Origin of the sequence: Pseudomonas hunanensis (assembly GCF_013393325.1) — a bacterium.
In the GTDB taxonomy this organism is placed as follows: domain Bacteria; phylum Pseudomonadota; class Gammaproteobacteria; order Pseudomonadales; family Pseudomonadaceae; genus Aquipseudomonas; species Aquipseudomonas putida_P.
Genome location: NZ_QJRC01000097.1, coordinates 57,033 through 111,904 on the forward strand (window position 1 = coordinate 57,033; position 54,872 = coordinate 111,904).

General features: G+C 62.2%; 58 protein-coding genes and 1 pseudogene (1 of these 59 only partly in view). 29 read left to right on the forward strand and 30 right to left on the reverse strand.

Annotation, left to right across the window (positions count from 1 at the left end; translation table 11 throughout):
- Positions 1-169: 169 nt before the first annotated feature.
- The 4 genes from DM807_RS21385 to DM807_RS21400 all read right to left on the reverse strand — a co-directional run bounded on the left by DM807_RS21385 (position 170) and on the right by DM807_RS21400 (position 3,343).
- Positions 170-1,084 carry an SDR family oxidoreductase gene (locus DM807_RS21385; RefSeq protein ID WP_012274145.1) on the reverse strand — a complete coding sequence of 305 codons (915 nt, stop codon included), beginning with the start codon at positions 1,082-1,084 and terminating at the stop codon, positions 170-172.
- Positions 1,085-1,198: 114 nt separating this feature from the next.
- Positions 1,199-2,104 (reverse strand): alpha/beta fold hydrolase, encoded by a 906-nt coding sequence (locus DM807_RS21390; protein WP_012274146.1) that lies wholly within the window; start codon positions 2,102-2,104, stop codon positions 1,199-1,201.
- A 176-nt stretch (positions 2,105-2,280) separates the two neighbouring features.
- Positions 2,281-2,967, reverse strand: coding sequence for an LrgB family protein (locus DM807_RS21395; protein WP_012274147.1), 687 nt, complete (start codon positions 2,965-2,967; stop codon positions 2,281-2,283).
- On the reverse strand, positions 2,957-3,343 hold the full coding sequence (locus DM807_RS21400) for a CidA/LrgA family protein (protein WP_012274148.1): 387 nt from the start codon (positions 3,341-3,343) through the stop codon (positions 2,957-2,959). Before DM807_RS21400 ends, DM807_RS21395 begins: the two co-directional genes overlap by 11 nt.
- 96 nt (positions 3,344-3,439) lie before the next feature.
- On the opposite strand from DM807_RS21400, the gene DM807_RS21405 reads away from it, so the two are divergent.
- On the forward strand, positions 3,440-4,321 hold the full coding sequence (locus DM807_RS21405) for a LysR family transcriptional regulator (RefSeq protein ID WP_060494099.1): 882 nt from the start codon (positions 3,440-3,442) through the stop codon (positions 4,319-4,321).
- A gap of 34 nt (positions 4,322-4,355) precedes the next feature.
- Here DM807_RS21405 and DM807_RS21410 read toward each other — a convergent pair whose 3' ends face one another.
- Positions 4,356-4,811: a flavodoxin gene (locus DM807_RS21410; protein ID WP_012274150.1), complete on the reverse strand. Its 456-nt coding sequence runs from the start codon at positions 4,809-4,811 to the stop codon at positions 4,356-4,358.
- A 126-nt stretch (positions 4,812-4,937) separates the two neighbouring features.
- On the opposite strand from DM807_RS21410, the gene DM807_RS21415 reads away from it, so the two are divergent.
- Together DM807_RS21415 and DM807_RS21420 are read left to right on the forward strand one after the other, a co-directional pair.
- The gene (locus tag DM807_RS21415; protein ID WP_179027889.1) at positions 4,938-5,366 is read left to right on the forward strand and encodes a PAS domain S-box protein; all 429 of its coding nucleotides are present in this window, start codon (positions 4,938-4,940) and stop codon (positions 5,364-5,366) included.
- 59 nt (positions 5,367-5,425) lie between these two features.
- Positions 5,426-6,043, forward strand: a complete 618-nt coding sequence (locus DM807_RS21420; protein ID WP_012274152.1) for a hypothetical protein — start codon at positions 5,426-5,428, stop codon at positions 6,041-6,043.
- On the opposite strand, the gene DM807_RS21425 is transcribed toward DM807_RS21420, so the two are convergent.
- Complete coding sequence (locus DM807_RS21425) at positions 6,028-6,963, reverse strand: MerR family transcriptional regulator (protein ID WP_179027890.1); 936 nt, start codon at positions 6,961-6,963, stop codon at positions 6,028-6,030. The two genes, DM807_RS21420 and DM807_RS21425, sit on opposite strands and share 16 nt — an antisense overlap.
- A gap of 218 nt (positions 6,964-7,181) precedes the next feature.
- Between DM807_RS21425 and DM807_RS21430 the strand changes: the two genes are divergently transcribed.
- The 4 genes from DM807_RS21430 to DM807_RS21445 are packed head-to-tail and all read left to right on the forward strand — an operon-like array spanning position 7,182 to position 9,153.
- A complete protein-coding gene (locus tag DM807_RS21430; RefSeq protein ID WP_012274154.1) occupies positions 7,182-7,742 on the forward strand; it encodes a putative antibiotic biosynthesis monooxygenase in 561 nt (186 codons plus the stop codon).
- A 33-nt stretch (positions 7,743-7,775) separates the two neighbouring features.
- Entirely contained in the window at positions 7,776-8,513 is a 738-nt protein-coding gene (gene folM / locus DM807_RS21435) for a dihydromonapterin reductase (protein WP_012274155.1), read from the forward strand.
- Positions 8,514-8,522: 9 nt separating this feature from the next.
- Positions 8,523-8,819, forward strand: a complete 297-nt coding sequence (locus tag DM807_RS21440) for a DUF1244 domain-containing protein (protein ID WP_012274156.1) — start codon at positions 8,523-8,525, stop codon at positions 8,817-8,819.
- Positions 8,812-9,153 (forward strand): HopJ type III effector protein, encoded by a 342-nt coding sequence (locus tag DM807_RS21445; RefSeq protein ID WP_179027891.1) that lies wholly within the window; start codon positions 8,812-8,814, stop codon positions 9,151-9,153. Before DM807_RS21440 ends, DM807_RS21445 begins: the two co-directional genes overlap by 8 nt.
- A gap of 99 nt (positions 9,154-9,252) precedes the next feature.
- Here DM807_RS21445 and DM807_RS21450 read toward each other — a convergent pair whose 3' ends face one another.
- From DM807_RS21450 to DM807_RS21460, 3 genes are all read right to left on the reverse strand, one after another.
- On the reverse strand, positions 9,253-10,155 hold the full coding sequence (locus DM807_RS21450) for an alpha/beta hydrolase family protein (protein ID WP_060494101.1): 903 nt from the start codon (positions 10,153-10,155) through the stop codon (positions 9,253-9,255).
- A 105-nt stretch (positions 10,156-10,260) separates the two neighbouring features.
- On the reverse strand, positions 10,261-11,472 hold the full coding sequence (gene fabV / locus DM807_RS21455; RefSeq protein WP_012274159.1) for an enoyl-ACP reductase FabV: 1,212 nt from the start codon (positions 11,470-11,472) through the stop codon (positions 10,261-10,263).
- Between the two features lie 147 nt (positions 11,473-11,619).
- On the reverse strand, positions 11,620-12,474 hold the full coding sequence (locus DM807_RS21460) for a LysR substrate-binding domain-containing protein (protein WP_012274160.1): 855 nt from the start codon (positions 12,472-12,474) through the stop codon (positions 11,620-11,622).
- Positions 12,475-12,609: 135 nt separating this feature from the next.
- Here DM807_RS21460 and DM807_RS21465 point away from each other — a divergent pair, with 135 nt between their 5' ends.
- The 4 genes from DM807_RS21465 to DM807_RS21480 are packed head-to-tail and all read left to right on the forward strand — an operon-like array spanning position 12,610 to position 16,744.
- Positions 12,610-13,650, forward strand: coding sequence for an agmatine deiminase family protein (locus DM807_RS21465; protein WP_060515738.1), 1,041 nt, complete (start codon positions 12,610-12,612; stop codon positions 13,648-13,650).
- Positions 13,647-14,543 (forward strand): N-carbamoylputrescine amidase, encoded by an 897-nt coding sequence (aguB, locus tag DM807_RS21470; protein WP_060494103.1) that lies wholly within the window; start codon positions 13,647-13,649, stop codon positions 14,541-14,543. The genes DM807_RS21465 and aguB overlap by 4 nt, the downstream gene beginning before the upstream one ends.
- A 2-nt stretch (positions 14,544-14,545) precedes the next feature.
- On the forward strand, positions 14,546-15,631 hold the full coding sequence (locus DM807_RS21475; protein ID WP_012274163.1) for an extracellular solute-binding protein: 1,086 nt from the start codon (positions 14,546-14,548) through the stop codon (positions 15,629-15,631).
- 3 nt (positions 15,632-15,634) lie between these two features.
- Positions 15,635-16,744, forward strand: coding sequence for an agmatine deiminase family protein (locus tag DM807_RS21480; protein ID WP_179027892.1), 1,110 nt, complete (start codon positions 15,635-15,637; stop codon positions 16,742-16,744).
- 21 nt (positions 16,745-16,765) lie between these two features.
- On the opposite strand, the gene DM807_RS21485 is transcribed toward DM807_RS21480, so the two are convergent.
- Positions 16,766-17,299, reverse strand: a complete 534-nt coding sequence (locus DM807_RS21485) for a cytochrome b/b6 domain-containing protein (protein ID WP_081336958.1) — start codon at positions 17,297-17,299, stop codon at positions 16,766-16,768.
- Positions 17,296-17,562: a PepSY domain-containing protein gene (locus DM807_RS21490; protein WP_179027893.1), complete on the reverse strand. Its 267-nt coding sequence runs from the start codon at positions 17,560-17,562 to the stop codon at positions 17,296-17,298. Before DM807_RS21490 ends, DM807_RS21485 begins: the two co-directional genes overlap by 4 nt.
- 175 nt (positions 17,563-17,737) lie before the next feature.
- Between DM807_RS21490 and DM807_RS21495 the strand changes: the two genes are divergently transcribed.
- Positions 17,738-18,916, forward strand: a complete 1,179-nt coding sequence (locus DM807_RS21495) for an acetyl-CoA C-acetyltransferase (RefSeq protein WP_179027894.1) — start codon at positions 17,738-17,740, stop codon at positions 18,914-18,916.
- A gap of 84 nt (positions 18,917-19,000) precedes the next feature.
- Here DM807_RS21495 and DM807_RS21500 read toward each other — a convergent pair whose 3' ends face one another.
- Positions 19,001-19,720: an SDR family NAD(P)-dependent oxidoreductase gene (locus DM807_RS21500; RefSeq protein WP_060494107.1), complete on the reverse strand. Its 720-nt coding sequence runs from the start codon at positions 19,718-19,720 to the stop codon at positions 19,001-19,003.
- Between the two features lie 67 nt (positions 19,721-19,787).
- The gene (locus DM807_RS21505; RefSeq protein WP_012274169.1) at positions 19,788-20,588 is read right to left on the reverse strand and encodes a 5-methyltetrahydropteroyltriglutamate--homocysteine methyltransferase; all 801 of its coding nucleotides are present in this window, start codon (positions 20,586-20,588) and stop codon (positions 19,788-19,790) included.
- Between the two features lie 208 nt (positions 20,589-20,796).
- Here DM807_RS21505 and DM807_RS21510 point away from each other — a divergent pair, with 208 nt between their 5' ends.
- Positions 20,797-22,284, forward strand: a complete 1,488-nt coding sequence (locus DM807_RS21510; RefSeq protein ID WP_179027895.1) for a methylenetetrahydrofolate reductase C-terminal domain-containing protein — start codon at positions 20,797-20,799, stop codon at positions 22,282-22,284.
- Here DM807_RS21510 and yjiA read toward each other — a convergent pair.
- The 3 genes from yjiA to DM807_RS21525 all read right to left on the reverse strand — a co-directional run bounded on the left by yjiA (position 22,244) and on the right by DM807_RS21525 (position 25,581).
- A complete protein-coding gene (gene yjiA / locus DM807_RS21515) occupies positions 22,244-23,221 on the reverse strand; it encodes a GTPase (protein ID WP_012274171.1) in 978 nt (325 codons plus the stop codon). The genes DM807_RS21510 and yjiA overlap by 41 nt on opposite strands.
- Positions 23,222-23,299: 78 nt before the next feature.
- Positions 23,300-23,497 carry a YbdD/YjiX family protein gene (locus DM807_RS21520; protein WP_003251633.1) on the reverse strand — a complete coding sequence of 66 codons (198 nt, stop codon included), beginning with the start codon at positions 23,495-23,497 and terminating at the stop codon, positions 23,300-23,302.
- 17 nt (positions 23,498-23,514) lie between these two features.
- The gene (locus DM807_RS21525; RefSeq protein ID WP_012274172.1) at positions 23,515-25,581 is read right to left on the reverse strand and encodes a carbon starvation CstA family protein; all 2,067 of its coding nucleotides are present in this window, start codon (positions 25,579-25,581) and stop codon (positions 23,515-23,517) included.
- Between the two features lie 177 nt (positions 25,582-25,758).
- Here DM807_RS21525 and DM807_RS21530 point away from each other — a divergent pair, with 177 nt between their 5' ends.
- A complete protein-coding gene (locus DM807_RS21530; protein ID WP_012274173.1) occupies positions 25,759-26,124 on the forward strand; it encodes a PilZ domain-containing protein in 366 nt (121 codons plus the stop codon).
- A 263-nt stretch (positions 26,125-26,387) separates the two neighbouring features.
- Positions 26,388-27,905, forward strand: a complete 1,518-nt coding sequence (locus DM807_RS21535; protein WP_012274174.1) for a nucleobase:cation symporter-2 family protein — start codon at positions 26,388-26,390, stop codon at positions 27,903-27,905.
- 107 nt (positions 27,906-28,012) lie between these two features.
- On the opposite strand, the gene radA is transcribed toward DM807_RS21535, so the two are convergent.
- On the reverse strand, positions 28,013-29,383 hold the full coding sequence (gene radA, locus DM807_RS21540) for a DNA repair protein RadA (RefSeq protein ID WP_012274175.1): 1,371 nt from the start codon (positions 29,381-29,383) through the stop codon (positions 28,013-28,015).
- A 176-nt stretch (positions 29,384-29,559) separates the two neighbouring features.
- Here radA and mscL point away from each other — a divergent pair, with 176 nt between their 5' ends.
- Positions 29,560-29,979: a large-conductance mechanosensitive channel protein MscL gene (gene mscL / locus DM807_RS21545; protein ID WP_012274176.1), complete on the forward strand. Its 420-nt coding sequence runs from the start codon at positions 29,560-29,562 to the stop codon at positions 29,977-29,979.
- Between the two features lie 33 nt (positions 29,980-30,012).
- Here mscL and DM807_RS21550 read toward each other — a convergent pair whose 3' ends face one another.
- On the reverse strand, positions 30,013-30,789 hold the full coding sequence (locus tag DM807_RS21550; RefSeq protein WP_041166589.1) for a ferredoxin--NADP reductase: 777 nt from the start codon (positions 30,787-30,789) through the stop codon (positions 30,013-30,015).
- Positions 30,790-30,999: 210 nt separating this feature from the next.
- Here DM807_RS21550 and DM807_RS21555 point away from each other — a divergent pair, with 210 nt between their 5' ends.
- A complete protein-coding gene (locus DM807_RS21555) occupies positions 31,000-31,707 on the forward strand; it encodes an autoinducer binding domain-containing protein (protein WP_179027896.1) in 708 nt (235 codons plus the stop codon).
- A gap of 96 nt (positions 31,708-31,803) precedes the next feature.
- Positions 31,804-32,928, forward strand: coding sequence for a methyltransferase (locus tag DM807_RS21560; protein ID WP_179027897.1), 1,125 nt, complete (start codon positions 31,804-31,806; stop codon positions 32,926-32,928).
- Between the two features lie 117 nt (positions 32,929-33,045).
- Here DM807_RS21560 and DM807_RS21565 read toward each other — a convergent pair whose 3' ends face one another.
- From DM807_RS21565 to DM807_RS21575, 3 genes are read right to left on the reverse strand one after another with little or no spacing between them, the layout of a single operon-like run.
- A complete protein-coding gene (locus DM807_RS21565) occupies positions 33,046-33,201 on the reverse strand; it encodes a DUF2474 domain-containing protein (protein ID WP_012274180.1) in 156 nt (51 codons plus the stop codon).
- Between the two features lie 9 nt (positions 33,202-33,210).
- Entirely contained in the window at positions 33,211-34,218 is a 1,008-nt protein-coding gene (gene cydB / locus DM807_RS21570) for a cytochrome d ubiquinol oxidase subunit II (protein ID WP_012274181.1), read from the reverse strand.
- 3 nt (positions 34,219-34,221) lie between these two features.
- Positions 34,222-35,658 (reverse strand): cytochrome ubiquinol oxidase subunit I, encoded by a 1,437-nt coding sequence (locus DM807_RS21575; protein ID WP_012274182.1) that lies wholly within the window; start codon positions 35,656-35,658, stop codon positions 34,222-34,224.
- 344 nt (positions 35,659-36,002) lie between these two features.
- Here DM807_RS21575 and DM807_RS21580 point away from each other — a divergent pair, with 344 nt between their 5' ends.
- Complete coding sequence (locus tag DM807_RS21580; RefSeq protein ID WP_012274183.1) at positions 36,003-37,232, forward strand: MFS transporter; 1,230 nt, start codon at positions 36,003-36,005, stop codon at positions 37,230-37,232.
- 25 nt (positions 37,233-37,257) lie between these two features.
- Here the strand turns inward: DM807_RS21580 and DM807_RS21585 are convergent, their stop codons facing one another.
- Complete coding sequence (locus tag DM807_RS21585; protein ID WP_012274184.1) at positions 37,258-37,737, reverse strand: GNAT family N-acetyltransferase; 480 nt, start codon at positions 37,735-37,737, stop codon at positions 37,258-37,260.
- Between the two features lie 199 nt (positions 37,738-37,936).
- Between DM807_RS21585 and DM807_RS21590 the strand changes: the two genes are divergently transcribed.
- Complete coding sequence (locus DM807_RS21590) at positions 37,937-39,232, forward strand: NCS2 family permease (RefSeq protein WP_012274185.1); 1,296 nt, start codon at positions 37,937-37,939, stop codon at positions 39,230-39,232.
- Entirely contained in the window at positions 39,229-40,314 is a 1,086-nt protein-coding gene (gene trmA, locus DM807_RS21595) for a tRNA (uridine(54)-C5)-methyltransferase TrmA (protein ID WP_012274186.1), read from the forward strand. The genes DM807_RS21590 and trmA overlap by 4 nt, the downstream gene beginning before the upstream one ends.
- A 43-nt stretch (positions 40,315-40,357) precedes the next feature.
- Here trmA and pcaG read toward each other — a convergent pair whose 3' ends face one another.
- Positions 40,358-40,963 (reverse strand): protocatechuate 3,4-dioxygenase subunit alpha, encoded by a 606-nt coding sequence (gene pcaG, locus DM807_RS21600; protein WP_012274187.1) that lies wholly within the window; start codon positions 40,961-40,963, stop codon positions 40,358-40,360.
- 10 nt (positions 40,964-40,973) lie between these two features.
- Positions 40,974-41,693 carry a protocatechuate 3,4-dioxygenase subunit beta gene (pcaH, locus tag DM807_RS21605; protein ID WP_012274188.1) on the reverse strand — a complete coding sequence of 240 codons (720 nt, stop codon included), beginning with the start codon at positions 41,691-41,693 and terminating at the stop codon, positions 40,974-40,976.
- Positions 41,694-41,893: 200 nt separating this feature from the next.
- Between pcaH and ypfJ the strand changes: the two genes are divergently transcribed.
- A complete protein-coding gene (gene ypfJ / locus DM807_RS21610; RefSeq protein WP_060494435.1) occupies positions 41,894-42,787 on the forward strand; it encodes a KPN_02809 family neutral zinc metallopeptidase in 894 nt (297 codons plus the stop codon).
- Positions 42,788-43,095: 308 nt separating this feature from the next.
- A complete protein-coding gene (locus tag DM807_RS21615; RefSeq protein ID WP_483407054.1) occupies positions 43,096-44,880 on the forward strand; it encodes a methyl-accepting chemotaxis protein in 1,785 nt (594 codons plus the stop codon).
- A gap of 130 nt (positions 44,881-45,010) precedes the next feature.
- Here DM807_RS21615 and ggt read toward each other — a convergent pair whose 3' ends face one another.
- The 3 genes from ggt to mdaB form a co-directional block, all read right to left on the reverse strand.
- Complete coding sequence (gene ggt / locus DM807_RS21620; protein ID WP_179027899.1) at positions 45,011-46,678, reverse strand: gamma-glutamyltransferase; 1,668 nt, start codon at positions 46,676-46,678, stop codon at positions 45,011-45,013.
- Positions 46,679-46,795: 117 nt separating this feature from the next.
- A complete protein-coding gene (locus DM807_RS21625; RefSeq protein ID WP_041166788.1) occupies positions 46,796-47,692 on the reverse strand; it encodes a LysR family transcriptional regulator in 897 nt (298 codons plus the stop codon).
- Between the two features lie 87 nt (positions 47,693-47,779).
- Entirely contained in the window at positions 47,780-48,370 is a 591-nt protein-coding gene (gene mdaB / locus DM807_RS21630) for an NADPH:quinone oxidoreductase MdaB (RefSeq protein ID WP_012274193.1), read from the reverse strand.
- A gap of 162 nt (positions 48,371-48,532) precedes the next feature.
- On the opposite strand from mdaB, the gene DM807_RS21635 reads away from it, so the two are divergent.
- Positions 48,533-48,847, forward strand: coding sequence for a putative quinol monooxygenase (locus tag DM807_RS21635; RefSeq protein ID WP_012274194.1), 315 nt, complete (start codon positions 48,533-48,535; stop codon positions 48,845-48,847).
- Here the strand turns inward: DM807_RS21635 and DM807_RS21640 are convergent.
- Positions 48,837-49,601 carry a sulfite exporter TauE/SafE family protein gene (locus tag DM807_RS21640; protein WP_060494438.1) on the reverse strand — a complete coding sequence of 255 codons (765 nt, stop codon included), beginning with the start codon at positions 49,599-49,601 and terminating at the stop codon, positions 48,837-48,839. The genes DM807_RS21635 and DM807_RS21640 overlap by 11 nt on opposite strands.
- A gap of 78 nt (positions 49,602-49,679) precedes the next feature.
- On the opposite strand from DM807_RS21640, the gene DM807_RS21645 reads away from it, so the two are divergent.
- From DM807_RS21645 to DM807_RS21665, 5 genes and pseudogenes are all read left to right on the forward strand, one after another.
- Entirely contained in the window at positions 49,680-50,561 is an 882-nt protein-coding gene (locus tag DM807_RS21645) for a LysR family transcriptional regulator (RefSeq protein ID WP_179027900.1), read from the forward strand.
- A 24-nt stretch (positions 50,562-50,585) separates the two neighbouring features.
- Positions 50,586-50,753, forward strand: a pseudogene (locus DM807_RS21650) (cation transporter); the annotation flags it as partial.
- Between the two features lie 96 nt (positions 50,754-50,849).
- The gene (locus DM807_RS21655; protein WP_003258412.1) at positions 50,850-51,194 is read left to right on the forward strand and encodes a cupin domain-containing protein; all 345 of its coding nucleotides are present in this window, start codon (positions 50,850-50,852) and stop codon (positions 51,192-51,194) included.
- A 295-nt stretch (positions 51,195-51,489) separates the two neighbouring features.
- Positions 51,490-51,978: an Hcp family type VI secretion system effector gene (locus tag DM807_RS21660; RefSeq protein ID WP_179027901.1), complete on the forward strand. Its 489-nt coding sequence runs from the start codon at positions 51,490-51,492 to the stop codon at positions 51,976-51,978.
- Positions 51,979-51,988: 10 nt separating this feature from the next.
- Entirely contained in the window at positions 51,989-52,966 is a 978-nt protein-coding gene (locus DM807_RS21665) for a hypothetical protein (RefSeq protein ID WP_069942675.1), read from the forward strand.
- 480 nt (positions 52,967-53,446) lie between these two features.
- On the opposite strand, the gene mmsB is transcribed toward DM807_RS21665, so the two are convergent.
- Together mmsB and DM807_RS21675 are read right to left on the reverse strand one after the other, a co-directional pair.
- Positions 53,447-54,334 (reverse strand): 3-hydroxyisobutyrate dehydrogenase, encoded by an 888-nt coding sequence (gene mmsB, locus DM807_RS21670; protein WP_012274200.1) that lies wholly within the window; start codon positions 54,332-54,334, stop codon positions 53,447-53,449.
- A gap of 9 nt (positions 54,335-54,343) precedes the next feature.
- Positions 54,344-54,872 carry the 3' end of a CoA-acylating methylmalonate-semialdehyde dehydrogenase gene (locus DM807_RS21675; RefSeq protein ID WP_012274201.1) on the reverse strand. 998 nt of this gene lie beyond the right edge of the window, so only the last 529 of its 1,527 coding nucleotides appear in the window; the start codon falls outside the window, past its right edge; its stop codon occupies positions 54,344-54,346.

Here is a 54,872-nt window from a genome sequence, read left to right on the forward strand (position 1 = left end):
CCAGCGGATCAAGCGCTTATTCTTAACTCACTGGCCGGCATGAAGGGCTCTCCCCCCCGCCTTTCAGGCCTGCGAGGTTCACCGACGTAGATTTTGAAGCTCCTTGATCTAACGTCTCGATTGGCCGCTGCGGCTTGCAGCGGCCTTTTTTATTTGAGCGGATAAATCTTCAGCCCAGCGGGTATTTCTGCAGGTTCGCCATCATCTGCTGCAATGCCTGCAAACTGTCCTGAGGATGCACCGCCCCGTCAAAGTCGCCGATTTGCGCCCAGTGCTCCGCCACCTGCTCCGGGGTAAACCCCTCGCGCGGATCAAAACCCACTCCCAGGCTGCGCTCCCAACGCACCTTGCCCACCCAGCCGCCGCCCACCTCGAACAGCTCCCCCGTGCCCTGGCACTGCTCGCTGCCCAGGTAAACCACCAGTGGGCTGACCAGCTCGGGCTTGAGCCGCTCGAATACCTGGGGTGGGATCAGCCCCTCGGTCATGCGGGTACCGCCCGTGGGAGCAATGGCGTTGACCAGGATGCCGTGCTTGCGCCCTTCGATGGCCAGCGTGCGGGTCAACCCGTACAGGCCCAGCTTGGCCATGCCGTAATTGGCCTGCCCAAAGTTGCCGTAGATACCCGAGGTGGAAGCCGTGAAGATCACCCGCCCCCAGTTTTGCTCGCGCAAGTGTGGCCAGGCGGCGCGGGTGACTTTGAAGGCCCCTTCGACATGCACCTGGTACACCTGCTCCCAATCGCTGTCGTCCATCTTGTGAAAGGTCTTGTCGCGCAGGATGCCAGCGTTGTTCACCAGCACATCGACCCGGCCGAACGTGTCCAGCGCCTGCTCGACGATACGTGCACCGTGGCTGACCGAGTCATGGTTGGCGATGGCGCTGCCACCGGCGGCGCGGATCTCCTCCACCACCCGGTCGGCGGCCGAGGCGCTGGCACCTTCCCCGTGGGTAGAACCGCCAAGGTCGTTGACCACCACCCTGGCACCCCGCGCGGCGAACAGCAGCGCGTGGGCGCGGCCCAGGCCGCCACCGGCGCCGGTGACGATCACCACGCGATCTTGCAAATGGACGGGCTCGCTCATGCTCATGGCTCCAGGCAGGTTCAGGTCAGCCGAGTGTCCGCCGCCAGCGGCAGGCGGACAATCAAGCTCACACAGGCTGAATGCCTGGCAATAACGCAGGGCGATGAGGCCCCGTCAGGACCACGCCACTTTCGGCTGGTAGTAGCTGGACGGTTGTTCGCGAAAGGCCAGGTAGTGGCGCAGCACCTGCATCGGCGCTTCGGTATGGGGGTAATGGCCAATGCCGTGCAGCTGCACGGTGTCCGGCTCCGGCACCAGTTGCCGGTAACGCTCGAGCATGTGCCCGCCGGACAGCGGGTCGACCACGCCATTGATGAAGCGCAGTGGTACGCCTTTGCGCTGCATCGCCCCGACCCAGCGTTCACGGTGCAACCTGCGCTCGGGCATGTAGCCCACCAACTTGTGCAGGATGCGTGTACCCCGGTTGGTAGCGATCAGGCTCCAGAAGTCATCCAGCGCGCTCTCACTGGGGTGAGTGCAGGGGCCATAGACCTGGGTCACATTGCGCACCAGGTCGTCACGCCCGAACGAACGCCCCACCAGCCAGCCAAAGCGGCTGAGCAGCAGCTTCTGGATCAGCAGCATGCGGCAGCTTTCGGGGAACAGCCCGCTGTTGAGGAACACGCAACTAGCGATGTCGGCGCGCTGCTCATGATGGCGCGCCAACAATTCCTGGGCCACGCTGCCGCCATAGTCATGGGCCAGCAGATGCACCGGCTGCTTGACCTGCAGGTGGGCAAGCAAGGCCTGCTGCAGGTCCGCTTGCTCCATCAGGCTGTAGGCATGATCAACCGGTTTGGCCGAATCGCCAAAACCGAGCATGTCGCACGCGATCACCCGGAAACGTTGGGTCAAAGGCCCCCACAGGTAGTGCCAATCCCAGCTGGCAGTGGGAAAACCGTGTAACAGAAGCAGGGGCTCTCCTTGCCCTGCGGTCCAGTAGCGGATGCTCTGGCCCCGGAAGATGAAACTCTGTCCCCGGGTACGCCAGACGCACAATGGAATTTCGGCCATAGGCATCAGAGCGGTCCCGGAGAAGTGGTGTTGACGGAATAGGGCAAGGCTGCGGTCATTGCATGTCACCTCGGCACATACATGTGCTCTCTATGTCGAGGCAGAGTCTAGCCAGCAGCCCGTTGGCTGGAACTTGCGTTGCCAGCCAGCTTGATGACTGAGCGAGTCAGTGGCACGAACGGTCAGAGCAGCATGGCCAGCAGCGGCGCTGCGAACAGGTTGAGCAGCCCAGTCAGGACCATGACCAGGCCGGCCACCGAGCCTTCTTCGCGGCCCACCTCCTGCGCCCGGCTGACCCCGGCGCCATGCGCGCCAACACCAAACAGCGCACCCCGTGCCAGCGGTGTACGCAGCGGCAACCAGCGCAGCAGCACGCCGCCGAACATGGCGCCGAGCACGCCAGTGAACATCACGAACACCGCCGTCAGTTCCGGCACGCCACCCAGGTCGTGGGCCAGCGGCATGGCGAAGGGCGTGGTGATCGAACGCGGCACCAGCGACAGGCTGGTTGCGCTGTCCAGCGCCAGCAGGTGCGCCAAGCCCCAGGAGCTGGCAATCGAGGCACAGCTACCAGCCACCATGCCCACCATCAGGGCTGGCCAATGGCGCGCCAGCATGGCCCGCTGCTGCCAGATCGGCACCGCGAAAGCCACGGTCACTGGGCCGAGCACGCTCATCAACCAGTGGGTGTTGCGGGCATACTCGGCATAGGCTGTATGCAGCGGCACGGCCACCGCCAGCAGCAAAACCGGCACCAGGATCAATGGCGACAGCAGGTAGCGCTTGCTGCGCCGGTACAGCCAGCGGCTACCCAGGTAGGCCAGCAAAGTCAGCGCCAGCCAGAACAGCGGCATGGGTTCAAGGCTCATGGCGTAACCTCCAACGGCACACCAGTTCCACGGTCAATGCCGTCACCACCATCACCATCAACGTGCTCACAGCGATTACCAGCAAGATGCGCCAGCCCTCTTCACGGATCAGCGAGCCGTAGTCCAGCAGGCTCATCAGCGCCGGGATGAAGAACAGCAGCATCTCGGCCATCAGCCAGCCGGCGCCCAATTGCAACATGGCCGGCTTGAGCACACCCGAAGCGAACAGTATCAACAGCAGGGCCAGGCCCATCACGCCGCCGGGAATCGGCCAGCCCAACCAATTGGCGAGCTGGCCGCCGAGCAGGAACAGGGCACAGAGGATCGCCAACTCGATGAGCAGGCGCAGGGCTTTTTTCAATAAGGCGGGTTTCATGGCGGGTTTCCTCGACAGGCCCTCATTTTAAGATTCGACTGCCTAGGCCAGAAGCGAATTGTTAGACTGATCGCCATTCCATAATGGAATCCAAGCATGGAATTCAAACAACTGCGCAGCTTTATCGAAGTGGTCCACCGGGGCGGTTTTACCCAGGCCGCACAGACGCTGCACATCAGCCAGTCGGCGGTGAGCAAGCAGGTAGCCCAGCTGGAGCAAGATGTGGGCCAGCCGCTGCTGGAGCGTCAGGCCTCGCAACTGCACCTGACCGCTGCCGGGCGCATCGTGCTGGAGCGTGGCGAAGCCCTGCTGCGTCAGCGTCAGGCGTTGCTCAACGAACTGGACGATCTCAGCCTGATGGAGCGTGGCGAACTGCGCCTGGGTTTACCGATGCTAGGTAGCGACGCCTTGTTCGCCGGCCTGTTCGCCGAGTACCGACGGCGCCACCCGAACATCGCCATCCAACTGCTCGAAGGCGGTAGCCGCAGCGTCGAACAGGCTGTCAGAAGCGGCGAGCTGGAACTGGGCGGCAGCTTGACGCCCAGTGACGAGGCATTCGACTACCAGCCGTTCTGCAACGAACCCCTGGACGCCTTGCTGCCGGCTGGGCATGCCTTGGCGGGCTTGGCCGGAGTGGACCTGGGGCAACTGGCCGATACGCCGTTCTTGCTGTACCAGCGCAGCTTCGTGCTTAACGATCGGCTGTTGAAGGCGTGTCAGCAGCAGGGCTTTACCCCGAAAGAAGGCGGGCGCAGTGGCCAGGCAGATTTTTTGGCGGCGCTGGTGGCGGCGGGCCAGGGTGTGGTGTTGCTGCCCCGGGTGGTAGCAAAAGCGCTGGAGCGCCCCGGGGTGGTGCGTGTGCCGCTGCGTTCGCCGGAAGACCTGCGGTGGGATATCGCGTTCATCTGGCGACGCGGGGCCTATCTGTCACGGGCGGCTCAGGCGTGGCTGGCCTTGTTGCGCGAGCTCAACGCCTGACACTGCCCCTGTAGGAGCGGCTCTACCTTGGGACTCAGGCTTTGAAGGCACTCGCCAACTCAGCCAACCACGGCTCGGCATCTGCCTCCGGGGTCACTGTCTCGCTCGCATCCAGGCGCAGCATCGGCTGCACTTCGCGCACGCCCAGCTCGGCAAACAGCTCGCGCATCTGCTCGCCACCACCACAGTAGGTGTCACCATAGCTGGAATCGCCCAGCGCAATCACTGCGCCCGGCAGGCCGCGCCAGGCCGCAGGCAGGGTGTCACGAATGGCGCTGTACAGCGGCATGAGGTTGTCCGGCAGCTCGCCCATGCCGGTGGTCGAGGTCACGGCCAGCAAGGCGTCGGGGGCAAAGCCTTGAAGATCCTGAAGGGTGGCGCGGGCCGCATGCCAGGCCTCCAGCCCCGCTGCCTTGAGCAGCGATTCAGCGTGACGTGCGACTTCTTCGGCGGTGCCGTAGACCGATCCGGAAATAATGACGACTTTCATCGGGAAGAGGATTCCGAAACTGAGTGAAAACGTAGGATACTAGCATCCAGCGATGGCAAAAGGCCGCCTCTACCAAAGTCGCCGCCTTCAGCCCTGCTTCGCCCCTTCTTGCTCAATGGCCCGAACATGATCAACGCGCAATTGCTGCAATCGATGGTCGATGCGTCCAATGACGGGATCGTGGTCGCCGAACAGGAGGGCGACGACACTATCCTGATCTACGTGAACGCCGCCTTCGAACGCCTGACTGGCTACAGCCGCGACGAAGTCCTCTATCAGGATTGCCGCTTTCTGCAGGCCGACGACCGTGACCAGCTTGGCCGCGCGCGCATCCGCAAGGCCCTGGCCGAAGGCCGCCCGTGCCGCGAAGTGCTGCGTAACTACCGCAAGGATGGCAGCGCCTTCTGGAACGAACTGTCGATCACGCCGGTGAGAAGCGACGCCGACCAGCGCACCTACTTCATCGGCATCCAGAAAGACGTCAGCCGCCAGGTCGAACTGGAACGGGAACTGGCCGAAAGGTGCGCTCGTCCGAAAACCGACGAACGCGCCTGAACCAAGTACGCCACGCACGGTCAACCCCGTTGAAGAAATCGCCACCACCGAGTTCGATCATGCAAGCAGACGTGCTCCTCACCCAGGACGAGCTGGACTTCATACAGAACATGCAACACTCGCCGCAATTGAACCTGGCCGACTCCATGTCGAGCCTGCTGGTCAATGGCGACCGCCGCATCCAGAACTTGCTTACCCAGCTGGTGGCCAACGAGCAAGTGACCTTGCAGGCCCAGTTCAATAACCAGCAGATCAGTTTCCCGCTGCAACTGGTCGAGGACGAGTTTCACGCCCTGCACTTGCAACTGGGCTCACCGGAAATCTACGAAGACGGCCCCATGCTGCGCCCTTGGCGCCTGTCGATGGACCAGCCGAGCGCACTGCTTGATGCCCATGACCAGACCAGCGGCCTGTGGGTGCGTGATATTTCCTTCAAAGGTGTGTTGCTGGAAATCCGTGATCTGCCAGCGGCACCCGCCCGCTTCGAGCTTCGCTTCGCCCCAGGCGGCATCAGCCCGATCGAACTGCATGGCGTATTGGGCCGGCGCATCGGTCCAAACCTGGCGGCCTACGACCTCAGCCAAAGCCCGGCCGAAGAAATCGAACGGTTGCGGGACTACATCCTCCAGGCCCATCGCCAGGCCCATCCCGAGCTGCACACTCAGGTATCGAGCTGACCGGCCAGGAACTGCCGCAAACGCTGGCGCATCACACTACCTTGCGCCCCCAGGCAAGCGACAAGGCTGCCAGCCAAGCTCTCCTGTGCCACTTCTGCCGCTTCGCCGGCCAGCAACAAAGGGCATTCCAGCATCGCCGCCAGGCGCGTAACGTGCCGGGTAGTTTCTGCTGTCGGTGCCTGATGAGAAAACAGCACCAGAGCGTCCGGCTTCAGACGTTCGCAGACCAACGCCAGTTCTCGCAGCGGCTGCCCGCTCGCCAGTAGGGTCACACCTGTTTCCTCGCTGCTCAGGAGCAGGCTGGTTACCAGCAACTCAAGTTCATGACACTGCCCCGGCAACGGCGCCAACAACACGTTACGGCTGCGCGGCACATGGGCAAGCTGCAGACGGGCGAACACCCGACCGCGCAGGAACTGGTCAAGGAACAGCCATTCACTGGTCTGCCCGTAGCCGCCTTGCCGCACGGCCATGTCGTGCCACACAGGCATGAACACTTCGGCGAAAACCTGATCCAGGGTGCTGGCGGCAAATACCATCTCGTAAAGGCGATCCAGGCCTGCCAGATCGAAGCTCTGCACCGCTAGACGAATCTGGTGCTGCCAACGCTGCCAGGCATCTGTCGCGCCACCCGCCTGCCCGGCAAGGGCATGGCCTCGCGCGAGAATACTACCCACCTTGCTGACCGACACACCGCGCTCCAGCCAGCCAAGGATACGGCGGACCTCGTCGATGTCGGCCTGTGAGTACAGGCGGTGGCCACTGTCGGTGCGAATTGGCTGGATCAGGCCATAGCGGCGCTCCCAGGCACGCAGGGTCACGGCGTTGACGCCAGTCAGGCGGGAAACTTCACGAATCGGAAACAGCTCCTGCTGCTCGAAGCTGGCATCGATAACCGGACTACGTCCCTGTTCGTTCATCTGCACGGTGTACCCTGGGTGCGGAAGTTGAACACATAGTCTACTACGACAGCACCCGCCGCAGGGTGCAGCCATTTGCCGGCTGACATTTGCCGATGATCGCAACTGCGCGATAATCCGCGCCCGATTCTTGCATGCACGCCTGCGTCGCCCACCACCCCGGGCCACGCAGCCAAAGGGGCCAGCTACCCGCCAGCCCCGTTGCCAGGAGATACACGATGTCTACCCCACCCGTCACCTTGATGGTGTCGCGCCGCGCCGCCCATGGCCGCTACCAGGACCTGCTGGCCTGGCTGCACGAAGGCGAGCAGCTGGCCACCGACTTCCCCGGTTACCTCGGCTCGGGCATCCTCGCCCCGCCACGCGATGGCGACGAATTCCAGATCATCTTCCGTTTCAGCGACGAGCCCACCTTGCATGCCTGGGAACATTCCGCTTCGCGGCGGGCTTGGCTGCAGCGCGGCAACGGCCTGTTCGAGCGCCCCAAAGAGGCGCGCGTAAGCGGCATCGATGACTGGTTTGGCACCAACATGGTGCAAAAACCACCGCGCTGGAAGCAGGCCGTGGCCATCTGGCTGGCGTTCTTCCCGGTATCGCTGGCATTCAACCTTCTGTTCGGCCACTGGTTGTCGGCACTCGACCTGATACCCCGCGTACTGCTCAGCACTTTGGCCCTGACGCCGCTGATGGTGTACCTGTTCATCCCGTTGTCCACCCGCTTGCTAGCCAGTTGGCTGCTGGCCTCCCCGGCCACCACTGGCGCCTTGCGCAGCCGCTGAGGCCAGGCCATACAACAGGGAAACAGTTCGGGTATGCTGGGTGGCAACCAAAGGACAGACAAGTTGACCGCCCCGAACATGAACAGCCCCATTCTCGTTACCGGAGCCAGCCAGCGCGTCGGGCTGGCCCTGGCCCTTGAACTGGCACAGGCCGGCCATACGGTGGTCAGTGCCAGCCGCAGCATCCAGCCACAGGCGGCCCACCCGAACATCGTGCAGTTCCAGGCCGACCTGTGCCAGCCAGCCGACCGCCAGGCCCTGATCGACCACCTGCACACCCATTACGACGGCTTGCGCGCCATCATCCATAACGCCTCGCTGTGGCTCGACGATGGCCTCGACAACCTCGACACCATGTTCCGCCTGCACGTCGAAGCGCCCTACCACCTCAACCTGGCCCTGGGCGACCTGCTGGCCAAGGTGGAAAAGGCCGACATCATCCACATCTGCGACGAAACCTCTTCGCGCGGCAGTAAAAGCCACATCGGCTACGCCGCCACCAAGGCCGCGCTGCAGAACATGGTGCTGTCATTTGCCGAAAAATATGCGCCCAAGGTGCACGTGAACGGTATCCTGCCCGGGCTGCTGATCCTCAAGGAAGGGGGTGACGAAGCCTACCGCCAGCAAACCCTGAAAAAGGCCCTGCTGGAATTCGAACCCGGCGCCGGCCCGCTGATCGAGACAGTCAAGTACCTGCTCGCCAGCCAGTACAGCACCGGCAGCCAGGTGGTCATCAACGGTGGCCGCCACCTGAAGAACCGCATGACTTGAGAGACACCCATGACGCCACAACAACAGCTCGAACTTGAGGCCGCCGCGTTCCGCCGCCTGGTCGAACACCTGCAAAAGCGCACCGATGTACAGAACATCGACCTGATGAACCTGTCCGGTTTCTGCCGCAACTGCCTGTCCAAGTGGTACAAGGCCGCGGCTGACGAGCGCCAGCTCGACCTGAGCCTGGATGATGCCCGCGAAGCGGTGTACGGCATGCCCTACGCCGAGTGGAAAGCCCAACACCAGAAAGAAGCCAGCGCCGAACAACAAGCGGCGTTCGAAAAAGGAAAACCTCGTGACTGATCTGAACACCCTGCGCGCCAGCCTGGCCAGCGGCCAACATGTCTTTGCCGATACCCTGGCGTTCATTGCCGACAACTACAGCTACCAGCCTCAGGCGTTCAACAATGGCGGCGTGGAGAATGCGGCCGGGCAAAACGAAGGTTCGTGCAAAACCCTGGGCCTGGCTTTGCTGGAAGGGCTGAGCGACCAGGAAGCGCTGCTGGCCTTTGGCGAGCACTACCGTGACGTGGTGGCCACGCCCGAGGGCAACGACCATGGCAATATCCGCGCGCTGATCAAGCAGGGTCTGGCGGGCGTGAAATTTGCCGGGCAGCCCCTGTCGCGCAAGGCTTGAGATAGCCCGGGCCACTCCCACAAGGGGCGCATACCTCCTGTGGGAGCGGCCTTGTGTCGCGATGGGCTGCAAAGCAGCCCCAAAATATCGATCCCACCCTCAATCCATGATGGTTCCAGGCCCCCCTTCTTTCAGCTCTCCCTGCTGCAGCCACTGCAAGGCCACCGGCCACAAGCTTTCGCGAAACCGGTCATGGAAAAACGCGAAATGGCCAATTTCGTCGACCGAGATATCCACAGGCGCGATACGCAGGTGCCGGGCACCCTGTAGATAACCCAACAATCGCTCGGTCGCCGCCACGGTGCCAAACGGGTCGTCAGTGAGGCTGATGGCCAGCGTCGCCGCCCGCACCTGAACGAACGGAAGCGTCGCCAGCGCCCGAGCGCTGGGGCGATGCTCGTAACGTGGGGTACGTGTGGTCCAGTCGTGCACCACGCCGGATGGCGTGTCTTCAAGCCAACCCAGGCGCTTGCCGGGGAAGTAGCCGAATAACCGCGTCAGTAGCGGCATTACCACATGCCATTTGCCGAGCAACTGCCAGCGCTGGTCGACAGCGTAGTCGCGCCAATAGGCAAACTGCGCGCCCACCATCACTACCCGGCGTACCTGGCCTGCCGACGCGGCCAGCCCTACTGCGCAGCCGCCGAAACTGTGCCCCACCACGTCCACTGGCTGACCGGGGAAATGCTCTGCCGCATGCGCCAGCATCGCTTCGAAATCCAGCCTGCCCCAATCGCTCCACGAGGCCTGGAAGCCGCGCAATGAAGCTGGGCGGGACTCGCCGATGCCACGGTAATCGTAGGTCAGCACATCGCAGCCATGGGCAAACAGGTAGTCGGCAAAGCGGGAGTAATAGCGGCAGCGTACCGAAGTGGCAGCGTTGATGATCACCAGCGGACGCTGGGGGTCAGGGCGAGCGTGGCGCCAGCAGAAGCCGCCGAGGCTGTAACCGTCGGCTGTGGCCTGGCGAAAGGGGGCGGCGGGTTGGGTGAGGCTACTCATGGCGCATTCCCTGTTGTTGTGCGCCAAAGCTAGCAAAGATTTTATAGCCTGTACCGGCCTCTTCGCGGGTTTACCCGCAAAAGGGCCGGTGCAGGTTAACTACGGTTACAGCTCGATGCAGTCGAACTTGACATCGGTGGCCACGTCTTCGTCGTAGTTGACGTCAGCGCGCTCGAAACCGAACAGGTTGAGGAACTGCTTCTTGTAACCGGCGTAGTCGGTCAGCTCGAACAGGTTCTCGGTGGTCACTTGTGGCCACAGGGCCTTGCAGGCGGTCTGAACGTCGTCGCGCAGTTCCCAGTCGTCCAGGCGCAGACGGCCCTTCTCGTCAACGTCGGCCGGCGCACCGTCGGCACGGTACATACGGTCGCGGTACATGCGGTCGAGCTGGTTCTGAGTACCTTCGTGAATGCCTTTCTCCTGCATGATCTTGAAGACCATCGACAGGTACAGCGGCATCACCGGGATGGCCGAGCTGGCCTGGGTCACCACCGACTTGAGCACGGCCACGTTGGCGCCGCCTTTCACTTCATCGGCCAGTTTCTGGTCCAGACGCAGGGCGGTTTCGTCCAGGTCCTGCTTGGCCTGGCCCAGGGCACCGTGCCAGTAGATCGGCCAGGTGATATCGCTGCCGATGTAGCTGAAGGCCACGGTGCGAGCGCCTTCGGCCAGCACGTTGGCGCCTGCCAGGGCATCGATCCACAGCTGCCAGTCCTGGCCACCCATGACGGTGACGGTGTCGGCGATTTCCTGCTCGGTGGCCGGCTCGATGCTGGCCTCGATGATGGTGTCCTTGTTGGTGTCGATGGCGGTCGACTTGTACGGCTCGCCGATCGGCTTGAGTGCCGAGCGAATCACTTCACCGGTCTGCGGCAGCTTGCGCACGGGCGATGCCAGCGAGTAGATGACCAGGTCGACCTTGCCACCCATTTCGTTCTTGATCAGTTCGATGACCTTGGCACGGGCTTCGTCAGAGAAGGCGTCACCGTTGATCGACTTGCTGTACAGGCCTTCGGCCTTGGCAAACTTGTCGAAGGCTGCAGAGTTGTACCAGCCAGCGGTGCCGGCCTTGGTCTCAGTGCCAGGCTTTTCGAAGAACACACCCAGGGTGTCGGCCTTGAAGCCGAACGCCGCGGTGATGCGAGCTGCCAGGCCGTAGCCGCTGGAAGCGCCAATGACCAGGACCTTCTTCGGGCCATCCTCGCGCACGCCCAGCTTGCGGGTGGCTTCGATCTGGTCACGGACGTTGAGCTCGCAGCCCTTCGGGTGAGTCGTGGTGCAGATGAAACCGCGAACCTTAGGATGAATGATGGCCAATGTCTGTACCTCGTCAGGTTTATGCCGGGGAAGCGCCGCTTGGGGCGATTCCGATTGATCAGAGGGTGAGACTACCCCCGCAGGTTATCCGACACATATTACGGGGTGATCATGGGGATGCAAAACCGAGGTTCTTGCGTGCCGACATCAATCCAAGGCCAACGCGGCTCTCAACCAGTCCAGAAACTGCCGGGCCAGCGGATCCTCCTGACTCTCCCGATGCACCAGGCAAGCCCACGCAGGCCCCCGCACCCGCTGCGCCGACAACGCCTGCAAACGCCCCTCTTGCACGGCCCGACGCGCCAGCAACTGGCTGACCAACGCCACCCCCAACCCCTCGCTCGCCGCATCCAGCAACAGCCCCGGGTCGGAAAAATTCAGCCCCTTGCCCTGCTGCCCAACATCCTCGCCGCCCTCCAGTTGCCAATGGCTCCAGTCCATCTCCCGTTCGCCGTGCAAGGTCGTACGCGCGGTTGCAGTCGCCAGGGAAGGATGGCAAGCCGGGTACAGCTGGTCCTGATGCAGCACGCTGAAGCTGCACTCAGCCTGGGCACTGAGATCATCGCGGATAGCCAGGTCGATGGTCTCGGTGGCCATGTCCGGCACCTCGAAACTGGTAAACAACCACAAGTCGACCTGCGGACAGCGCTGGTGAAAGTCCGCCAGCCGCGGCAGCAGCCAGTGCCTGGCAAAAGCCGGGCTGGTGTTCACCACCAGCTGATTGGGCTTGCGGTACTGGTCTAGCCGGCGAATGCCTACGGCCAGGTGCTGCAACAGCGATTGCGTGGTGCTGAGCAGGTCGTGCCCGGCGTCGGTCAGGCTCACGCTACGGCCACTGCGATGAAACAGCGGCTGCTCCAGGTAGGTTTCCAGGCTGCGAATTTGTTGGCTGATGGCCGACTGGGTCAGGTTCAACGCCTCGGCGGCCTTGTGGAAGCTGCCTAGCCGCGCAGCGGCCTCGAAGCCGCGCAGGGCATTAAGGGGTGGCCAGTGTTTGAGCATGATTGATAAGACCCGCTAATCAGATATGCGCTAAATCTATCGTTTGTCGCCAGCCAAGCCTAGCCATAGCATGGACACCAACACCCGCGACGGCGGGCTTCGTTGATAAAAATCCTTAATAGATCGGAGTTCACTATGCACCTGTCCCTCGACAGCGGCTGGCGTATGCCTGCCGAATGGGCCCGCCACGCGGCAACCTGGATGGTCTGGCCACACAACCAGGCCGTATGGGAAAGCGGCTGGCACGTGCGCCTGGCCGATGTACAACAGGACTACGCCCGTGTCGCAGCGGCCATCGCCCGTTTCGAACCGGTAAAGATGGTGGTCGACCCCTCCGCCATGGCCAGCGCCCGCGCCTTGTGCGGCGCCAATATCGAGCTGATCGAACTGGCCGTGGACGACAGCTGGTGCCGTGACAGCGGCCCAAGCTTCGTCTGCCACCCACAGCATGGCCTGGCCGGCCTGAGCTGGCGTTTCAATGCCTGGGGCGGCAAGTCGCACCACAGCCTGGACCGCAGCCTTGGCCGGCGCATGCTCGACCAGCTGGGCCTGGACGGTTTCAGCACGTCCCTGTGCAACGAAGGTGGGGCGATCCATGTGGATGGCGAAGGCACACTGATCACCACCGAATCTGTGCTGCTCAACCCTAACCGTAACCCAGGCATCAGCAAGGCTGAATTCGAGGCCTGTTTCGCCCGCTACCTGGGCATCAGCAAGACCATCTGGCTGCCGGGTGACCCGCAGTACGTCACCGGTGACATGACCGACGGCCACGTCGATGGCGTATGCGCCTTCGCCCGCCCAGGCGTGCTGCTGGTCGACGCCACCCATGAGCAACACTCGGTGTACGCCGAGGTGGTGCGGGAAAACCGCCGCGCCCTGGAACTGGCCACCGACGCCCAAGGCCGCCATTTCGAACTGCTCGACCTGTACGAGGCCAGCGCCGCCGTCGATCAGAATGCCGAGGTGTTCTGCGCGTCCTACACCAACTTCTACATCGCCAACGGCGCGATCATCATGCCGGCCTATGGCATCGCTGCCGACCAGGAGGCCGCTGCGCAGCTGGGCCACGCCTTCCCAGGCCGGGAGATCGTGCCGGTGCGCATTGACCACATCGCCTACGGCGGTGGCGGCATTCATTGCATCACCCAGCAGCAGCCCGAGGTGCAGCCATGAGCCAGTTGCGTATCGCCACCACGCAGATGCCGTGCAGTTGGAACCTGCCCGACAACCTCGACCGCGCCGAGCAACTGGTACGCCAGGCCGCTGCCAAGGGCGCCCAGGTGATCCTGCTGCAGGAGTTGTTCGCTACCCCGTACTTCTGCATCGAGCAGGATCACCAGCACCAGGCCCTTGCCCAGCCCTACCCCGACAGCCCGATCCTGCAGCGCTTCGCCGCGCTGGCCGGCGAGCTGGGCGTGGTGCTGCCGCTGAGCTGGTACGAGCGCGCCGGCAATGCCTTCTTCAATTCGCTGACCGTGGCCGACGCCGATGGCCGCCTGCTCGGTGTGTACCGCAAGACCCACATCCCCAACGCCATCGGCTACCAGGAGAAGGAATACTTCAGCCCTGGCGACACCGGCTTCAAGGTCTGGGATACCGCCTTCGGGCGCTTGGGCATCGGTATCTGCTGGGATCAGTGGTTCCCCGAAACCGCTCGCTGCCTGGCCCTGATGGGCGCCGAGGTGCTGCTGTTCCCCACCGCCATCGGCTCCGAGCCGGGCTGCGCCGAACTGGACTCTCGCGACCATTGGCAGGTCGCCATGCGCGGCCATGCCGCCGCCAACCTGCTGCCGGTGGTGGCAGCCAACCGCGTGGGCGAGGAAGTTGCCGCCAGCGATGCAGCGCTAGCCATGCGCTTCTATGGCTCATCGTTCATCTGCGACCACAAGGGCGCCATGCTCGCCGAAGCCGACCGCGACAGCAGCGGCATCTGGCTGCATGACCTGGACCTGGCCGGCATGCGCGAAGACCGCCTGAGTTGGGGCATCTTCCGTGATCGCCGCCCGGAAATGTACGCAACGCTGCTGACCCTGGACGGTACACACCCACACAGCCTGAGGGCCTGAGCATGAAACACCACGTTCTAGCCGCATTGGCACTGGCCGCCTGCGCTGGCCAGGCACTGGCCGAACAGCCGGTGCTGCGCCTGTACAACTGGGCCGACTATTTTGCCGAGGACACCCTCAAGCAGTTCACGGCCGAAACCGGTATTCAGGTGATCTACGACGTGATGGACGGCAGTGAAGTGCTCGAAGCCAAGCTGATGTCCGGGCGCAGTGGTTACGACCTGGTGTTCCCCGGCGATACCGTTGCAGAGCGTTTGATGCGCGCTGGCAGCCTGCAGCCACTGGACCACAGCCGCCTGGAGGCGCTCGACGATATCGAGCCCGGCCTGCGCAAGCTGCATGCCCAATACCCCAAGGCCAGCCAGGCCACGGTGCCCTACACCTGGGGCACCATCGGCCTGACGGTGAACGCCGACAAGGTTCGCCAGCGCATGCCTGGTGCACCGCTGGACAACCTCGACTTGCTGTTCAAGCCGGAGCTGGCGGCCAAGTTCGCTGACTGTGGTATCTCGGTCATCGACTCGCCCGATGAAGTGCTGGCCGTGGTACTCAACTACCTGGGCCGCGAACCACGCAGTGCCAAGCGTGAGGACCTGGCCGCCGCCAGCGAACTGCTCAAGGCGATACGCCCGTATGTGCGCAAGTTCCAGTCCCAGCCGGTGACCGAATTGGTCAACGAGAACTTGTGCCTGTCACTGGGCTACAGCGGCGATGTGATCCAGGCCCAGCGTACCGCCGAGTCCGCTGGCAAGCACCTCGACTTCCAGTACCGCGTACCGCGCCAAGGCACCACGGTGTGGATGGACACCATGGCCATTCCGGCCGATGCCAGGCACCCGGAATACGCCTATCGTTTCATCAACTTCGTCATGCGCCCGGCGAACATGGCTGCCATCAGCAACTTTACCGGCTACCCCACGGCCAGCGCCAAAGCGCGCCAGGCGGTGGACCCACGCATGCGCGACAACCCCGATATCTATCTCGACGAAGCCACCTATGCCCGGCTGATTCCGGGCCGGGATATTCCACAGGCCGACATGCGGGCACGCATGCGTGTGTGGACGCGCTTCAAGACTGCACAGGACTGAACCATGCCAAGCCGTAGAACCTTCCTGCAACTGTCGTTGGCCGCCGGCCTCGGCGCTGGCCTTGGCCTGCCCCTGGGGCTGGCCCGTGCCGAAGAACCGGGGCGCTGGTTCATGCCTGACGAGGGCGAATTGCAACAGCGCGCCTTCATCGCCTTTGGCGCCCAGGATGCGATCTGGGAGGACTTCACCGCCGACGTGCAAGCCGCACTCGGTCGCATTAGCCAAGCCATCGCGCGTTATCAGCCGGTGACCGTGTTCTGCCGCGCCAGCGAGCGCCAGCTGGCCGAGCAGCACTGTGGCCACCACAACACACATTTTGTCGAATGCCAACTGGATGACATCTGGATGCGCGACATCGGTGCCAATTTCGTCGTCGACGATGACGGCGCCCTGGCGGCGGTGGACTTCAACTTCAATGGCTGGGGCAACAAGCAGCGCCACCGTAACGATGCCCAGCTGGCCAAACGCGTTGCCACCCTGGCCAACGCGCGCTACCAGCGCAGTGAGCTGGTGGGTGAAGGGGGCGCCATCGAGGTGGACGGGCACGGCACCGGCATCATGACCGAGAGCAGTTGGGTCAATGCCAACCGCAACCCGGACTGGAGCAAAGCCGAGGTCGAGGCCGAGCTGAAGGCGCGGCTGGGCCTGAGCAAGATAATCTGGCTGCCGGGCATCGCCGGGAAAGACATCACTGATGGGCATGTGGATTTCTACGCCCGCTTCGTGCGGCCGGGTGTGGTGATTGCCAACCTGGACAACGACCCGGACTCCTATGACCACGCCGTGACGCGTAAACACCTGGAAATCCTGAAGCAGGCCACCGATGCCGAAGGACGTAAACTGCAGGTTCACGTGGTGTCACCGCCGCTGCGCGGGCGGCGTAACAAGTTCAGCAAAGGTAATGACGACTTTGCAGCGGGGTACATCAATTACTTCGTGATCAACGGCGCGATCATCGCACCGCAGTTCGGTGATGCGCAGGCGGATGAGAAGGCCCGAGCACTGCTGGCGGCGTTGTATCCAGGGCGGGATATCGTGCAACTGGACATCGATGCCATCGCGGCTGGAGGTGGGGGGATTCACTGTGTGACCCATCAGTGCCCGGCCGTTTGAATGAGGTTGCCTGGCCTGGCCTCAATCACGACGCCGCCGGCGCCCGGTGATCATCGACAACGGCAAGTTTTCGCGCAGCAGCACGCTTTCGTAGATGGCCGCCAGCACATGCACACACACCAGCGCCAGCACCGCATTGGCCAACCAACCGTGCAGGTCGGTCGGCCAATCGGCGCCCCACAGTGCATCCACTTCCTGCGACGCCCAACCAGTCAGGCCCAGGCCAGCGATACCCGCCAGCATCAACAGCATCACCAAGGCGCCAATCGGCGAGTGCCCCAGACGATGGCAAGGCTCCCCACGCAGCACCTTGCGCGCGTGCCCGGCCAGGCGTGCCGGGGTTGGCCAGAAGTCGGCCCAGCGCGCACTGGCTGGCCCGACAAAGCCCCAGACCACGCGCACCACGACGCACGCCAGTGCGTAGTAGCCCAGCCACTGGTGCCAGTCATCGCCCTCTTCGTTGAAAAAGTAGTTGGCGAAGAACACCGCTGCGATCGACAGGTGGCACAGCCGCAGGAGGGGATCCCACAGCCGCACCATGCCGTCGCTGTTCAATCGTGGTACTCGGACTTGACCGCTTTGCCGGTCACCGGGTCATGATAAATCTCGACCTTGCGACCGTCCTTGTCGAACCCATAGATCTCGTAGCAATTGCCCTTGGTAACCTTGAACTTGTTGATCTTGTAGCCCTGCTCCTTGAGCTGGGCCTGGAACTTTCCCTGGTCTTGCCAGGTGCTTTTATCCGCGGTGGTGCATTGGGTGGCGGCGAATGCTGTGCTGCTGCCGATCAGGAGGGTCAGTGCGATCAGGATGCGCATGGGTATGGGCTCCATTGGGTTGAGTGAAACAGCACGAAATTCAGCTTAGTTGGGGAGGACGCCAAGTGCCCATTGATTTGTTTTTCATATCAATCCGAAAGAAAAACAAACTTAACAAATAAGCCAAACCCGCCGATGCTGGTGGCACTACGCCTATTGCCCGGAGAACAACAACATGAACGACGTGGCTATCGTCGCCGCAACCCGTACCGCCATTGGCAGCTTCCAGGGCGCCCTGGCCTCCGTGCCTGCGGTCGACCTCGGCGCCGCCGTGATCAAGCGGCTGCTGGAGCAGACCGGGCTGGACCCGGCGCAAGTCGACGAAGTCATCCTCGGCCAGGTGCTCACCGCCGGCGCCGGGCAGAACCCGGCGCGCCAGGCTGCGATCAAGGCCGGCCTGCCCTTCAGCGTACCGGCCCTGACCCTGAACAAGGTCTGCGGCTCGGGCCTCAAGGCCCTGCACCTGGCCGCCCAGGCCATCCGTTGCGGCGACGCCGAGGTGGTGATTGCCGGTGGCCAGGAGAACATGAGCCTTGCTCCCTACGTGATGCCCTCGGCCCGTACTGGCCTGCGCATGGGCCATGGCCAACTGATCGACAGCATGATCACCGATGGCCTGTGGGATGCGTTCAATGACTACCACATGGGCATCACTGCCGAGAACCTGGTGGACACGTACAGCCTCACCCGCGAACAGCAGGATGCCTTTGCCGCCGAATCGCAGCGCAAGGCGGTGGCGGCGATCGAGGCCGGCCGCTTCGACGCGGAAATCACCCCCATCCTGCTGCCACAGAAAAAGGGCGAGCCCAAGGTCTTCGCCCGTGACGAGCAGCCACGCCCGGACACCACCGCCGAGTCCCTGGGCAAACTGCGCCCGGCCTTCAAGAAGGACGGCAGCGTCACTGCGGGCAATGCCTCCAGCCTGAATGACGGCGCCGCCGCCGTGTTGTTGATGAGCGCGGCCAAGGCCAAAGCCCTGGGCCTGCCAGTGCTGGCGAAGGTCGCCGCCTATGCCAGTGCCGGGGTAGACCCGGCGATCATGGGTATCGGCCCGGTTTCGGCGACCCAGCGTTGCCTGGACAAAGCCGGTTGGCAGTTGGCCGAACTGGACCTGATCGAAGCCAACGAAGCCTTTGCCGCACAGGCGCTGGCCGTGGGCAAGGCGCTGGAGTGGGATGCCGCGCGGGTCAACGTGAATGGCGGAGCGATTGCCCTGGGCCACCCGATTGGTGCTTCCGGGTGCCGCGTGCTGGTGACCTTGCTGCACGAGATGATCAAGCGCGATGCCAAGAAAGGCCTGGCGACCTTGTGCATTGGCGGTGGGCAAGGTGTGGCACTGGCGATCGAGCGCTGATCTCAGATTGAGTAGAACAGGCTAGGCCCTTTCGCGGGGTTACCCGCGAAGAGGCCGGGCCTGCTTGAACACCACTCTCAGGCTTCAGAACCGCTCATCGGCAATCGCCGGCAAGGTCAGCTCCCGCACATAACTGGCCGCCGAAAGCTCCAGCAGCGTGCGCACCATCAGCACCACATCGTGCAGCGGTATCAGCCCCCCTTCCCCACGCGCGGCAGCCTCTTCCACCGGCACATCCAGGCCGTCTTCGGTATTGAGGTACCCAAGGTTCAGGCACGTCACCCCAAGGCCTTGCCCTCGATAGCCTTCACGCAATGCTTCGGCGATGCCGCGCAGGCCGAACTTGGAGGCAGCGAAGGTCACTTCCGGGCGACCGCTTTGGGGCAGGCCGGAAGTGGAACCGGTCAGGATGATCCGTGGTTTTTCGCTTTCGAGCAGCAGCGGCAGCAGCCGTTTGACCAGCAGGATGGTGGCGGTGATGTTGCAGTCGACCATGCGCTGCAGCGCGGCGTCACAGTCATCAAGGAAGCTGTAGTGGTCTTCGAACGCTTCGGCCTCCCACAGGCCGAGGTTATAGATCAGCGTATCCACGCCACCCTCAGCCAGCGCTCGGGCTATCGACTCTACTGCAGCGGCAGGCTGGCCTAGATCGGCCTCGATCCACTGGGCGTCAATACCCTTGCCGACATTCACTGCCGCGGGTTTGCTGCGCGACACCCCAATCAACGTATCGCCGGGTTTGCCCAACCCTTCCATGAAAGCCTTGCCCAGGCCTTTACTGGCGCCGACTACCAGAACACGCATCGCATCACTCCCTGTCGATTTGATCGGAGTCGGCATTCTAGGGGGTTTTAAGCGCCCGTGGCGATGATCAAGCCGCAGCTCGGTTTTCGTCCAGCGCAGCTGCCAGCACGGCCACTTCCTGGCACTTCTGCACGGCCACTTCCACCGGGCTGCGCGACAACGAGCAGGCCGGCGCCAGCCATAGCCGCTCCCCCAGACGCTCATGGGCATCGTGCAGCAGGCCCAGGGTTTCTCCCAAGTCGCAAGCAGCTGCAGTGCGGCCGTCGACCAGGCCCAGCGACAACACCTTGTAGGTCGGTAGGCGGTCCAGAAGGGTCTGGTACTGCTCGGGTGCCTGTACCAGGTCGACATGCAGGCCATCGACAGGCAGGTTCACGGCCAGGCCGAGGTTGCCGTCAAGGCCACCGTAGTAGGTGGCAATCAGCTTTTTCAGCGGCGCGCGCTGAAGAATGTTGTAGACGCGCTCGTAAGCGTTTTTCCAGTCCTGCGGCAGGTCTTCGGCGAGAATCGGTTCATCGATCTGCACCCACTCCACGCCCATTGCAGCCAGGCGGTTGAGGTACTGATCGTACAGCGGCAGCAGGCGCTCGAGCAGTTCCAGCGTTTCGATGCTGCCGTTGTTTTCGCCCTGCCACAGATAAGTCAACGGGCCGATCACCACTGGCTTGACCGCATGGCCCAAGGCCTTGGCTTGTGCCACTTCATCAAAAAGCTGCGCCCAGCTCAGGTCGAACGGTTGATCATGCCAGGCAAAGTCACCCACTGGCAGCAATTGGATGCCGGCATCACGCTGAGCCTGCCAGTGACGGGCACGCGCCTCGCGGTCACCGCTGATGTGTGGAAAGCCCAGGTTGTGTGCCAGTGCCATGTTTTGTCCCTTAACCTGCATAAATGAATGAGAGGGATTTTCCGGCGGATAAACGCTTGAGACAAACTCATTAAATTTGAGATGAACCCAAGATTTCTTCATGATCATGCTGATGTCTCATTCAGAGCATCACCCTGCGCATTCGGACATGACCCCGCCCGCCTTCTGCCGCACCATGCCACCCTGACCACACCGGGTGCCCAGCCACATGAGCCTGCTGAAAACCGCGCTGCGCGAAAAGAACTTCGTCTGCGTCATGGAATTCGTCCCCAAGCCTTCGGCTGAACGCTTCGCCGCCATGGAAGCGATCTTGGCCCGTGCGCACCTGTGCGGCTGGCCGATGACCGTGGCCATCGGCGATCGCGTCGGCAGCCCGCTGGACATGTCGCCGCTGGACGCCCTCGCCTCGTTCGCCAACCCTGTGCCTGCCCTGCCGCATTTTTCCGGCAAGGATCGCGAACGCCATCACCTGCTCGCGCAACTGCAGCGTATGGACGCCGCAGGCCTCGATCAGCTGTTGCTGCTTACCGGCGACCGCCTGCCCGGCCATGAACCAGGCCTGCGCCCGGTGCGCTACCTGGAATCGGTCGCCGCCCTGCAGATTGCCCGCCAAGCCTGTCCGCACTGGCTGCTGGGCGCGGCACTGAACCCGTTCAAGTACCACGAGGAAGAAGGCGGCGCCCAGTATTTCAAGGCCGAGAAAAAGCTGGCGGCTGGGGCTGACTTCTTCACCCTGCAACTGGGCTTTGATGCCGCCAAGCACCAGGAAGCCATGCTTTGGATGCGCCGCCAGCCCACGCCCAAGCCCATGCTGGCCTGCCTCATGAGCCTCACCCACGGGCGCGCGACGATGCTCGACCATGTGGCCGGCGTCACCGTCACCCCGTCCATGCGCGACATGCTCGAAGCGGAGACCGCGCTGTCCAAGGTATTTGCCCAGGCGCGCAGTGTTGACCGCCTGGCCTTGCAGATCATCGGTGTAAAGCTGATGGGCTACGCCGGTGTGCACCTCTCAGGGGTGCACGAACTCAAGCAGTTGCTGGCCCTGGAAGCCCGTATCGAGCACTGGCAAACCCGGGTTCACACGCTGGAGCAATGGGCGCCCGCCTGGCAGGCCAGCTGGCAGATGCCCGGCCTGCCGGCAGTGATCTTCCATCCGCCGCAGGCGAGCTGGCGCCAGGGCGAGTCACAGGTCGATGCCGCGTTCAAGGAGAAAGCGCGCTATCACCTGATGCATGGCATGCATTCACTGCTGTTCAGCCGCCGTAACGGCCTGAGCAAGGCATTTGGCTGGGCGGTGCGCCAGCCTCTGTGGGCTACGCGCCTTGGCGCACTGGTGCTGCACAAGGTGGAGCGTGCTGTGAAACGGCCACTGGTGGGTTGCGATACCTGTGGCCACTGCCGCCTCGAAGATACCTTGTACGTCTGCCCAGAAACCTGCCCCAAAGGCCTGGCCAACGGCCCCTGCGGTGGAACCGCCCTGAACCGCTGCGAGTTCGGTGACCGCGAGTGCATCCACAGCGTCAAGTACCGCACCGCCAAAGCCGTGCGGCAAACTGCCGTGCTGACCGAGCGGCTGATCCCGTGCATCGAGGTCGAAACCCGCCACCGCAGCTCCTGGCCGCAGTGGTTCGCAGCGCAGACGCCGCGGCGGCTCAGCCCGCAGCCAGCGCCTCGAAGCCAGCCCGAATCGTAGCTTCGGGTAATTCATCGGCGATGAACACCATCACACTCTCGCGCGTTTCGCCAGCGCCCCACTCGGCGTCCCAATCGAAGCCATAGAGCTTGAGCACACCTTGGAATACCAGCTTGCGCTCTTCGCCGGCAATGTTCAGCACGCCCTTGTAGCGCAACAGTTGTGTGCCGTGGGTTTCCAGCAGTTCGTTCATGAAGCCGCTGAGGCGATCGATATCCAACGCAGTGTCCGTGCGCAGCACCATCGTGGAGATACGGTCCGGCGTGGCGGGTTTGAGCACCGGGCGCAGTGTCAGTTTCAAGTTCGCACCCAGGTCAGGGTTGAGGTTGAAACCTCGCACATCCAGTAGTTCAGCCAGGTCGATGCATCCGTGTTCAACCACCCGGATCGCGGCCCGACCATTGATGCGGGCCAGGCGCTCGCGCAGCGCGTCTACCGCAGCCGGCTCGACCAAGTCTGTCTTGCTCAGCAGCAAGCGATCGGCAAAGCCGACCTGGGCCTGAGCGATGGTCTGGGTCAGGTGCAGTTCGGCATGCGCGGCATCGACCAGGGTGATGATGCCGTCGAGGATGTAGCGCTCACGCAGTTCCTCGTCGATGAAGAAGGTTTGCGCTACCGGCGCCGGGTCGGCCAGGCCGGTACATTCGATCACCAGGCGGTCGAAGGCGATTTCCCCGGCATCCAGGCGCTCGAGCAGCAGGTACAGGGCGCGAGTCAGGTCGCCATGGATGCTGCAACACACACAACCGTTGGCCAGGGTCATCACCTGCACCGGCTGGTCGCCCAGCAATTGGCTGTCAATGCCGGCCTCACTGAATTCGTTTTCGATCACCGCGAGCTTCAGGCCGTGCTCGGCCTTGAGCATGTGCTTGAGCAAGGTGGTCTTGCCGGCACCGAGGAAGCCCGTGAGGACGGTTACGGGAATAGGCGTCTGCACGCAGAAAGTCTCCTGAATCTGAAAATGACTGTGGGAGCCGGTTACCCAGGCTCCCACAGGTTCACACGTGTCGCAGGCTCAACAGCACTTGGGCCCGGACTTGCCGCCGTAACGCGCTTCTTGCCGTTCGCGGAAGAACGCTTCGTAGCTCATCACCGGCTTGTCCGGGTGCGTCTTCTGCATGTGCTCGACATAGTTGTCGTAGTCGGGCATGCCGACCATCAGGCGGGCTGCCTGCCCCAGGTATTTTCCCAGTCGACCCAAGTCGTTGAACATAACTGCAGTCCTCTCGATTACGCGTCAGGCAACGCCTGGAACGGGGTTTCCTTGTCGGTGCGCTCCTTGCGGCCCAGGGCGGCGTAGCCGACCTTGATGGCGAAGAACAGGATGCTGAAGACCACCAGCAGGAACAGAATCGTCAGGCCCGCGTTGGTGTAGGCGTTGAAGATCACGTGCTGCATCTGCCCGATGTCCTTGGCCGGGGCCAGCACTTGGCCTGCGTCCAGCGCGGTGCTGTACTTCTTGGCCAGGGCCAGGAAGCCAACCGCCGGGTTCGGGTCGAACAGCTTGATCAGGCCAGCAGCAGTGGTGCAGATCAGCAGCCAGACGGCCGGCAGCAGGGTGACCCAGATGTAGCGCTGACGCTTCATCTTGATCAGCACCACGGTACCGAGCATCAAGGCGATACCGGCCAGCATCTGGTTGGAGATGCCAAACAGCGGCCACAGGGTGTTGATGCCGCCCAGCGGGTCGATCACGCCCTGGTAAAGCAGGTAGCCCCAGAGTGCCACGCAGCCAGCGGTGGCGAGCAGGTTGGCACCCCACGATTCAGTGCGTTTGAGTGCTGGCACGAAGCTGCCCAGCAGGTCCTGCAGCATGAAGCGCCCGGCTCGGGTACCGGCGTCCACTGCGGTGAGGATGAACAGCGCCTCGAACAGGATCGCGAAGTGGTACCAGAAGGCCATGGTGTTTTCACCTGGCAACACCTGGTGCAGGATCTGCGCGATACCGACCGCCAGGGTAGGCGCACCACCAGCACGGGCCAGGATGGTGTGCTCGCCGATGTCACGGGCGACGGCTTCAAGCTGCTCGGGTGTAATCAGGAAGCCCCAGCTGCTGACTGTCTGCGCCACCGACGCTACGTCTGCACCGACCACGGCAGCCGGGCTGTTCATGGCGAAGTACACGCCAGGCTCGATCACCGAAGCGGCGACCATGGCCATGATGGCGACGAACGATTCCATCAGCATGCCACCGTAGCCGATGTAGCGGGCGTTGGTTTCGTTATCCAGCAGCTTGGGGGTGGTCCCCGAGGAAATCAGCGCGTGGAAGCCGGACACCGCACCACAGGCAATGGTGATGAACAGGAACGGGAACAGGGTGCCCTTCCACACAGGGCCCGTGCCGTCGGTGAACTGGGTCAGCGCCGGCATTTTCAGCTCGGGGGCAATGATCAGGATACCGATGGCCAGGCCCACGATGGTGCCGATCTTGAGGAAGGTCGACAGGTAGTCACGTGGTGCCAGCACCAGCCAGACCGGCAGCACGGCGGCGACAAAGCCGTAGCCCACCAGCATCCAGGTGATCTGCACCCCGGTGAAGGTGAACGCCGGGCCCCATACCGGGTCCGCAGCGATCACGCCGCCCAGCCAGATAGACGCCAGCAGCAGCACCACGCCAACCACCGAGATCTCGCCAATGCGGCCCGGGCGGATGTAGCGCATGTAGATGCCCATGAACATCGCGATCGGGATGGTCGCCATCACCGTGAACATGCCCCACGGGCTTTCGGCGAGGGCCTTGACCACGATCAACGCCAACACCGCGAGGATGATGATCATGATCAGGAAGCAGCCGAACAGGGCGATGGTCCCCGGAATGCGGCCCATCTCCTCGCGCACCATGTCGCCCAGCGAGCGACCATTGCGGCGGGTAGACATGAACAGGACCATGAAGTCCTGCACCGCACCGGCCAGCACCACGCCGGCAATCAGCCACAACGTGCCGGGCAAGTAGCCCATTTGCGCGGCAAGTACCGGGCCGACCAAGGGGCCTGCGCCCGCGATGGCGGCGAAGTGGTGACCGAAAAGAATGTGTTTGTTGGTCGGAACGTAGTCCAGACCGTCGTTGTTGAGCACCGCCGGGGTGGCACGGCGAGGGTCGAGTTGCATCACCTTGGTGGCGATGAACAAGCTGTAGTAACGGTAGGCAACCAGGTAAATGGCCACCGCCGCGACCACGATCCACAAGGCGTTGATTGCCTCGCCGCGACGCAGGGCAACCACACCCAGCGCGCAGGCCCCTATGACTGCCAGCGCCAACCACGGAATGTGGCGTAGCAGGCTATTATTGTTGTTCATGGTTAGCTTCCAGCTGGTGGATTGGAAAGACCGCCCACCGAGTCTAGGGCGAGTCATCGCGCATTGCCACACTTGCTTTGGTCTAGAGCCTCTGCGGCCAGATTGCGGTACCTGATGCACATAACATTCTAACTATAGTCAGGATGTCACCTTAGGACCTACCCAAGGATCCATGCCATGAGCGATCACGACGAACGCCGCCGTTTCCAGCGTATCCAGTTCGACGCCCCGACCAGGCTTTGCCAGGGCGAACGTTGCTGGGAGGTGAAACTGCTCGACCTGTCCCTCAAAGGCCTGCTGGTCGAAAGCCCGAAAACCTGGGATCCCGACCTGAGCCAGGATTTCGAAGCCTACATCGTGCTCAACGACGAAGTGACCGAGGTGCAAATGCAGGTCGAACTGCGCCACGAAGAACCGAGCCGGCTGGGCTTCATCTGCCTGTACATCGACATCGATTCGATGAGCCATTTGCACCGTCTTGTGGAATTGAACGTGGCCGACAGCACCGAAATGATGCGCGAGCTGCGCGAACTCATCGAATAATGAAATCTCTTAGCTAGCTAATATCATTCCCACCGAGTGTTTCCTGTCTACCCAGACAGCTTTAAGCCTGGGTAGCAGAACTTTGTACACAGCTTTCCAATACAGCTTCTGACAAGTTGGTACGCCTTCTGCATTGGGATTTAGCACCCCATGCGGTCGTATCTGTGCGCGCTCCGATCAAAATATTGTATACAATTCTTGTGGCAATCATTTGAGGTAAGTGTCTACAGTAGCGGCACAACAATAAACAGAGAGCCTGCTCCATGACTACGTCCCCTAGCACGTCTCCCGCCAAGCGCCCCGAGGATGAAAACCTCGGCCTTGGTGCCAACCTGGCTTATGGTCTGCAGCATGTGTTGACCATGTACGGGGGGATCGTCGCGGTACCCCTGATCCTGGGGCAGGCCGCGGGCCTGAACGGTGCCGAAATCGGCATGCTGATCGCCGCCTCGCTGTTTGCCGGTGGCCTGGCCACCCTATTGCAAACCCTTGGCCTGCCGTTCTTCGGCTGCCAGTTGCCGCTGGTGCAGGGCGTGTCGTTCGCCGGTGTGGCGACCATGGGTGCGATCCTCAGCAGCGAGGGCGGCGGTGGCCTGCCTGGCGTGCTTGGCGCGGTCATGGCGGCGTCGCTGATCGGCTTCCTGATCACCCCGGTGTTCTCGCGCATCACCAAGTTCTTCCCTCCCCTGGTGACCGGCATCGTCATCACCACCATCGGCCTGACCCTGATGCCAGTGGCCGCACGCTGGGTGATGGGTGGCAACAGCGCCTCGCCAGAGTTCGGCAGCGTGGCCAACATCGGCTTGGCCGGGTTGACCTTCGCCATCGTGCTGCTGCTGAGCAAGCTGGGCAGCGCGACCATTTCGCGCCTGTCGATCCTGCTGGCCATGGTGATCGGCACACTGATCGCCTGGTCGCTGGGCATGGCCGACTTCAGCAAGGTCACCGAAGGCCCGATGCTGGCCTTCCCCACGCCGTTCCACTTCGGCATGCCGGAGTTTCACATCGCCGCGATCCTGTCGATGTGCATCGTGATCATGGTAACCCTGGTGGAAACTTCGGCCGACATCCTCGCCGTGGGTGAAATCATCGACACCAAGGTTGACTCCAAGCGCCTGGGCAACGGCCTGCGTGCCGACATGGCATCGAGCATCCTGGCGCCGATCTTCGGCTCGTTCACCCAGAGCGCGTTCGCCCAGAACGTCGGCCTGGTGGCCGTGACCGGGGTCAAGAGCCGCTACGTGGTGGCCACCGGTGGTGTGATTCTGGTGGTACTCGGCCTGCTGCCGATCATGGGCCGGGTGATTGCCGCCGTGCCTACCCCGGTACTGGGTGGCGCTGGTATCGTGCTGTTCGGCACCGTGGCGGCCAGCGGTATCCGCACTTTGTCCAAGGTCAGCTACAAGAATAACGTCAACCTGATCATCGTCGCGGCCTCGCTGGGCTTCGGCATGATCCCGATTGCCGCGCCGACCTTCTACCACCACTTCCCGAACTGGTTCGAGACCATCTTCCACTCGGGCATCAGCTCGGCGGCGATCATGGCCATCTTGCTGAACCTGATCTTCAACCACTTCACCACCGGCAACTCGGAAAACCAGTCGGTGTTCGCTGCGGCGTACGAGCGCACCATCCAGTATTCGGACATTTCCGCGCTGCGTGATGGCGACTACTTCAAGGACGGCAAGCTGTTCGATGCCGAGGGTAACGAAGTGCCGATGCTGGAGCTGGACGAGCATGGCAATGAAACGGTCAGGCGCGCAGCGGTTGCCGAGCATTGACTGCTGACTGAGCGGTGAGGTGGAGGGGGCCGATGCGCATCATCGGCCCCTTTTTCGTTTGCCTGTTCTGGCCTATCGCCGTCGATAGGGCCAGAACAGGCTACAAGTTACTCGAACAATGCATCCAGGGCTTGCTCCAGCCGGGTCACGGCAATCACCTGCAACCCCGCCGGTGGCTCTTTCGGCGCATTGCCCTTGGGCACGATGGCCCGCTTGAAGCCGTGCTTGGCCGCTTCCTTCAAGCGCTCCTGGCCACTGGGCACCGGCCGCACCTCACCCGACAGGCCGATCTCGCCAAACACCAGCAGACCATGGGCCAGCGGCCGATTGCGCAGGCTGGACATGACCGCCGCCAGCAGCGCCAGGTCCGAAGCCGTTTCCAGCACCTTCACCCCACCCACCACGTTGAGGAACACGTCCTGGTCATGGGTAGGAATACCGCCATGACGGTGCAGCACCGCCAGCAACATGGCCAGGCGGTTCTGGTCCAGGCCCAGGGTTACCCGCCGCGGATTGGCCAGATGGCTATCGTCGACCAGCGCCTGCACTTCAACCAGCATTGGCCGGGTGCCCTCCCAGGTAGCCATCACCACGCTGCCTGGCACTTCTTCCTGGGTACGGTTGAGGAAGATCGCCGACGGGTTGGACACTTCTTTAAGGCCACGGTCGGTCATGCCGAACACGCCCAGCTCGTTGACCGCGCCAAAACGGTTCTTCACCGCCCGTAACAAGCGCAGACGGCCATCGGACTCGCCTTCGAAATACAGCACGGTATCGACCATGTGCTCCAGTACCCGCGGGCCGGCCAGCGAGCCTTCCTTGGTCACGTGGCCGACCAGGAAGATCGCCGTGCCGCTCTGCTTGGCGTAACGCACCAGCAACGCCGTGCTTTCGCGCACCTGGGCCACACCGCCGGGGGCCGATTGCAGCTGCTCGGTGAAAATCGTCTGGATCGAGTCGATCACCATCACCCTGGGTTTCTCGACGCGTGCCGTAGCGATGATGGTCTCGATGCAGGTTTCGGTCATTACCTTGAGCTGGTCCTGGGGCAGGCCCAGCCGCCGTGAGCGCATGGCAACCTGTTGCTGCGACTCCTCACCGGTGACATACAGCGCCGGCATGCCGACGGCGATGTTGCATAACGTTTGCAACAAAATGGTCGACTTGCCGATACCGGGGTCACCACCAATCAGCACCACAGAGCCATCCACCAGGCCACCGCCCAGTACGCGGTCCAGTTCAGTACTGCTGGTGGTGAAGCGCGGGATTTCTTCGACGCTGACTTCGGCCAAGGTCTTGATCTGTGCCTGCTGCCCGGTCCAACCCGCGCGGCCGCTGCTGGGCGCAGCGGCGCCGCCGCTTTCGATCATGGTTTCGACCAGCGTGTTCCAGGCCCCGCATTCGCCGCACTGGCCGGCCCATTTGGGGAAGGTCGCGCCGCACTCGGTGCAGCCATACAAGCGCTTGGCCTTGGCCATGGGTGGGGTCTCCTAGAAAAAATCGCCATGATAGCCGAGCAGGACGTGTCTCGAACGCTTCGGGATGCGACAAAACTATTCGTTCTAACTGCAGTCAGTAGCCCTGAACACAACGCATGAAGCGTTTTAGTGGCTTACACTGCGTTAACCTTACCTTTTGTTACAAGGAACCAAACATGGGCATGCTCAACGAGTTCAAGGCTTTCGCGGTCAAAGGCAATGTCGTCGACATGGCGGTCGGTATCATCATCGGCGCGGCCTTCGGCAAGATCGTCTCGTCCTTCGTCGGCGACGTGATCATGCCACCACTGGGCCTGCTGATCGGTGGTGTGGACTTCAGCGACCTGGCCATTACCCTGAAGGCTGCCGAAGGTGACGTACCAGCGGTGGTGCTGGCGTATGGCAAGTTCATCCAGACCGTGATCGACTTTGTGATCGTGGCCTTTGCCATCTTCATGGGGGTGAAGGCGATCAACAGGCTCAAGCGTGAGGAAGCCGTGGCGCCGACTACGCCGCCGGTGCCTTCGGCTGAAGAGACACTGCTGACCGAGATTCGCGACTTGCTCAAGACGCAGAATCAGAATCGCTTGCCGTGAGGTAGCAGGGGGCTGCCTTGCAGCCCCCTGGCCTTACCAGTAGTTTTCGACCGCTACCTGCCCTGGCCGCTTGCTCAGGCTCAGTTGCAGGTCACGCGCTTTCAGCACTTTACGGGTTTCGTCGATCATTTCCGGGTTACCGCACAGCATCACCCGTGAATGCTCTGGCGACAGCGCCAGCCCCGCCGCCTTCTCCAGTTCACCATTCTCGATCAACGTGGTAATGCGCTGGTTCAACGCCCCTGGGTGTTGTTCACGGGTCACCACCGGAATGAACTGCAACTTGCCCGCATGCTCCGCCAGGTACTCGCGTTGCTCCAGCCCGGCGATTTCATCTACGTAGGCCAGCTCTTTGGCTTCGCGCACCGAGTACACCAGCTTGATGTTGTCGAAACGCTCCCAAGCCTCGAAGTCCTGCAGGATCGACATGAACGGCGCAATGCCCGTGCCCGTGGCCAGCAGCCACAGGTCGCGACCACCGACGAAACGGTCGAGGGTGAGGAAACCGAAAGCCTGACGGTCGATCAGCAAGGTATCGCCCGCACCCAGCCGGCTAAGCTCGCTGGTGAACTCGCCACCGGGTACCACGATGGAGAAAAAGTCCAGATGCTCATCATGGGGCGCGCTGACCATTGAATAGGCGCGCCACACCACGCTGCCATCGGCCTTGGTCACGCCAAGGCGGGCGAACTGACCGGAACGAAAGCGGAACCCCGCATCGCGCGTAACCCGCAGGCTGAAGAGGTTCGGCGTCAGCGGCTGAACATCGAGCAGGGTCTGGCGGGTGAACTTTTCGGCGCTAGCGGTCATATCGGGCTCCAGGGTAGGCGTGTGCACAGTGTCGCTTAAAGTGGCCTGGATAAAAACCACCGCTTTGTAGGGCCTCACCAGGGGTGATCGTGCCGAACTCGCAGAAAATCCTAAGTGCTATAACAAAAAAATCCCAACACCCAGGTAGGACTTTCCTACAATCATCGGGTACCCAAATGGATTGGATCCTACGCCCCGAGGAATGTCTCGATGCTTCACTGGAAACCCGAGCATCTTCATGCGTTCGTCAGCGAGCGCAACCCGCAGAAGCTGTTCGACATCGCTGTCCATCTGGCCCAAGAGCTGGGCATAGATTACCTTGGGCTCAATATCCGCATCCAGATCGCCACGCAGACACCAAGGCTGTACCTCTACAGCAACTACCCAAGTGAGTGGATCGAGCGCTATCAGCGCGACGACTTCTACAAGCAGGACCCAGCAGCGCACATGAGTCACAGTTCGACCACGCCCGTACTGTGGACTGACGACCTGTACCGAGAAGCCCCTCAATTTCGCGAAGCGGCCTGTCAGCACGGCTTGCGTCACGGCTGGACGCAATCACTGCACGACCTGCAGCACAACGAAAGCCAGATCAGCGTGGCCAGGCCTGCCGAAAAGATCGACATCGTCGAGCTTTATGACAAGGCCGGCAGCGTCCAGTGGCTGTGCCATACCCTGCATGCCGTGCTTGGCGAACACCACCTGAACGCACTGTGCCCACCTCAACCAAGAATGAGCGAGCGTGAACTGGAAGTGCTGAAATGGTCGGCTGCCGGCAAGACCGCTGCCGACGTAGCCTGCATCCTGTCGCTTTCGCAAAGCACGGTGAACTTCCACATCCGCAGCGTGATCACCAAGACCAACGCTGCCAACAAGGCTGGCGCCATCGCCATCGCCGCCCTGCGTGGCTGGATCTGACCTTCACACCTGCGACCTTGGGCAAAGCCCTGTAGAATCGCCCGGCAAAGCCCGGAGCGAACCGCAACGGGCAGTTTCGTACCCGAGCCAGACGCCATGCCCCTGTTGACCACCCCCTACGCCGAACTCGACCTGATCCGCCAGCCGGAGCAGGCCAACGACCCGCTGCAGGCTTTCGACGCCGCCGACGAGTACCTGCTTGCGCAGTTGCACGAACAGGCCCCTGACGCCAACTGCCGGGTGCTGGTGCTCAATGACAGCTTCGGCGCCCTGGCCGTCAGCCTGGCGGGCCGCCTGCAGGTGGTCAGCAGCGGTGACTCACATCTGGGGCACCTTGGCCTGGAAAAGAACCTGACGCGCAACGGTTTGACGTTCGATAGCGTGCCGTTCGTACCGGCCAGCGAGCACTGGCAAGGCCTCTTCGACCGAGTGCTGGTACGCGTGCCCAAGACCCTGGCCCTGCTTGAAGAACAACTGATCCGCCTGCAGGGCCACCTGGCGCCTGGCGCGCAGGTGATTGCCGGGGCCATGATCAAGCACCTGCCACGGGCGGCCGGTGACCTGATGGAGAAGTACATCGGCCCTGTGCAGGCTTCGCTGGCACAGAAAAAGGCCCGCTTGCTGACCGCAACGGTGGCCGAACGCCCGCTCGCCCGCTCACCCTACCCTAGCCGCTACCACCTCGACGCGCCGGTGCTGGAGTTGGTCAACCACGCCAACGTGTTTTGCCGTGAGGGCTTGGATATCGGCACAAGGGCGTTCCTGCCCCACTTGCCCCGCGACCTGGGCAACGCGCGGGTAGCGGACCTGGGCTGCGGCAACGGCGTGCTGGCGATTGCCAGCGCCCTGGGCAACCCGGACGCTGAGTACACCTTGGTCGATGAGTCGTACATGGCCGTGCAATCAGCGCAGGAGAACTGGCGAGCTGCACTGGGCGAACGTGCCGCCAATTTCGTCGCGGCCGATGGGTTGGCCGGGGTAGAGAAACAATCGCTGGACGTGGTGCTGTGCAACCCGCCGTTCCACCAGCAACAGGTGGTGGGGGACTTCCTTGCCTGGCGCATGTTCCAGCAGGCGCGAGAAGCGCTGGTGGTGGGTGGGGCGCTGTACATCGTGGGCAACCGCCACCTGGGCTATCACAGCAAGCTGGCGCGGTTGTTCCGAGGGGTTGAGCAGGTGGCGGCTACGCCCAAGTTCGTCATTCTGAAAGCCCGCAAATAAGAGCCCGCGCCGCCCCTGTGGGAGCCGGCTTGCCCGCGAACACCGGCGAAGCCGGTGCCATCTATCGCGATGCCTGCTTCGCGGGCACGCCCGCTCCCACAGGCGCCCCCGCTGCTCTCAATGGGTGGTCAATCCCGCAGCCCCCATGAACAGCCGCATCACCCATGCCGCCACGCCCAGCGCGGCAACACTCATCGCCCAAATCAGCAGTAGCCAACCCAGCCGCTGCCACAGCGGTTTCTTGTCTTCCAAGCCATGTTTGCCCGTCATCATGCGGCCCTCCTAGTGATAACCGTCTTCGTGGGTCACCTTGCCGCGGAACACGTAGTAGCTCCAGAAGGTGTACATCAGGATGAACGGCAGGATGAACAGGGTGCCCACCAGCATGAAACCTTGGCTTTGCGGGGGCGCTGCGGCCTCCCAGATCGAGATCGACGGCGGGATGATGTTCGGCCACAGGCTGATGCCCAGGCCACTGTAACCCAGGAAGATCAACACCAGGGTGAGCAGGAACGGCGTGTAGTGTGCATTGCGCGCTACCGCCTTCAGCAGCCCGTAGAAGGTCACCAGCACCAGCAGCGGCACCGGCATGAACCAGAGCAGGTTTGGCATGCTGAACCAGCGGTCGGCGATTTGCGGGTAGGCGATGGGGGTCCACAGGCTGACGATACCGATCACCGCCAGCAGCACCAGCGCCAGCGGCCGGGCCATGTCGTGCATCTTCTGTTGCAGCGGCCCTTCGGTCTTCATGATCAGCCAGGTGCACCCCAACAACGTGTAGGCAACGATCAGCCCCAAACCACAGAACAGACTGAACGGGGTAAGCCAGTCGAGTGTGCCACCGGCGAAATGGCGGTCGACCACTTTGAAGCCTTCGAGGAAGGCACCCAACGCCACACCCTGGAAGAAGGTGGCGACCAACGACCCCCAGATGAATGCCTTGTCCCAGATATGCCGCTTGTCGGCCTTGGCCTTGAAGCGAAACTCGAAGGCCACGCCACGGAAGATCAAACCGATCAACATCAGGATAAGCGGCAGGTACAAGGCCTCGAGAACGACCGCGTAAGCCATCGGGAAAGCCCCGAACAGCCCCGCCCCGCCCAGGATCAACCAGGTTTCGTTGCCGTCCCACACTGGCGCGACAGTGTTCATCATCACATCACGGTCCTGCTCGCCCTTGACGAAGGGGAACAGCATGCCGATGCCCAGGTCGAAACCGTCCATCACCACGTACATCATGACGCCGAAAATGATGATCACGGCCCAGATCAGCGGAAGGTCGATACCCATGGCTCAGTTCCCCTTGTTCAGGCTGGCAGAGGTGGCCTCTCGGCCATCATCGGCGGCGGACAACGGCCGCGCCGGCGTGCGTTTCTGGCCAGGGCCACCCGGTGTGTGCTCGTCACCTTCCCCGGTCTGCGGCCCTTTGCGCACCAGGCGCATCATGTAGCCAAGGCCGGTGCCGAACAGGGCGAAATACACCACCACGAAGGCCACCAGGGTGAAACCAAGCTGGGCGTAACTGTGGTTGGACACGCCGTCAGCCGTGCGCATCAGGCCATACACCACCCAAGGTTGGCGGCCGATTTCGGTGGTAAACCAGCCGGCCAGTAGCGCGACCAGCCCAGACGGGCCCATCCACAGGGCCACATGCAGGAACGGGCGCGAGCTGTACAGCGTGCCGCGCTTGCGCAACCACAGGCTCCACAGGCCGACGAAGATCATCAGGAAGCCGAGCCCGACCATGATCCGGAACGACCAGAACACGATGGTCGAGTTAGGCCGATCCTCGGGCGGGAACTCCTTCATCGCCGGCACCTGCTTGTCCAGGCTATGGGTCAGGATCAGGCTGCCCAGCGCGGGAATCTCGACCTTGAAGCGGGTAGTCTCGGCCTTCATGTCGGGGATGCCGAACAGAATCAGCGGGGTCGGCTCGCCGGGTACGTTCTCCCAGTGGCCTTCGATCGCGGCAATTTTCACCGGTTGATGCTTGAGCGTGTTGAGGCCATGGAAGTCGCCAATCACCGCCTGGATCGGGGCGACGATAAGCGCCATCCACATGGCCATCGACAGCATCTTGCGCACGGCCGGGTTGTCACGCCCGCGCAGCAGGTGCCAAGCCGCCGAAGCACCGACGAAGAACGCGGTGGAAACGAACGCGGCTGTGGCCATGTGCATCAAGCGGTAGGGGAACGAGGGGTTGAACACCACTGCAAACCAGTCCACCGGCACCACCCGGCCATCGATGATCTCGTGGCCTTGTGGGGTTTGCATCCAGCTGTTGGAGGCAAGGATCCAGAACGTCGAAACCAGTGTGCCGAGCGCCACCATCACCGTGGAGAAGAAGTGCAGGCCACGGCCGACGCGGTTCCAGCCAAACAGCATGACACCCAGGAAGCCCGCCTCGAGGAAGAACGCAGTGAGAACTTCGTAGGTGAGCAGCGGGCCGGTGACGGCGCCGGCAAAGTCGGAGAAGCGGCTCCAGTTGGTGCCGAACTGGTAGGCCATGACCAGGCCAGAGACCACGCCCATGCCAAAGTTGACGGCGAATATCTTCGACCAGAAATGATAGAGATCACGGTAGACCTGATTGTGGGTCCTCAGCCAGAGGCCTTCGAGGACTGCCAGGTAGCTCGCCAAGCCAATGGTGATGGCCGGGAACAGGATGTGGAACGACACGGTAAAGGCAAACTGCATTCGGGCGAGCTCTAAGGCCTCTATTCCGAACATGGTGCTTCCTCTTCAGATAATCCGGCGTCCGGGCTTGTGGCCCCAGTCGCCCACTGCCCCCACTGGGTCGAGTACGGCGCGTTGGAATTGTTCTGTTCGATCGCAGGGATTTCGGCCCAAGGGCCCGATCGTTACATCTGGAACGATTGATCCAGATCAACGACTGCTAGGAAGCATAGTCCCGAATGGCCTGACGGGCCGTGTGGTTGATTGCCGCGTGACCGGTTGCCCCACCCTCTTTCATAAACCGTGGAAAAGTGCCGACCTGGGCAAACAGTAACCGTTTGTTACAAACAGATGATACGCTGCGCACCCCTCTACTGCGCCGAGGCCCCTGGTTTCCGATGTCCGATTCCGCACCGCAGTTGTTGCGTCACCACCGCCCTTTCCTGGCCTTCTGGCTGGCCCGCGTGTTCACCGCCAGCGGCTTCCAGATGCTCACCGTGGCCATTGGCTGGCACCTCTACCAGTTGACCGGCAATGTGCTGGACCTGGGCCTGGTCGGTCTGGTCGAATTCGCCCCACGGGTGTTGTTCATGTTGCACACCGGGCATGTCGCCGACCGCTATGACCGGCGCAAGGTCGCTGCCTTGTGCCAGAGCCTGCAGGGGCTGATTGCCCTGGCGCTGGCGGTGGGCAGCGCGACCGACAACGTCACCCGCGAACTGATCTTTGCCCTGGCCTTCCTGCTCGGAGCCACGCGCTCGTTCGAAATGCCGGCAACCCAGGCCTTGTTGCCCAATGTGGTGCCACCTGGGCTGTTCCCGCGGGCGGTGGCGGCTTCGGCGTCGGCCACCCAGTCGGCCACCATCGTGGCGCCGGCTGTGGGCGGTTTCCTGTATGCGTTCGGCAGCATCTGGGTGTACGGCCCGACCGTTGCCCTGTACGCCATTGCCTGTGTGCTGACCCTGAGCCTGCAGGCACGCGGCCAAGTCGCCCAACGTGGGCGCGCCAGCATCGAATCGCTGCTGGCCGGCATCCGCTTCATCCGCAGCCGGCCCGATATCCTCGGCGCCATCTCGCTGGACCTGTTTGCAGTGTTGCTGGGCGGGGCCACCGCGCTACTGCCGGTGTTCGCCAAGGACATCCTGCTGACCGGCCCGATGGGCCTTGGCCTGCTACGTTCGGCACCCGCGGTGGGGGCGTTGCTGATGTCGCTGTGGCTGGCACGCTTCCCGTTCGAGCGCAAAGTCGGGCGGACCATGTTCACCGCCGTTGGCGTGTTCGGCGTGGCGACCATCGCCTTCGGCCTGTCGACCTCGTTCTGGTTCTCGCTGGCGGTGCTGGTGGTGCTGGGCGCGGCGGACATGATCAGCATGGTCATTCGCAGCTCGTTCGTGCAACTGGAGACACCGGATGAAATGCGCGGGCGGGTGAGTGCAGTGAACGGCTTGTTCATCGGTGCCTCGAACCAGCTCGGTGAGTTCGAATCGGGGGTGACGGCGCACTGGTTTGGCACAGTGCCGGCGGTGGTGATGGGCGGGGTGGGCACCTTGGTGGTGACCGGGGTATGGATAAAGCTGTTCCCGACCCTGGCCAAGCGCGATCAACTGCACAGCAAGCCCACCAACTGAACGCCGTGGCCCGATCGCAGGCCGCTCAGAGCATCAAGGTCATGCAACGTTCATGGCCGCTGCGGGCCGTGTAGCCATCGCCACTGTCCATCCAGCCGGTGGCGCGGTACAAACCCAACGCCGCATGGTTGTCGCGGTCCACTGACAATTGCAGGCATTCGACATCCGGCCACATCGCGCGCACCACTGCCGGCAAGGCCTGCATGCACCCACGGCCCAAGCCACGCCCCTGCAAGCGTTTGTCGACCTGCAAGGCCGTTATCATCGCCGCACCAGGCTTGGCCCAGGCGGGTAGAAATGCCCCGCACTGAAGCAACAGCAACCCCTGCGGCACGCTGTCGAGCACAATCACCAGTGCACGCCGTTGATCGCTTTTGCAGTTGAGCAGCAGATACAACGCACTGGCCACATCACCGGCATGGCGTTGCTGCGCTGGGTGCAGCTGGATATCGAGCAATTGGGCGCGCTGGGCCTGGTTCAGGTCACGGTAGTCAATCAACTGCACAGCGCTGCTCCCACGAGGCCGCATGCCGCGCGGCGCAGAATCGGCAGTATATCGCGACATTGATTACCGCTCACCGAGCATGCTGGTATGATGCGCGGCTTTTTTCCTCCCCACACAAAACCACGGCAACCGGTACGGTCTGTGCTTTGCTGATGGGGTCGATACATTCATGGCGCCGGGGGCGCCTTGGGGAGCGGGCATGCTGGAAAGGCTGTTTCAACTAAAAGCACACAACACCAACGTGCGCACCGAGATTCTTGCGGGCGTTACCACCTTCCTGGCCATGGCCTACATCCTGTTCGTCAACCCGAGCATCCTCGGCGAGACCGGCATGGACAAAGGGGCGATCTTCGTCGCCACCTGTCTGGCTGCAGCCATCGGTTCCACCACCATGGGCCTGATCGCCAACTACCCGATTGCCCTGGCACCGGGCATGGGCCTGAACGCGTTCTTCACCTACACCGTGGTGCTGCACATGGGCCACACCTGGCAGGTGGCGCTGGGGGCGGTGTTCCTGTCGGCGGTGATGTTCTTCCTGCTGTCGATCTTCCGCATCCGCGAATGGATCGTGAACAGTATCCCGTTGCCGCTGCGTTCGGCGATTGCCGCCGGTATCGGCCTGTTCCTCGCGCTGATCGCCCTGCATAACGCTGGCATCGTCGTCGATAACCCGGCCACTTTGGTGGGCCTGGGCGACCTCAAGCAACCTGCACCGATCCTCGCCACCCTGGGTTTCTTCCTGATCGTCGGCCTGGAGTCGCTGAAAGTGCGCGGCGCCGTGTTGATCGGCATCCTGGCGGTGACCATCGCCTCGATCGTGATGGGCGTGACGCCGTTCGGTGGCATCGTCTCCATGCCGCCGTCGCTGGCCCCAACCTTCTTGCAGCTGGACATCGCTGGCGCGCTGGACGTCGGCCTGGTCAGCGTGATTTTCGCCTTCCTGTTCGTCGACCTGTTCGACAACTCCGGCACCTTGATCGGCGTGGCCAAGCGCGCCGGGCTGATGGGCAAGGACGGCCACATGCCGAAGATGGGCCGCGCCCTGATCGCCGACAGCACCGCCGCCATGGCCGGTTCGCTGCTGGGCACCTCGACCACCACCAGCTACATCGAATCCGCTGCGGGCGTGAGTGCCGGTGGCCGCACCGGCCTGACCGCCATCGTGGTGGCCGTGCTGTTCCTGCTGGCGTTGTTCTTCGCCCCGCTGGCCGGTAGCGTACCGGCATTCGCCACCGCCCCGGCCCTGCTGTTCGTCGCAGTGCTGATGGCCTCTGGCCTGGCGGAAATAAACTGGGACGATGTCACCGAAGCCGCACCGGTGGTGGTGACCGCCCTGGCCATGCCGCTGACCTACTCGATCGCCAACGGCATTGCCTTCGGCTTCATCTCCTGGACCGCCGTCAAGCTGATTTCCGGCCGCCACCGCGACCTGAACCCGGCCCTGGTGATCCTTTCCATCCTGTTCGTCATCAAGCTGGGCTGGTTCAACGCATGAGTGCTGCTTTCGACCCCTCCTCCTACGCCACCCAGCTGGACGCCAAGGTGGCCCGGCTGCGCGAGCTGCTGGCGCCGTTCGGCGCGCCGGAGCCGGCCGTTTTCGACTCGCCGCGCGAGCACTACCGCCTGCGCGCCGAATTCCGCCTGTGGCGCGAGGATGGCCAGCGCCACTACGCCATGTTTGCCCAGGGCGATAAGCACAAGGCGATCTTGATCGACGATTTCCCCATTGCCAGCCAGCGCATCAATGCCCTGATGCCGCGCCTGAAGGCGGCTTGGCAGGCCAGCGAGGAACTGGGCAACCGCCTGTTCCAGGTGGAGTTCCTCACCACCCTGGCTGGCGATGCGATGATCACGATGTGCTACCACCGCCCGCTGGACGAGGCATGGGAAGTGGAAGCGCGGCAACTGGCTGAAGCGCTGGGCGTAAGCGTCATTGGCCGCTCCAAGGGCAAGCGCCTGGTGATCGGCCGCGACTACGCGATTGAAGAACTCGACGTGGCCGGCCGTGTGTTCAGCTACCGCCAACCAGAAGGCGCGTTCACCCAACCCAACGGTGCGGTGAACCAGAAGATGCTCAGTTGGGCCTTCGAGGCCATCGGTGAGCGTGAGGACGACCTGCTGGAGCTGTACTGCGGCAACGGCAACTTCACCCTGCCGCTGGCTACCCGTGTGCGCCAGGTGCTGGCCACCGAAATCAGCAAGACATCGGTCAATGCCGCGTTGAGCAACCTCGACGAGAACGCTGTGGATAACGTGCGGCTGGTGCGGTTGTCGGCAGAGGAGCTGACCCAGGCGCTGAATGAGGTGCGACCCTTCCGTCGACTGGAAGGCATCGACCTGAAAAGTTATGAGTTCGGTACCGTGTTCGTCGACCCGCCGCGGGCGGGGATGGACCCGGATACCTGCGAGCTGACCCGGCGCTTCGAGCGGATCCTGTACATCTCGTGCAACCCGGAAACGCTGGCGGCAAACATTGCCCAGTTGCAGGACACGCACCGTATCGAGCGGTGTGCGTTGTTTGACCAGTTCCCCTATACCCACCATATGGAGAGCGGGGTTCTACTGGTCAGGCGCTGACCGTCGCACCTTTGGGGCCGCTTTGCGGCCCCAAAGGTTTGAATCAGAAGTCGAAGAAGACTGTCTCCCCTTCCCCCTGAATACGGATATCAAAGCGATATGCCGTCTTCCCATCCACTTCGCAACGCTTGGCAATCAAGGTTTCACGCCGCTGTGGCTGTTCGATCAGGTTGAGCACCGGGCATTTGGCATTGGCCTGGGCCTCATCATCGAAATACAGGCGCGTGTGCAGGTGAATGTTGATGCCACGGGCAAACAGGCTGATGTTGATGTGCGGCGCCATTGGCACGCCAGCAGCGTTGTTCACCACACCCGGCTTGACCGTGTGCAGCGTCCACTCACCGGCATCGAAGGTGGTAGCGGTGCGGCCAAAGCTGTTGAAGGCGTTTTCCAGGTTGTAGGCATCCTGGTACTCGCCGTTGGCATCTGCCTGCCACACTTCCAGGAACGAATCGCGCACCAGGTGGCCGTTACCGTCGTACACCTGGCCGATCAGCAGAATGTGCTCGCCCGGCGCGTCAGGCTTGGCCAGGCGGTTCCAGATTTCCTGGTCGCGGGTCGGGTTGCCGGCCGCTTCCAGGGCCAGGCCGATGTGCACGTAGGGGCCGGCAGTCTGCGAAGGGGTTTCCGGCAGCAGTTCGATTGGCATGGCGGGTTCCTCAGCAGTTTTCGAAGTGGGTCTTGCGCTGGCCACGCAGCACGATGTCGAAGCGATAGGCCAGGCAGTCCATCGGGTTGGCGTTGCTCATGTCGAGTTTGGCGATCAACTGCTGCACAGCTTCAGGGTTTGCGATCGACTTGACGATCGGGCACATCGGGATCAGCGGGTCACCCTCGAAATACAACTGGGTAATCAGCTTGGTGGCGATCGACGGGCCGCTGATGGCGAAGTGGATGTGCGCCGGGCGCCAGTCGTTGGGGCCATTGCGCCATGGGTACGGGCCCGGCTTGATGGTACGGAAGCTGTAGTAGCCGTCACGGTCGGTCAGGCAGCGGCCAACGCCACCGAAGTTCGGGTCCAGCGGCGCCAGGTAACGGTCGTTCTTGTGGCGATAGCGGCCGCCGGCGTTGGCTTGCCACATCTCTACCAGGGTGTTCGGTACAGGCTTGCCGTACTGATCGACGACACGGCCGGCGACGATGATGCGTTCACCGATCGGCAAGCCACCGTTGTTGAAGTTCAGCAGCAGGTCATGGTCGTGGGTACCGAAGCCCAAGTGGGAAAAGTCCGGACCAGTGGTTTCGCTGATCGACTGCGGAATGCTGACCAGTGCCTGGCGCGGCGAGCGGGCGATGGACGTTTTGTAGTCAGGCGTAAGGGCTTTGGGGTGCCAGTTGCGATCACGGATCACGAAGCGGCTGTTGTCCTGTGCGGGCATGCCGGTTTCCTCTCTTGGAATTATCTGAACGCCTGGGCGTGGCAGGCGGACTTACAGTTTCCGACAGGTCGCGCACGATGAATATTGAAATCAACCACACGAAACATAACCAAATGGTTATACATAAACACTTTGCCCTGACACTTGCCGCTGTCGTGAACTAATCTTTGTCTTCTTGTTTCACGCTCGGGAGAGCACTCATGGAATGGCGAAAAGGCCGACGCAGCGACAACGTGGTCGATGCCCGAGGCGAGGGTGGCGGTGGCGGCGGCATGCGTTTCGGCGGCGGCAAAGGGCTGGGGCTCGGGGCGATTCTGCTGATCGTCGGTATCGGCTGGCTTACCGGGCAGGACCCCTTGCAGATTCTTGGCCAGCTCACCGGCCAGATGGAACAGCAGCAGCAACAAACGGCGCCCAGTGGTGCGGGCGGCAAGGCGCCGCCGGCCAACGACCAGCAGGCCGAGTTCGTCGCCTCGGTACTGGGCGATACCGAAGACACCTGGAAGGCCCTGTTCGCCGAGGCCGGCAAACAATACCGCGACCCCAAGCTGGTGCTGTTCAGCGGCCAGGTCAACTCGGCGTGTGGCTTTGCCTCCGCAGCGGTCGGGCCGTTCTATTGCCCGGCGGACCAGCGGGTGTACCTGGACATGTCGTTCTTCCGCGAAATGGAAACCCGCTTCGCTGCGGCCGGCGACTTTGCCCAGGCCTATGTGATCGCCCACGAAATCGGCCACCACGTGCAGACACTGCTGGGCGTTTCGGCCAAGGTCGATGCCGCACGTCGCAGTGGCCAGCGGATGGAGGGCGACAACGGCTTGCTGGTGCGCCAGGAGTTGCAGGCCGACTGCCTGGCCGGTGTTTGGGCCTACCAGGCCCAAAAGCGCCTGAATTGGCTGGAGCCAGGTGACGTCGAGGAAGCGCTGAATGCGGCCAATGCCATTGGCGATGACCGCCTGCAACAGCAGGGCCGTGGGCGTGTGGTGCCGGACTCCTTCACCCATGGCACTTCGGCGCAGCGGGTGCGCTGGTTCAAGACCGGGTTTGCCGAGGGTGAAGTGAACAGCTGCGATACCTTCAGTGCACGTAACCTCTGACACGGATTGGGGCCGTTTGGCGGCCCCAATCATCCAGTTACAAATCTGCTGAAAAAGCGTTTCAGCTTCCCCCATCATTGCCGATAACTCCTGCACGAGTCAGCGGGCATCCAGAACAACAACGCCTGGCGATCGAAGATCAAAAGAGCGAAATCAACTTCTGGAGAGCGTGCATGAACAGCTGGTTCGCCAACATCAGCGTCAACCTCAAACTCGGCCTGGGCTTCGGCCTTGTGCTGGTCCTCACTGGCCTGCTGGCCCTCACCGGCTGGACCAGCCTGGGCAGCCTGATCGACCGCAGCAACTGGATGGGCGATATCGGCCAGTTGAACAAGGATCTCACTGACCTGCGCATTGCGCGCCTGCAGTACATGATCGCCAACGGCGACGATACTGCCGCCGCCAACACCCAGGCCAAGCTGGACGCCTTCAGCAAGCAGCAAGCCTACCTGGCCACCACGTTCAAAAGCCCGGAAAACATCAAGCTGCTGGGTGAGCTGGGCGACACCATCAGCGCCTACAAGCTTTCGTTGAACAAGATGCGCCAGGGCTACGACGCCACCCGCAGCGCACGCGTTACCATGGACAGCTCGGCCACCCGTGCCGACCAGGCCATGGACGCCCTCAGCCAGGAAGTGATGGCACGCCCCGAGGCCGACAGCGTGCGCCTGGCCCAGTACCAACTGATCAGCAAGGCCCGCCAGCAACTGCTGCAGGTACGCATCGATGTGCGCGGCTACATCGCCGACAACAGCAGCGCCAACGAGCAGGCCGCCCTGCGCCAGCTGGATGCAGCGCTGGCCGACATCGACAACCTCAAGCGCCAGCTGCCCGCCGAAGACGCCCGCCTGCAACAGTTCGAAAGCTCGGTACTGGCTTACCGTGACGCCGTGCGCCAGTTCCGCGACGCGGTCGCCAACATCACCACCTCACGTGCCGAAATGACTGTGCAGGGCGCCGATATCGTCAAGCGAAGCGATGCGCTGTACCAGATCCAGCTGCAGCGCCGTGACATCGAGAGCACCCAGGCCCGCAGCCTGCAGGCCATCGCCACGTTGCTGGCGCTGCTGGTCGGTGTGCTGGCAGCGGTGCTGATCACCCGCCAGATCACTCGCCCGTTGCACGACACCCTGGTGGCCGTGGAGAAGATCGCCAGCGGCGACCTTACCCAGCACATGCGCGTCACCCGCCGCGACGAACTGGGCGTACTGCAGCAAGGCATCGCGCGAATGGGCACTACCTTGCGCGAACTTATCGGTGGCATCCGCGATGGCGTCACCCAAATCGCCAGCGCCGCCGAAGAGCTGTCGGCAGTGACCGAACAGACCAGCGCCGGCGCCAACAGCCAAAAGGTCGAGACCGACCAGGTAGCCACCGCCATGCACGAAATGGCCGCCACCGTTCAGGAAGTGGCGCGCAATGCCGAGCAGGCCTCGCATGCCGCAACCGGTGCCGATGACGAAGCCCGCGCCGGTGACCGCGTGGTGGGCGAGGCGATTGGCCAGATCGAGCGCCTGGCCGAAGACATGCACCGCTCCACCGAGGCCATGACCCTGTTGCAGCAGGAAAGCCAGAAGATCGGTAGCGTGATGGACGTGATCAAGTCAGTGGCCGAACAGACCAACCTGCTGGCACTCAACGCGGCGATCGAGGCGGCGCGCGCCGGCGAGGCCGGGCGTGGCTTTGCCGTGGTCGCCGACGAAGTGCGCGGCCTGGCCCAGCGCACGCAGAAGTCCACCGAAGAGATCGAAGAGCTGATTGCCAGCCTGCAGCAGGGTACCCAGCAAGTGGCCAGCGCCATGCAGGGCAGCCGTACCTTGACCGACAGCAGCGTCGAGCTGGCGCGCAAGGCTGGGGCTTCGCTGGAGAGCATCACCAGCACGGTGTCGAGCATTCAGTCGATGAACCAGCAGATTGCCGCGGCGGCAGAGCAGCAGAGTGCGGTGGCTGAAGAGATCAGCCGCAGCATTCTGAATGTACGTGATGTGTCGGAGCAGACGGCGGCGGCCAGTGACGAGACGGCGTCGGCGAGCGTTGAGCTGGCGCGGTTGGGTGGGCAGTTGCAGACACTGGTCAGCCAGTTCCGCGTCTGACTTGAAGCCCCTGGGGCCGCTTAGCGGCCCATCGCGACGCAAGGCCGCTCCTACAGGAAATCGCGTTCCCCTGTAGGAGCGGCCTTGTGTCGCGAAAGGAGGGCGAAGCCCTCCCAGCGCCCGAACAGGCTTACTTGACGATCATCCCCACCCCACGCCCACGCGGATCGGAAGCGGTCTCAAGCTTGGCCCCATCTACCCGAATCGCCTGGATATCACCCATCTCCCAACCCTGATCCTCCAGCACATAGCCCATCTTCTTCAGCTCATCAGCCACCGGCCCGGTCAGGGGCGCATAGGCATCGAAGTAGATGGTGTCCTTGGGCAGCAACTGATGGTGCACCCGCTGCGCCGCCACCGCCTTGTCCAACGGCATGCCGTAGTCGTACAGGTTGTTCATCACCTGGAAGATCGAGGTGAAGATCCGTGAACCACCCGGGGTACCGATCACCAGCTCGACCTTGCCATCGCGGGTCATCAGGCTAGGGCTCATCGATGAAAGCATGCGCTTGCCCGGTTCGATGGCGTTGGCATCACCGCCGACCACACCAAAGGCGTTAGCCGCACCCGGTTTGGCGCTGAAATCATCCATCTCGTCGTTCAGCAGGAAGCCCGCGCCCTTCACCACCACGCCACTGCCGTAGTCGAGGTTGAGGGTGTAGGTATTGCTGACCGCATTGCCTTGCTTGTCGACGATCGAGAAATGCGTGGTCTGGTGCGGCTCCAGCCCTGGCTTGACCTTGTCGGTGTCGGAAATGGCCTTCGGGTTGACCTGCGCGGCGCGCTTGGCCAGGTAATCCTTGGCCACCAGCTGGTCCACCGGCACCTTGGTAAAGGCCGGGTCGCCAAGGTAGTCGGCACGGTCGGCGAACACCCGCTTTTCGATCTCTGCCAACAGGTGGATGTACTGCGCCGAGTTGTGCGCCACCCCTTTGAAGTCCGCCGCGCGGTCTTCCTTGATGCCCAGCAACTGGGCCAGTGCCACGCCACCGGAGCTCGGCGGTGGGGCGGTGTACACCACATTGCCGCGCCAGCTTACGGCCATCGGCTCACGCCACACGGCCTTGTAGTCCTTCAAGTCTTCTTTGGTGATCAGGCCTTTGTCGGCCTGCATCTGCGCCACCAGCAGGTCGGCGGTCTTGCCCTGGTAGAACTCGCTCACGCCCTTGTCGGCGATGCGCTCCAGGGTCTGGGCCATTTCCGGCTGTTTGAACAGCTCGCCAACCTTCATGTTGCCGAAGTAGTCGTTGAAGTTGGTCGCTGTCTTGAACATGCCCTGGGCATCGTTGCGGTACTGGTACTGTTTTTCCGCCACCTTGAAGCCGTTTTTCGCATAGCCGATGGCCGGGGTCAGCAACTCGCTCCAGGGCAGCTTGCCAAACTTCTGGTGCGCCTCCCACAAGCCCATCACCGTACCGGGTACACCAGCGGCGCGTACACCAACCAGGCTCAGGTTCTCGATGACCTCGCCCTTGTCGTCCAGGTACATGTTGCGCGTGGCGGCCTTGGGCGCGACTTCGCGGTAGTCGAGGAAGTAGGGCTTGCCGTCGATGAACAGGGTCATGAAGCCGCCACCACCGATGTTGCCGGCCTCGGGGTAGGTCACCGCCAGGGTGAAGGCGGTTGCCACTGCCGCGTCCACCGCGTTGCCGCCCTTTTTCAGAATGTCGGCGGCTACCTGTGCACCATATTGATCAGGTGCGGCCACCGCGCCGCCCTCCAGGTTGGCGGCGTAAACCGAGGAACAGCTCAGAATCGCGGCTGCGAGAACCAGGCACTGGAACGGGACAATACGCATGACACTTCCTTGGTGTTGTTTTTGTTGAGCAGTCAGTAAGGCCGAAGCGCTTCGACTGTGCAATCAACCGTAGGAAGTTTCGCCGCCTGTGGGCAGGATTTGTCGCGTTCAGGCAACTCAGCAGGCGTACATCGCCAATTTGCGCTGGATGAAGTCCAGGAAGCACTGGATACGCAGCGCCAGCTGGGTGTTGCGGTAGTAGACCGCGTGGATCGGCTGACGGTAGCCATTATTGGCTTCGCCCAGCAGCACTTGGAGGCGCCCGGTGCGGATGTCTTCGTGGGTCATGAAATGCGACAGGCTGACGATGCCCTCCCCGGCTAGCGCCAGCTGGCGCAGGGTCTCGCCACTGGAGGCGAGCAATGCCGGGCGGATGCTGAAGCGGTCGCCCTGGGCGTGGCGCAGTGGCCAATGGTTGAGCGATTCGGGCTGGCTGAAGCCGAGCAGGCAGTGGTTGGCCAAATCCTCGACGCGCTGCGGTGTGCCGTGCTGCTCCAGGTAGGCAGGGCTGGCCAGTACCTGCACGGGGCTGCAACCCAGGTTGCGCGCATGCAGGCTGGAGTCGGCCAGCTCACCGATGCGGATCGCCACGTCGGTGCTCTGCTCCAGCAGGTCGATGATCAAGTCGTCGGTGTTCAGCTCCAGCTCGATGCCCGGGTACTGGCGGCGGAACTCGCCGATCCACGGCAGGATGGCATGCAGCATGAACGGCGCAGCGGCGTTGATGCGCAGCCGCCCGGAGGGGGTCTGGCGGTTCATCGAGAGGCGCTCTTCCATCTCGTCCATCTGCTCCAGGATCAGCCGCGAACGCTCGAGGAAGAAACGGCCCTCCTCGGTCAGGTCCATGCGCCGGGTGGTGCGGTTGACCAGCGTGGTCCCCAGCTTGCCTTCCAGCCGCGACAGGGTGCGGCTGACGGCGGAGGGGGTCTGGCCCATCTGGTCGGCGGCGGCGGAGATCGAGCCGCAGTCGATGACGGCGACGAATACCTGGAGTTCTTCGGATCGGGTTATCACACGATTGGCCTTGGCAGGGGTATGCGGTGATTGATAGCGGGTCATCGGAGTCTGTGCAAGGGGCCGCTGCGCGGCCCCAACCTCCCATTACTGTGCCTTGCCGAATACCTTGTCCAGATGGGCTTCATACGCTGCCAAGGCAGCCGGCACATCCGGCCGCTTCATCACATCCACCGCCAGGAAGGTCGGCAGGCCGCTCATGCCAAGGAACTGGTTGGCCTTGTGGAACGGGAAGTAAACGGCATCAACACCCTTGCCTTCGAAGAAATCGCTCGGGTCATCGAACGCCTGCTGCGGCGCGTTCCAGGTCAACGACAGCATGTACTGCTTGCCGTGCACCAGGCCGCCGCTGCCGTACTTTTGCGAGTGGTCCGAACGGGTGCGGCCATCATTGGCGTAGAGGCTGCCGTGGCCTGCCGTGAAGACTTCGTCGATGTACTTCTTAACCGTCCACGGCGCCCCCATCCACCAACCGGGCATCTGGTAGACGATCACATCAGCCCAGAGGAATTTCTCCACCTCTGCCTGCACATCGTAACCACCGTCAATGAATGTCTGCTGCACGTCGAACCCGGCGCGGTCCAGATGAGCGAGGGCCGCTTCGTGCAAGGTTGCGTTGAGACGGCCATCAGAGTGAGCGAACTGTTTACCACCATTGAGCAGAAGGATCTTTTTCATGCTGGCCTCCACGGCCGAATCAAAATTCAGGCCGGCAGATTAGAGGCTCACGGGTGTGGGATACAGCAGTGACGGGGCAAAATACAATTGATCAGAAGTCACGAATTGGCAATGAATTATTGCCGTAGAATCAGCTCACCAACCATCATCGAGTAGCGCCCCATGAGTGAGCAGTTCGCCTTCATCCTCAAAGCCAAGACCCGCCCGGAAATGGCTGATGCGTTCGAAACCCTGTTCCGCCCCTACGTCGAGCCAAGCCGCCAGGAGCCAGGCTGCATCGAGTACCACATGCTGCGCGACAAGGAAGACCCGAGCCTGTTCGTGTTCTTCGAAGTGTGGGCCGACCAGGCTGCACTGGACGTGCATTCGGCCCTGCCGCACATGACAGCGTTCTTCGAAAAACGCATGGAATACCTGGAGCGCGATTTCGATATCCAGCGGGTCGACATGCTCAGCGCATCATCTGCTAACCGTTAATCAGCAGATGGCCGCCGAGTACGGCCAGGCCGATGAAGAAGCAACGCTTGAACAGCAGCGCACTGATGCGCTGACGCAGCCACTGCCCGGCCAGCATGCCAAGCAGGGCCGGCGCCAGCATCAGCAGCGATGCCCCCAGCGCCTGGCCACCCAGGGCATCCTGCCCGGCCAGGCCAACGGCCAAGGCCAGGGTCGAGACCGTGAATGATAGGCCCAAGGCCTGGATCATCTGCTCTCGGCTCAGACCCAGGCTCTGCAGGTAGGGCACAGCGGGCATCACGAACACCCCAGTCGCCGCCGTGACCACGCCAGTGACCAGGCCGCAAAGCGGCCCCAGCCAACGCTCGTGCCCCGCAGCCACATGAAAGCCCAGGCCGACCAACCCGTACAACGCATAGACCAACAAGGCGGCTCCCAACGCGTGGGCAGCCCACGGGCCGCTGTTGATTCCCAGCCAAGCGCTGCCCAGCCATGTACCGACAAAGATCATCACCAGCATCGGCCCCAGCCGCACCAGCAGCGCCCGCAGGTGCCCACCGCTGGCCAACTGCCAAAGATTGGTGAGGGTCGAGGGCACGATCAGCAATGCGGCAGCCTGCGCCGGTGACATGGCCAGGCCCAGCAAGCCCATGGCAATGGTCGGCAGGCCCAGGCCGATCACCCCCTTCACTGCACCAGCCAGCAGGAAAGTCAGTACCACCAGCAGCGAGAGTGCTGGGCCAATGTTCTGGTAGAAAGCGAGCAAGGTAGTCATGGGGCCGATGATGGCGTGCAGCGAACGAGGTGAAAATCTGCCATATACTCAGCCAGCCTCTTGCCAAGACAGAGCCACATGCACTTCGACCTGATCGACCTCAAGCTGTTCCAGCACACCCTGGAGTGCGGCAACATCACCGCCGGCGCCAGCCGCAGCCATCTTTCACTGGCAGCGGCCAGTGCGCGCATCCGCGCCATGGAAGCCTCGCTGGGTATTCCTTTGCTTGAGCGTAACCGTCGTGGCGTACAACCGACGCCGGCCGGCCAGGCGTTGTTGCAGCATGCGCGGCTGATAACCCAGCAAGTCGAGCGCTTGCAGTTCGACCTAAGCCAGTATGCGCAGGGGCAGCAAGGCCAGGTGCGCCTGCTGTGCAACACCGCTGCGCTTACCGAGTACCTGCCCGAACTGCTGGCCAGCTTCCTGGCGGAAAACCCCGGTGTCAGCGTGGACGTGCAAGAGCTGCCGAGCTTGCGCATCGTGCAGTCGATTACCCAGGGCATCGCCGACCTGGGCATCGTTTCCACCGCTGCCCCCAGCGAGCATCTGCAAACCCGGCCGTTTCGCGACGACCCGCTGGTGCTGGTGACACCGCTGGGCCACCCGCTGGCCCATGCAGCCGCGCCCAGCTTCATTGATAGCCTGAGCCATGGCTATGTCGGCCTTGGGGCTGGCAGTGCGTTGGCGCTGTACCTGGAAGAGCAGGCGCTGCGCGAGGGGCGGCGCATGCGGATTCGGGTGCGGGCAGAAGGGTTTGACGGGGTGATTCGCATGGTGGCGGGCGGTGCAGGTGTCGGGGTGGTGCCGCTGGCAGCAGTGCAGCGCTGGCAAGGGATGTTGCCGTTGCATTGGGTAGCGCTTGAGGAGCCATGGGCCAACCGCAAGTTGCTGGTATGCGCGCGGGATTTTGCTGCGCTACCGGGCTATGCCGCTGGGCTGGTCACCACACTCTGCGGCTGAGGCAAGCAACAAGTGCAGGTAGTGCCGGCCAGCATCACCGACCTGCATGTGTGGCGCGTGGGCAAAGACCAGTACGCCTGCATTCTCGGCTTGGCCAGCCAAGGCGCTCTCAGCGCCGACAGCGTGCGCCAGGCTTTGGGCGTGCACGAAGAACTGGCACACATCACCGTCGAGGTAAACCGCCTGCCATAGCGCGGGCAGGCAGCTGGACGTCGAGCCCAGGCAACTGCGGCTCGGCCGATGGGCCTATGGTGACCCGTCATTCAGCCAGTCACCAGGAGTTGTGCCATGTCCGATTTCATCACCGTCCTGCGCGAAACCTGCCCGACGCCGGTCGTGGACGCCACCAAGTGGAAGCGCATCGGCGGCGATCCGCACACCGTCAACCTCAATGCCTACCTGTCTGCCGACGGCAGCAAGATCATGGGTACCTGGATCTGCACCCCAGGCAAGTTCGAGGTCAACTACGAGAAGTGGGAGTTCTGCCACTTCCTCGATGGCTACTGCATCATCACCCCGGAAGGCGAAGAGCCGAAACACCTGAAAGCGGGTGATGTGTTCGTGATCGAACCTGGGATGAAAGGTACCTGGGAAGTGGTCGAGACCGTGCGCAAGTATTTCGTCTTTGCCTGATCAGAAATTTCCACCCGATATAGGCCCTGTGGAAAACGCTAAATTTCCCACAGGGCCAGAAACACTCTTGAACAATTTGTTTGAACAAGGCAACAAAAGAGCGTGAATTAATCAAAGCATTGAACCACAGTTACATGGCCTTACACATCCCCGCCCATTTCTGTAGTCCTTTTCTGAATCTAATCCCTACCTCTCAATGCGTATTGCCCTCGCACTCACTCAGTCCTAGTCTGCACTGACCGCCCCGATTTGTGGGTAGCATTGTCCAATCAAAAGTTGCCAGGGAGAGGTAGACATGGCTTTCGATGCATATATTCAGATTGACCGCATTCCAGGCGAAGCACTGGACGAAAAATACAGTCAATGGATTGAAGTACTTAGCTATGACTTTGGGGTCAGTCAAAGTACATCCGCCACTGCAAGCTCGGCTGGTGGTGCCACATCCGGCCGAACCTCCGTCACCAACTTCACATTCACCAAATACCTCGACAGTGCCAGCTGCAAGCTGATGGAGGCCAGTTGTACAGGGCAGCATCTCAAAGCGGTGAAGCTGGCACTCTGTCGCGCCGGCGGTGACAAGCTCAAGTATTACGAAATCATTCTGGAAGAAGTCATCATTGCCGAGTACTCGCAGAGCGTCGACACCGGTGTACCGCTTGAAGTAGTACAGCTCAACTACGGTCGAATCAATACCACCTACACCCAGCAACGGCGCATCGATGGCGGCGGTGGCGGCAACATCGCCGGCGGCTGGGACCGTATCGGCAATAAAAAATACGCGTGAGGCTCAAGTCATGTCCGAAGCCCGCGCGTTTCTCAACCTCAAGCTGCAAAACTATCATCGGCTAAAATCCGACCTCGCACTGAGCGGCCATGCGCTGGAAAAATTTGATGTTCTAAATTCGCACATTGCCAATACGGTGGTGCGTAGCGGTGAGCTTATCATCATTGGCGACCCCACCACGGCTTCCTGCACCAGCCAGGAAGCCTGGATGATGAGGCAGGCTGCCATTGTGCACATGGGGCTGATGCGCAACGGCCAAGGTGTGGATAACTTCTTTCTGGATAATTTCGAGACTTTGAAAAGCCTGATCGCGCATGCGTCCATGGGCGCTGGAATGGTCAGTGACGGATGGAGCAGGCACCTGAAGGCTATCGAGGTCACCTTGATGGATATCGAGAAGCTACACCAACAGCACCTCGGGTCAGGGGTCATGGCGGCTCGCGATCAGTTCTTTGCAAAGCGTGCCGCCTTGTTCATGAGGCTGGATGAGCAGTTGAACAAGCTGGCTGCTTACGGTTCCGGGCTAAGGAACAATGGTTCGATCAAGAGGAGGCTGGGGATATCCACAAAGAGTTATTTGCACACAGGCGAGATTGCTGGATATGCCAACAAAGTCTCAGGCGTAGCAACGACTGCTAATTTGATCAAGAATGGAACGTATGTAGGGATTGCGTTAGACGTTGCTGCTACGGGGCTGGAGATACATAAAGCCTGCGTACTCGGGCGCGAGGAAGAATGCAGAAAGGCGCATTATGTCGAGGCAAGCTCATTAACCTTGGGGTTAGTAGGTACGGCTGCTGGGGCCGCCAGTGGCAAATATCTTCTTGGTGCTGTTTGCAGCGTGGTGTTTGGCGTAGCCTCAGGGGGAACTGGAGCACTCGCTTGCGCGATATTTGGCGGTACCATAGGAGGAATCGCAGGCGGAAAACTGGGGAGTGAGACAGGAGCAAAAGTTGGGGAAATTCTATATGAAACAGTAACAAAATGACAATTGTGCACTTTATTTTTTTAGCATGCATCTTGACTGTAACAATCTTAATATTTTTGAACTTTGCAATAATGGTATATGTCGCCCATCGCAAAATCGATTACATCGAAAGCCTTTTGTTAAACTGCGCTTCAATAAGCGGCGAAAAAAAACTATGGCTACATGCCGGACTACTTGGAAAGGTGCTTCGCCTTTCCAACATTTCATTCATGCTGCTCACTCCAAAAATTTTCGCGCGCAAAAACCTAATAGACATAAAGGAAATAAACAATCTACCTTCGGAAATCAAGACCCCCCTCATCATCATCGGCGCTGTGCAATTAATATTAACCATTGCATTTTTTGGATTATGCATTCTCACACATTACTTACCCCCCTTGTCCAAATAATGCTCAAAAAACATCGCAGTACCGGGTCCCTTCCCTCTGGTGCGCAGTTACAGAGGAAAGGCCGCCCGGCCCGCGATGAAGTCCTCGCTTGTCAATCCTTCTTGCGATACCCCTCGACGATGGCCGAGAAATCCTTGCCCCCTTCGCCGCGCAGGCTCATGGCCTGATACAGCTGCTGGGCCACAGCCCCGAGGATCACCGGCTGGTGAGCCTGGCGTGCCGCTTCGGTAGCCAGCCCCAGGTCCTTGAGCATCAGTTCGGCGCCAAAGCCACCGGTGTAGCCACGCGATGCCGGCGCGGTTTCAATGATACCCGGCCACGGGTTGTAGGTGTCCGAGCTCCAGCAACGCCCGGTCGAGCTGTTGATGATGCCGGCCAGCACCTTGGTGTCGATACCCAACGCGTTGCCCAGGGCCATGGCCTCGGACACGCCGATCATCGAAATACCCAGCAGCAGGTTGTTGCAGATCTTGGCAATCTGCCCGGTGCCGACTTCCCCGCAGTGCACGATGTTGCGGCCCATCTGCTCGAGTACCGGCTTGAGGCTGGCGAACAGCTCGGCACTGGCGCCGACCATGAAGGTCAGGGTGCCAGCCGCCGCGCCGCCAGTACCACCGGACACCGGCGCGTCACCCATGTCCACACCTTTGCCCGCTGCGGCCTTGGACACATCACGGGCGGTCTGCGGGTCGATGGTGCTGCAGTCAACGGTCGGCGTGCCGGGACGAATACCGGCCAACACGCCGTCCTCGTTCAAGTACACGCTGCGCACGTGGGCTGCGGCCGGCAGCATGGTGATCACCAGTTCGCTGTTGGCTGCCGCGTCCTTGGGCGACGGGCTGATCTGCCCGCCCAGTTCTGCCAACTCGGCCAGCACGGCCTTGTTCAGGTCGAACAGGTTCAGCTGGTGCCCGGCTTTGATCAGGTTGCGGGCCATGGGCGCGCCCATGTTGCCCAGGCCGATGAATGCGATACGCATGACTTCTCCTTAGCGCAGGCTGATGGTGGTGTTCACACCGTCGTTGACGCTGTCGTCATCGAACCAGCGGGCAGTGACGGTCTTGGTCTGAGTGTAGAACTGCACCACTTGCTTGCCGTACGGGCCGAGGTCGCCGAGCTTGGAGCCACGTGAGCCGGTAAAGCTGAAGAACGGTACCGGTACCGGAATCGGGATGTTGATGCCGACCTGGCCGATATCGATTTCGCTCTGGAACTTGCGTGCTGCCGCGCCGCTTTGAGTAAACAGGCCGGTGCCGTTGCCGAACGGGTTGGCGTTGACCAGGGCGATGGCCTCGTCGAGGGTATCGACTTCCAGGGTCACCAGCACCGGGCCGAAGATTTCCTGGGTATACACCTGCATATCGGTCTTCACGCCCGAGAACAGGGTCGGGCCAACGAAGTTACCTTGCTCGTAACCCGGCACCTTGACGTCGCGGCCGTCCAGCTCAAGTTTGGCGCCTTCCTTGATACCGCTTTCGATCAGGCCCAGGACGCGCTCCTTGGCGCGCTTGGAAACC

Bases quoted from the DNA above. Each gene is read 5' to 3' on its own strand.
- DM807_RS21385 (WP_012274145.1), bottom strand. From the start codon at position 1,084: ATGAGCGAGCCCGTCCATTTGCAAGATCGCGTGGTGATCGTCACCGGC.
- DM807_RS21390 (WP_012274146.1), bottom strand. From the start codon at position 2,104: ATGCCTATGGCCGAAATTCCATTGTGCGTCTGGCGTACCCGGGGACAG.
- DM807_RS21395 (WP_012274147.1), bottom strand. From the start codon at position 2,967: ATGAGCCTTGAACCCATGCCGCTGTTCTGGCTGGCGCTGACTTTGCTG.
- DM807_RS21400 (WP_012274148.1), bottom strand. From the start codon at position 3,343: ATGAAACCCGCCTTATTGAAAAAAGCCCTGCGCCTGCTCATCGAGTTG.
- DM807_RS21405 (WP_060494099.1), top strand. From the start codon at position 3,440: ATGGAATTCAAACAACTGCGCAGCTTTATCGAAGTGGTCCACCGGGGC.
- DM807_RS21410 (WP_012274150.1), bottom strand. From the start codon at position 4,811: ATGAAAGTCGTCATTATTTCCGGATCGGTCTACGGCACCGCCGAAGAA.
- DM807_RS21415 (WP_179027889.1), top strand. From the start codon at position 4,938: ATGATCAACGCGCAATTGCTGCAATCGATGGTCGATGCGTCCAATGAC.
- DM807_RS21420 (WP_012274152.1), top strand. From the start codon at position 5,426: ATGCAAGCAGACGTGCTCCTCACCCAGGACGAGCTGGACTTCATACAG.
- DM807_RS21425 (WP_179027890.1), bottom strand. From the start codon at position 6,963: ATGAACGAACAGGGACGTAGTCCGGTTATCGATGCCAGCTTCGAGCAG.
- DM807_RS21430 (WP_012274154.1), top strand. From the start codon at position 7,182: ATGTCTACCCCACCCGTCACCTTGATGGTGTCGCGCCGCGCCGCCCAT.
- folM (WP_012274155.1), top strand. From the start codon at position 7,776: ATGCTGGGTGGCAACCAAAGGACAGACAAGTTGACCGCCCCGAACATG.
- DM807_RS21440 (WP_012274156.1), top strand. From the start codon at position 8,523: ATGACGCCACAACAACAGCTCGAACTTGAGGCCGCCGCGTTCCGCCGC.
- DM807_RS21450 (WP_060494101.1), bottom strand. From the start codon at position 10,155: ATGAGTAGCCTCACCCAACCCGCCGCCCCCTTTCGCCAGGCCACAGCC.
- DM807_RS21460 (WP_012274160.1), bottom strand. From the start codon at position 12,474: ATGCTCAAACACTGGCCACCCCTTAATGCCCTGCGCGGCTTCGAGGCC.
- DM807_RS21465 (WP_060515738.1), top strand. From the start codon at position 12,610: ATGCACCTGTCCCTCGACAGCGGCTGGCGTATGCCTGCCGAATGGGCC.
- aguB (WP_060494103.1), top strand. From the start codon at position 13,647: ATGAGCCAGTTGCGTATCGCCACCACGCAGATGCCGTGCAGTTGGAAC.
- DM807_RS21475 (WP_012274163.1), top strand. From the start codon at position 14,546: ATGAAACACCACGTTCTAGCCGCATTGGCACTGGCCGCCTGCGCTGGC.
- DM807_RS21480 (WP_179027892.1), top strand. From the start codon at position 15,635: ATGCCAAGCCGTAGAACCTTCCTGCAACTGTCGTTGGCCGCCGGCCTC.
- DM807_RS21490 (WP_179027893.1), bottom strand. From the start codon at position 17,562: ATGCGCATCCTGATCGCACTGACCCTCCTGATCGGCAGCAGCACAGCA.
- DM807_RS21495 (WP_179027894.1), top strand. From the start codon at position 17,738: ATGAACGACGTGGCTATCGTCGCCGCAACCCGTACCGCCATTGGCAGC.
- DM807_RS21500 (WP_060494107.1), bottom strand. From the start codon at position 19,720: ATGCGTGTTCTGGTAGTCGGCGCCAGTAAAGGCCTGGGCAAGGCTTTC.
- DM807_RS21505 (WP_012274169.1), bottom strand. From the start codon at position 20,588: ATGGCACTGGCACACAACCTGGGCTTTCCACACATCAGCGGTGACCGC.
- DM807_RS21510 (WP_179027895.1), top strand. From the start codon at position 20,797: ATGAGCCTGCTGAAAACCGCGCTGCGCGAAAAGAACTTCGTCTGCGTC.
- DM807_RS21520 (WP_003251633.1), bottom strand. From the start codon at position 23,497: ATGTTCAACGACTTGGGTCGACTGGGAAAATACCTGGGGCAGGCAGCC.
- DM807_RS21525 (WP_012274172.1), bottom strand. From the start codon at position 25,581: ATGAACAACAATAATAGCCTGCTACGCCACATTCCGTGGTTGGCGCTG.
- DM807_RS21530 (WP_012274173.1), top strand. From the start codon at position 25,759: ATGAGCGATCACGACGAACGCCGCCGTTTCCAGCGTATCCAGTTCGAC.
- DM807_RS21535 (WP_012274174.1), top strand. From the start codon at position 26,388: ATGACTACGTCCCCTAGCACGTCTCCCGCCAAGCGCCCCGAGGATGAA.
- radA (WP_012274175.1), bottom strand. From the start codon at position 29,383: ATGGCCAAGGCCAAGCGCTTGTATGGCTGCACCGAGTGCGGCGCGACC.
- mscL (WP_012274176.1), top strand. From the start codon at position 29,560: ATGGGCATGCTCAACGAGTTCAAGGCTTTCGCGGTCAAAGGCAATGTC.
- DM807_RS21550 (WP_041166589.1), bottom strand. From the start codon at position 30,789: ATGACCGCTAGCGCCGAAAAGTTCACCCGCCAGACCCTGCTCGATGTT.
- DM807_RS21555 (WP_179027896.1), top strand. From the start codon at position 31,000: ATGCTTCACTGGAAACCCGAGCATCTTCATGCGTTCGTCAGCGAGCGC.
- DM807_RS21560 (WP_179027897.1), top strand. From the start codon at position 31,804: ATGCCCCTGTTGACCACCCCCTACGCCGAACTCGACCTGATCCGCCAG.
- DM807_RS21565 (WP_012274180.1), bottom strand. From the start codon at position 33,201: ATGATGACGGGCAAACATGGCTTGGAAGACAAGAAACCGCTGTGGCAG.
- cydB (WP_012274181.1), bottom strand. From the start codon at position 34,218: ATGGGTATCGACCTTCCGCTGATCTGGGCCGTGATCATCATTTTCGGC.
- DM807_RS21575 (WP_012274182.1), bottom strand. From the start codon at position 35,658: ATGTTCGGAATAGAGGCCTTAGAGCTCGCCCGAATGCAGTTTGCCTTT.
- DM807_RS21580 (WP_012274183.1), top strand. From the start codon at position 36,003: ATGTCCGATTCCGCACCGCAGTTGTTGCGTCACCACCGCCCTTTCCTG.
- DM807_RS21590 (WP_012274185.1), top strand. From the start codon at position 37,937: ATGCTGGAAAGGCTGTTTCAACTAAAAGCACACAACACCAACGTGCGC.
- trmA (WP_012274186.1), top strand. From the start codon at position 39,229: ATGAGTGCTGCTTTCGACCCCTCCTCCTACGCCACCCAGCTGGACGCC.
- pcaG (WP_012274187.1), bottom strand. From the start codon at position 40,963: ATGCCAATCGAACTGCTGCCGGAAACCCCTTCGCAGACTGCCGGCCCC.
- pcaH (WP_012274188.1), bottom strand. From the start codon at position 41,693: ATGCCCGCACAGGACAACAGCCGCTTCGTGATCCGTGATCGCAACTGG.
- ypfJ (WP_060494435.1), top strand. From the start codon at position 41,894: ATGGAATGGCGAAAAGGCCGACGCAGCGACAACGTGGTCGATGCCCGA.
- DM807_RS21615 (WP_483407054.1), top strand. From the start codon at position 43,096: ATGGGCGATATCGGCCAGTTGAACAAGGATCTCACTGACCTGCGCATT.
- ggt (WP_179027899.1), bottom strand. From the start codon at position 46,678: ATGCGTATTGTCCCGTTCCAGTGCCTGGTTCTCGCAGCCGCGATTCTG.
- mdaB (WP_012274193.1), bottom strand. From the start codon at position 48,370: ATGAAAAAGATCCTTCTGCTCAATGGTGGTAAACAGTTCGCTCACTCT.
- DM807_RS21635 (WP_012274194.1), top strand. From the start codon at position 48,533: ATGAGTGAGCAGTTCGCCTTCATCCTCAAAGCCAAGACCCGCCCGGAA.
- DM807_RS21640 (WP_060494438.1), bottom strand. From the start codon at position 49,601: ATGACTACCTTGCTCGCTTTCTACCAGAACATTGGCCCAGCACTCTCG.
- DM807_RS21645 (WP_179027900.1), top strand. From the start codon at position 49,680: ATGCACTTCGACCTGATCGACCTCAAGCTGTTCCAGCACACCCTGGAG.
- DM807_RS21655 (WP_003258412.1), top strand. From the start codon at position 50,850: ATGTCCGATTTCATCACCGTCCTGCGCGAAACCTGCCCGACGCCGGTC.
- DM807_RS21660 (WP_179027901.1), top strand. From the start codon at position 51,490: ATGGCTTTCGATGCATATATTCAGATTGACCGCATTCCAGGCGAAGCA.
- DM807_RS21665 (WP_069942675.1), top strand. From the start codon at position 51,989: ATGTCCGAAGCCCGCGCGTTTCTCAACCTCAAGCTGCAAAACTATCAT.
- mmsB (WP_012274200.1), bottom strand. From the start codon at position 54,334: ATGCGTATCGCATTCATCGGCCTGGGCAACATGGGCGCGCCCATGGCC.